The organism is Chryseobacterium sp. RU37D (assembly GCF_900156075.1).
Classification (GTDB): Bacteria; Bacteroidota; Bacteroidia; order Flavobacteriales; family Weeksellaceae; genus Chryseobacterium.
This window is the reverse complement of sequence record NZ_FTMM01000023.1, coordinates 1-53,919: the sequence shown is the minus strand read 5'-3', so window position 1 is coordinate 53,919 and position 53,919 is coordinate 1. Positions and strand designations below refer to the sequence as shown.

General features: G+C 34.6%; 55 protein-coding genes and 1 riboswitch. Of the genes, 21 read left to right on the top strand and 34 right to left on the bottom strand.

Translation table 11 applies throughout. The features are described from left to right. Positions 1-83 precede the first annotated feature (83 nt). From BW926_RS11330 to BW926_RS11300, 7 genes are all read right to left on the bottom strand, one after another. Positions 84-2,375: a SusC/RagA family TonB-linked outer membrane protein gene (locus BW926_RS11330; RefSeq protein WP_179078011.1), complete on the bottom strand. Its 2,292-nt coding sequence runs from the start codon at positions 2,373-2,375 to the stop codon at positions 84-86. 418 nt (positions 2,376-2,793) lie between these two features. Further along, positions 2,794-4,122 carry a hydroxymethylglutaryl-CoA synthase family protein gene (locus BW926_RS11325; protein ID WP_076447169.1) on the bottom strand — a complete coding sequence of 443 codons (1,329 nt, stop codon included), beginning with the start codon at positions 4,120-4,122 and terminating at the stop codon, positions 2,794-2,796. A gap of 443 nt (positions 4,123-4,565) precedes the next feature. After that, a complete protein-coding gene (locus BW926_RS11320) occupies positions 4,566-7,079 on the bottom strand; it encodes a M1 family metallopeptidase (protein WP_076447167.1) in 2,514 nt (837 codons plus the stop codon). 12 nt (positions 7,080-7,091) lie between these two features. Further along, a complete protein-coding gene (locus BW926_RS11315; RefSeq protein ID WP_076447166.1) occupies positions 7,092-7,310 on the bottom strand; it encodes a hypothetical protein in 219 nt (72 codons plus the stop codon). 1 nt (position 7,311) lies between these two features. Next, positions 7,312-8,631 (bottom strand): serine hydrolase domain-containing protein, encoded by a 1,320-nt coding sequence (locus BW926_RS11310; RefSeq protein WP_076447164.1) that lies wholly within the window; start codon positions 8,629-8,631, stop codon positions 7,312-7,314. 218 nt (positions 8,632-8,849) lie between these two features. Next, a complete protein-coding gene (locus BW926_RS11305; protein ID WP_076447163.1) occupies positions 8,850-9,644 on the bottom strand; it encodes a thymidylate synthase in 795 nt (264 codons plus the stop codon). Positions 9,645-9,763: 119 nt separating this feature from the next. Next, positions 9,764-10,204 (bottom strand): hypothetical protein, encoded by a 441-nt coding sequence (locus BW926_RS11300; protein ID WP_076447175.1) that lies wholly within the window; start codon positions 10,202-10,204, stop codon positions 9,764-9,766. Between the two features lie 260 nt (positions 10,205-10,464). Here BW926_RS11300 and BW926_RS11295 point away from each other — a divergent pair, with 260 nt between their 5' ends. Beyond that, positions 10,465-11,397: a hypothetical protein gene (locus tag BW926_RS11295; RefSeq protein WP_076447161.1), complete on the top strand. Its 933-nt coding sequence runs from the start codon at positions 10,465-10,467 to the stop codon at positions 11,395-11,397. A gap of 74 nt (positions 11,398-11,471) precedes the next feature. Here the strand turns inward: BW926_RS11295 and BW926_RS11290 are convergent, their stop codons facing one another. From BW926_RS11290 to BW926_RS11275, 4 genes are all read right to left on the bottom strand, one after another. Then, entirely contained in the window at positions 11,472-12,821 is a 1,350-nt protein-coding gene (locus tag BW926_RS11290; protein WP_076447160.1) for an alpha-amylase family glycosyl hydrolase, read from the bottom strand. Between the two features lie 185 nt (positions 12,822-13,006). Next, positions 13,007-13,603 carry an IS1096 element passenger TnpR family protein gene (locus tag BW926_RS11285; protein ID WP_076447159.1) on the bottom strand — a complete coding sequence of 199 codons (597 nt, stop codon included), beginning with the start codon at positions 13,601-13,603 and terminating at the stop codon, positions 13,007-13,009. A 132-nt stretch (positions 13,604-13,735) separates the two neighbouring features. After that, positions 13,736-14,716 (bottom strand): sensor histidine kinase, encoded by a 981-nt coding sequence (locus BW926_RS11280; RefSeq protein ID WP_410493257.1) that lies wholly within the window; start codon positions 14,714-14,716, stop codon positions 13,736-13,738. Positions 14,717-14,821: 105 nt separating this feature from the next. After that, positions 14,822-15,499, bottom strand: a complete 678-nt coding sequence (locus BW926_RS11275; RefSeq protein ID WP_076447157.1) for a response regulator transcription factor — start codon at positions 15,497-15,499, stop codon at positions 14,822-14,824. Between the two features lie 185 nt (positions 15,500-15,684). Here BW926_RS11275 and BW926_RS11270 point away from each other — a divergent pair, with 185 nt between their 5' ends. The 3 genes from BW926_RS11270 to BW926_RS11260 all read left to right on the top strand — a co-directional run bounded on the left by BW926_RS11270 (position 15,685) and on the right by BW926_RS11260 (position 20,716). Next, positions 15,685-18,156: a TonB-dependent receptor domain-containing protein gene (locus tag BW926_RS11270; protein WP_076447156.1), complete on the top strand. Its 2,472-nt coding sequence runs from the start codon at positions 15,685-15,687 to the stop codon at positions 18,154-18,156. Positions 18,157-18,180: 24 nt separating this feature from the next. Next, positions 18,181-19,392, top strand: a complete 1,212-nt coding sequence (locus tag BW926_RS11265) for a hypothetical protein (RefSeq protein ID WP_076447154.1) — start codon at positions 18,181-18,183, stop codon at positions 19,390-19,392. Between the two features lie 160 nt (positions 19,393-19,552). Next, on the top strand, positions 19,553-20,716 hold the full coding sequence (locus tag BW926_RS11260; RefSeq protein ID WP_076447153.1) for a hypothetical protein: 1,164 nt from the start codon (positions 19,553-19,555) through the stop codon (positions 20,714-20,716). A gap of 216 nt (positions 20,717-20,932) precedes the next feature. Here the strand turns inward: BW926_RS11260 and hemL are convergent, their stop codons facing one another. The 4 genes from hemL to BW926_RS11240 all read right to left on the bottom strand — a co-directional run bounded on the left by hemL (position 20,933) and on the right by BW926_RS11240 (position 24,869). After that, complete coding sequence (gene hemL / locus BW926_RS11255) at positions 20,933-22,216, bottom strand: glutamate-1-semialdehyde 2,1-aminomutase (RefSeq protein ID WP_076447174.1); 1,284 nt, start codon at positions 22,214-22,216, stop codon at positions 20,933-20,935. An 89-nt stretch (positions 22,217-22,305) separates the two neighbouring features. After that, positions 22,306-23,364, bottom strand: coding sequence for a glucosaminidase domain-containing protein (locus BW926_RS11250; protein ID WP_076447151.1), 1,059 nt, complete (start codon positions 23,362-23,364; stop codon positions 22,306-22,308). 72 nt (positions 23,365-23,436) lie between these two features. After that, the gene (locus BW926_RS11245) at positions 23,437-24,345 is read right to left on the bottom strand and encodes a 1-aminocyclopropane-1-carboxylate deaminase/D-cysteine desulfhydrase (RefSeq protein WP_076447150.1); all 909 of its coding nucleotides are present in this window, start codon (positions 24,343-24,345) and stop codon (positions 23,437-23,439) included. Between the two features lie 197 nt (positions 24,346-24,542). After that, entirely contained in the window at positions 24,543-24,869 is a 327-nt protein-coding gene (locus BW926_RS11240; protein WP_076447148.1) for a hypothetical protein, read from the bottom strand. A gap of 40 nt (positions 24,870-24,909) precedes the next feature. On the opposite strand from BW926_RS11240, the gene BW926_RS11235 reads away from it, so the two are divergent. Both BW926_RS11235 and BW926_RS11230 read left to right on the top strand, forming a co-directional pair. Next, complete coding sequence (locus BW926_RS11235) at positions 24,910-25,092, top strand: DUF5522 domain-containing protein (protein ID WP_066441318.1); 183 nt, start codon at positions 24,910-24,912, stop codon at positions 25,090-25,092. Between the two features lies 1 nt (position 25,093). Next, positions 25,094-25,621, top strand: coding sequence for a DUF4136 domain-containing protein (locus tag BW926_RS11230; RefSeq protein ID WP_076447147.1), 528 nt, complete (start codon positions 25,094-25,096; stop codon positions 25,619-25,621). A gap of 281 nt (positions 25,622-25,902) precedes the next feature. Here BW926_RS11230 and BW926_RS11225 read toward each other — a convergent pair whose 3' ends face one another. Further along, the gene (locus tag BW926_RS11225; RefSeq protein ID WP_076447145.1) at positions 25,903-26,187 is read right to left on the bottom strand and encodes a DUF2752 domain-containing protein; all 285 of its coding nucleotides are present in this window, start codon (positions 26,185-26,187) and stop codon (positions 25,903-25,905) included. Positions 26,188-26,200: 13 nt separating this feature from the next. Beyond that, positions 26,201-27,253 (bottom strand): NADPH dehydrogenase NamA, encoded by a 1,053-nt coding sequence (gene namA, locus BW926_RS11220; protein WP_076447143.1) that lies wholly within the window; start codon positions 27,251-27,253, stop codon positions 26,201-26,203. A gap of 101 nt (positions 27,254-27,354) precedes the next feature. On the opposite strand from namA, the gene BW926_RS11215 reads away from it, so the two are divergent. From BW926_RS11215 to BW926_RS11205, 3 genes are all read left to right on the top strand, one after another. Then, on the top strand, positions 27,355-27,837 hold the full coding sequence (locus BW926_RS11215) for a cytidine deaminase (RefSeq protein ID WP_076447142.1): 483 nt from the start codon (positions 27,355-27,357) through the stop codon (positions 27,835-27,837). A gap of 447 nt (positions 27,838-28,284) precedes the next feature. Next, positions 28,285-28,461: riboswitch (cobalamin riboswitch) on the top strand. Positions 28,462-28,490: 29 nt separating this feature from the next. Further along, positions 28,491-30,317, top strand: a complete 1,827-nt coding sequence (locus tag BW926_RS11210) for a TonB-dependent receptor plug domain-containing protein (protein WP_076447140.1) — start codon at positions 28,491-28,493, stop codon at positions 30,315-30,317. 12 nt (positions 30,318-30,329) lie between these two features. Next, positions 30,330-31,367: a hypothetical protein gene (locus tag BW926_RS11205; protein ID WP_076447138.1), complete on the top strand. Its 1,038-nt coding sequence runs from the start codon at positions 30,330-30,332 to the stop codon at positions 31,365-31,367. Between the two features lie 229 nt (positions 31,368-31,596). On the opposite strand, the gene BW926_RS11200 is transcribed toward BW926_RS11205, so the two are convergent. The 10 genes from BW926_RS11200 to BW926_RS11155 form a co-directional block, all read right to left on the bottom strand. Beyond that, positions 31,597-33,018: a CCA tRNA nucleotidyltransferase gene (locus BW926_RS11200; protein WP_076447137.1), complete on the bottom strand. Its 1,422-nt coding sequence runs from the start codon at positions 33,016-33,018 to the stop codon at positions 31,597-31,599. A 172-nt stretch (positions 33,019-33,190) separates the two neighbouring features. After that, complete coding sequence (locus tag BW926_RS11195; protein WP_076447135.1) at positions 33,191-33,739, bottom strand: L-threonylcarbamoyladenylate synthase; 549 nt, start codon at positions 33,737-33,739, stop codon at positions 33,191-33,193. Positions 33,740-33,804: 65 nt separating this feature from the next. Further along, positions 33,805-34,230 (bottom strand): IS200/IS605 family transposase, encoded by a 426-nt coding sequence (gene tnpA / locus BW926_RS11190; RefSeq protein WP_076447172.1) that lies wholly within the window; start codon positions 34,228-34,230, stop codon positions 33,805-33,807. 97 nt (positions 34,231-34,327) lie between these two features. Further along, positions 34,328-34,768: a hypothetical protein gene (locus BW926_RS11185; RefSeq protein WP_076447134.1), complete on the bottom strand. Its 441-nt coding sequence runs from the start codon at positions 34,766-34,768 to the stop codon at positions 34,328-34,330. Next, on the bottom strand, positions 34,765-35,268 hold the full coding sequence (locus tag BW926_RS11180; RefSeq protein WP_076447132.1) for a DinB family protein: 504 nt from the start codon (positions 35,266-35,268) through the stop codon (positions 34,765-34,767). Before BW926_RS11180 ends, BW926_RS11185 begins: the two co-directional genes overlap by 4 nt. A 98-nt stretch (positions 35,269-35,366) precedes the next feature. Next, positions 35,367-35,810: a GNAT family N-acetyltransferase gene (locus tag BW926_RS11175; protein ID WP_076447130.1), complete on the bottom strand. Its 444-nt coding sequence runs from the start codon at positions 35,808-35,810 to the stop codon at positions 35,367-35,369. 53 nt (positions 35,811-35,863) lie between these two features. Beyond that, on the bottom strand, positions 35,864-36,337 hold the full coding sequence (locus tag BW926_RS11170; protein WP_076447129.1) for a nuclear transport factor 2 family protein: 474 nt from the start codon (positions 36,335-36,337) through the stop codon (positions 35,864-35,866). 126 nt (positions 36,338-36,463) lie between these two features. Then, a complete protein-coding gene (locus tag BW926_RS11165) occupies positions 36,464-37,603 on the bottom strand; it encodes a cystathionine gamma-synthase (RefSeq protein WP_076447127.1) in 1,140 nt (379 codons plus the stop codon). A 101-nt stretch (positions 37,604-37,704) separates the two neighbouring features. Then, positions 37,705-38,031, bottom strand: a complete 327-nt coding sequence (gene gldC / locus BW926_RS11160; protein WP_076447126.1) for a gliding motility protein GldC — start codon at positions 38,029-38,031, stop codon at positions 37,705-37,707. A 94-nt stretch (positions 38,032-38,125) separates the two neighbouring features. After that, the gene (locus BW926_RS11155) at positions 38,126-39,109 is read right to left on the bottom strand and encodes a gliding motility lipoprotein GldB (protein WP_076447117.1); all 984 of its coding nucleotides are present in this window, start codon (positions 39,107-39,109) and stop codon (positions 38,126-38,128) included. A 55-nt stretch (positions 39,110-39,164) separates the two neighbouring features. On the opposite strand from BW926_RS11155, the gene BW926_RS11150 reads away from it, so the two are divergent. The 7 genes from BW926_RS11150 (at position 39,165) to BW926_RS11120 (ending at position 43,639) form a co-directional block, all read left to right on the top strand. Then, positions 39,165-39,845: a leucine-rich repeat domain-containing protein gene (locus BW926_RS11150; protein ID WP_076447116.1), complete on the top strand. Its 681-nt coding sequence runs from the start codon at positions 39,165-39,167 to the stop codon at positions 39,843-39,845. Beyond that, on the top strand, positions 39,829-40,353 hold the full coding sequence (locus BW926_RS11145; RefSeq protein ID WP_076447114.1) for a GNAT family N-acetyltransferase: 525 nt from the start codon (positions 39,829-39,831) through the stop codon (positions 40,351-40,353). Before BW926_RS11150 ends, BW926_RS11145 begins: the two co-directional genes overlap by 17 nt. 59 nt (positions 40,354-40,412) lie before the next feature. Then, positions 40,413-41,207 carry an NAD(+) synthase gene (gene nadE, locus BW926_RS11140; RefSeq protein ID WP_076447112.1) on the top strand — a complete coding sequence of 265 codons (795 nt, stop codon included), beginning with the start codon at positions 40,413-40,415 and terminating at the stop codon, positions 41,205-41,207. A gap of 66 nt (positions 41,208-41,273) precedes the next feature. After that, positions 41,274-41,768 carry a ribonuclease domain-containing protein gene (locus tag BW926_RS11135; protein WP_076447110.1) on the top strand — a complete coding sequence of 165 codons (495 nt, stop codon included), beginning with the start codon at positions 41,274-41,276 and terminating at the stop codon, positions 41,766-41,768. A gap of 84 nt (positions 41,769-41,852) precedes the next feature. Further along, the gene (locus BW926_RS11130) at positions 41,853-42,152 is read left to right on the top strand and encodes a barstar family protein (RefSeq protein WP_076447108.1); all 300 of its coding nucleotides are present in this window, start codon (positions 41,853-41,855) and stop codon (positions 42,150-42,152) included. A gap of 293 nt (positions 42,153-42,445) precedes the next feature. Continuing rightward, positions 42,446-43,237, top strand: a complete 792-nt coding sequence (locus tag BW926_RS11125; protein WP_076447107.1) for a hypothetical protein — start codon at positions 42,446-42,448, stop codon at positions 43,235-43,237. 210 nt (positions 43,238-43,447) lie between these two features. After that, a complete protein-coding gene (locus BW926_RS11120) occupies positions 43,448-43,639 on the top strand; it encodes a hypothetical protein (protein ID WP_076447105.1) in 192 nt (63 codons plus the stop codon). Positions 43,640-43,674: 35 nt separating this feature from the next. On the opposite strand, the gene pafA is transcribed toward BW926_RS11120, so the two are convergent. From pafA to BW926_RS11095, 5 genes are all read right to left on the bottom strand, one after another. After that, positions 43,675-45,321: an alkaline phosphatase PafA gene (gene pafA, locus BW926_RS11115; RefSeq protein ID WP_076447104.1), complete on the bottom strand. Its 1,647-nt coding sequence runs from the start codon at positions 45,319-45,321 to the stop codon at positions 43,675-43,677. A 197-nt stretch (positions 45,322-45,518) separates the two neighbouring features. Then, a complete protein-coding gene (locus BW926_RS11110) occupies positions 45,519-46,445 on the bottom strand; it encodes a malate dehydrogenase (RefSeq protein WP_076447102.1) in 927 nt (308 codons plus the stop codon). 138 nt (positions 46,446-46,583) lie between these two features. Continuing rightward, positions 46,584-47,135 carry a biliverdin-producing heme oxygenase gene (locus BW926_RS11105; protein WP_076447101.1) on the bottom strand — a complete coding sequence of 184 codons (552 nt, stop codon included), beginning with the start codon at positions 47,133-47,135 and terminating at the stop codon, positions 46,584-46,586. Positions 47,136-47,161: 26 nt separating this feature from the next. Then, positions 47,162-49,357, bottom strand: coding sequence for an ATP-binding protein (locus BW926_RS11100; protein WP_076447099.1), 2,196 nt, complete (start codon positions 49,355-49,357; stop codon positions 47,162-47,164). 508 nt (positions 49,358-49,865) lie between these two features. Beyond that, a complete protein-coding gene (locus BW926_RS11095; protein WP_076447098.1) occupies positions 49,866-50,879 on the bottom strand; it encodes a nucleoid-associated protein in 1,014 nt (337 codons plus the stop codon). A 118-nt stretch (positions 50,880-50,997) separates the two neighbouring features. Between BW926_RS11095 and BW926_RS11090 the strand changes: the two genes are divergently transcribed. The 4 genes from BW926_RS11090 (at position 50,998) to BW926_RS11080 (ending at position 52,819) form a co-directional block, all read left to right on the top strand. Next, positions 50,998-51,489 (top strand): phosphoglycerate mutase family protein, encoded by a 492-nt coding sequence (locus BW926_RS11090; RefSeq protein ID WP_179078010.1) that lies wholly within the window; start codon positions 50,998-51,000, stop codon positions 51,487-51,489. 316 nt (positions 51,490-51,805) lie between these two features. Next, on the top strand, positions 51,806-52,162 hold the full coding sequence (locus BW926_RS11085) for a DUF7674 family protein (RefSeq protein ID WP_076447095.1): 357 nt from the start codon (positions 51,806-51,808) through the stop codon (positions 52,160-52,162). A gap of 80 nt (positions 52,163-52,242) precedes the next feature. Further along, positions 52,243-52,374 carry a hypothetical protein gene (locus BW926_RS14655; RefSeq protein ID WP_262484495.1) on the top strand — a complete coding sequence of 44 codons (132 nt, stop codon included), beginning with the start codon at positions 52,243-52,245 and terminating at the stop codon, positions 52,372-52,374. A 49-nt stretch (positions 52,375-52,423) separates the two neighbouring features. Continuing rightward, positions 52,424-52,819: a DUF7674 family protein gene (locus BW926_RS11080; RefSeq protein WP_076447093.1), complete on the top strand. Its 396-nt coding sequence runs from the start codon at positions 52,424-52,426 to the stop codon at positions 52,817-52,819. A gap of 43 nt (positions 52,820-52,862) precedes the next feature. Here the strand turns inward: BW926_RS11080 and BW926_RS11075 are convergent, their stop codons facing one another. Next, the gene (locus BW926_RS11075; RefSeq protein ID WP_076447092.1) at positions 52,863-53,372 is read right to left on the bottom strand and encodes a thioredoxin family protein; all 510 of its coding nucleotides are present in this window, start codon (positions 53,370-53,372) and stop codon (positions 52,863-52,865) included. Between the two features lie 176 nt (positions 53,373-53,548). Between BW926_RS11075 and BW926_RS11070 the strand changes: the two genes are divergently transcribed. Next, positions 53,549-53,794, top strand: a complete 246-nt coding sequence (locus BW926_RS11070; protein ID WP_076447090.1) for a hypothetical protein — start codon at positions 53,549-53,551, stop codon at positions 53,792-53,794. 2 nt (positions 53,795-53,796) lie between these two features. Here the strand turns inward: BW926_RS11070 and BW926_RS14755 are convergent. Continuing rightward, a partial coding sequence (locus tag BW926_RS14755; RefSeq protein ID WP_410493256.1) for an IS3 family transposase occupies positions 53,797-53,919 on the bottom strand: 123 nt, incomplete at its 5' end.

Here is a 53,919-nt window from a genome sequence, read left to right as displayed (position 1 = left end):
TTAAAAGCTGGATCATAGATTTTTCGCCCTTGTTTCATACGTTAAAATTAAGGTTTTATGCTTAACTCTAACTGGAAGCTAAATTAGTATATCCACATTTTTGGAAGTGGTGACTTTCCTTCTATCAAAACAGCATCATTGGAATTGTAAATTTCTGTAGTGCCCCCATTTTTTGTATAGTAAATTTCATTTCCATTATTTGGATTAATTCCTGCGCTTCTTACTAAATAGAAAGAAAATGGTTCTTCTCCTTCTCTTAACATATTAATTGATCCTACAATTCTTTCTGATTCTCCATCTCTAAGTTTATTAAGTTTATAGCTCATTAAACTTGTATTAGTCCTTAAACTCCAAACGAAATCCTTAGTCTTTATGATATCAGCATTTAAGCTAATTTCCAATCCTTTATTCTTAAGATCACCTGCATTAACGCTTCTCGAATATGCACCTCCTTCTGAGCTAAGATTTGGAATAGACAAAATAAAGTCCTTTTTCTGGTCAATAAAATAATCAACAGTTCCTCTAATCCTGTTTTTAAGGAAGCCAAATTCAGCTCCATAGTTTTGGGATTTTGTGATCTCCCATTTCAGATCCGGATTACCATAATTATTATTGGGAACACCTGACGGATAATTGCCATATCCTCCACCAGACATAAGAATATTATTAAGATTCAAATCTATATTATTGTAACCTCTTGTTCCAATGGATGCTCTCAGTTTAAATAAAGATACAATATCATTTCCTTTTAAGAAATCTTCGTTGGTAAGATTCCATGCCCCACTTAATGACCAGAAAGGTTCTGAAAGCGTATTGTTTTTACCAAATCTTGAATCCTTATCTTGTCTGATTGAAGCTGTTAATATATATTTTTTAGCAAAATCATAGGTTAAAAAAGCTCCATAAGAGAAGGTTCTGTACAATTCATTATATCCAGCAATTGCAAATGGTGTTGCTGTATTACTTCCTTCACTGATTGTGGGTAATGCAAAATTTCTTCCGGTTCCGCTAATAAAATCATTTTTAAATTCGGTATATTCTACTAACCCTAATAAGTCGAAATTATGATTACCAAACGATTTTACATAATTAAGTGTGTTCGAATTTGTATATCTGAAACGATTTTGATTCTGCTCTCTTACTTCACCGCCAATTCCTAAAACACTATCTAAATATGATCCTCTGAAAATCTTATTGGTTCTTCTGATATTATTAAAATACCCTCCCAACTGAGATTTGAAAGTCAGGCCTTCCAATATCTTATACTGAGCGAAAATGTTTCCGTCAAAAATTAAGCTGTTGATATTTTCCGGATTATTTTTAAGTGCTTCAAGAACCGGGAAACCTTGTTTAGTAGGATTATAGCTCCCATCTGCATTATATACAGCCTCATAAGGATTATAAGAATACATTGCCCTGAACGGGTTCTGCGCATTATTTCTATCTCTGATTTCCTGAGACATGCTGTAGTTTATCCCCATGGATGCTCCGAAACTTAATCTTTCGCTAGGGTTCGCTTCATATTTCATTCTTCCTGTATAACGCTTATAAGCATGGATATTTCTCACAATACCGTTATCAGAATCATAGCCTAAAGAGAATGTGTACTTTGATTTCTCATTTCCGCCCCTTATGCCAACCTGGTAAGACTCAATGGCTGAAGTTCTTAAAATATCTTTCTGCCAATTGTGATCCTGAGCAAGTGCTGCATTCATGTCAGTATCTGTCCAAGTCTGATATCCTGCAACACCCAATGCCTTCATTTTCTTTTCATAATCAATTTTTTCAGCAGCATTCATCATACTGAAATTGATATCCTTGATTTTTTCTGAAAATCCTATTTTTGAGCTTAAAGTAATAACAGGTTTGCCCGATTTTCCGCTTTTTGTTGTCAAGACGATAACCCCGTTCGCTCCTTGAGAACCGTAAATTGCCGCTGCTGCTGCATCTTTTAAAACAGAAATATTTTCGTAATCATTCGGGTTGATTGAGTTGAAAACATCCTGAGCTCTCTGATCATTTCCAACAATAAATCCGTCAATAACAAATAATGGGTTTGAAGCTCCCACTGTAGTTGTAATATTTCCAAGTCCACGTACATTGATCATTGAACCACCTCCGGGTTTACCATTCAAAGCTGCAATATCTACACCTGCTGCCTTTCCTTGTAATGCATTGGTTCCCATTGTAGAAGAAGAAAAATTAGATAAAGATTTTCCTGAAACCACTGTAATTGCTGAAGTTACCTCATCTTTGCTTTTCTTCTGATAACCAGTCACAACCACCTCATCGATGGTTTTCTCTTTGATTGAATCATTTGCCTTTTTCTGCGCCATTATAAACTGCCCGGTAAAAAATAATACCCCGGTAGTCATAAAGCATAATTTCACATTCATGTTTTTTTATTTTAGTATTTGAGCAAATTTGTTAATAAATAATTAACATTGCAAAAACTAATTCATTATAAAACAACAAGTTACAATTGAGGAAATTCTTTTAGAACGCAGTTGATTAAACATTTAACTCATTGTATTTCAATTTTTAGTTAAAAAAATATTTATAAAATAAAAGTTTAACAAAAAAAATAAATACTAAAAAAAACTTACAGTATTATTGTAATTTTTTATAACAATTAAAAAAATAAACAAATTTTAAAAATTTAATTTAAAAAATAAATAATAAAACAATTCATTTATTAATGAATTATTGTTTTAATGAAAATTCACTATTTTATAATTACAATAAAGAGCACCTTAAAAATTAAGTTGCTCTTTATTCTCGGTATTTTTAATATTATTTCTGATGGCTGTAATATCTTGCTCCTTTCAAAACGGGATTTTCCAACTCAACAGATTGCAAACCGAAACCTTTATAGTTTTCATTAACAGATTTTTCCAATTGTTTTCTATGGAGTTTTTCGTAAGTTTCAAAATCTATAGCTTTTCTGTTTTTTAAACTTTCAAACAAGTCCCATTTTTCCACAACTTTTTTCCAGTTTTTTGAAACTTTTCCTACAAAAACTTTTGATTTTGAACCACTTCCATATCCTAAAAAGCCAATTTCTGCATTTTCCAATTCTTCATTTTCATTAAAAGAAGTTTGCAATGCAGAAAGTAAAGCCATAAAAATGGAAGCTGTATACATATTCCCAATCTCGGAAGATGCCCTTTGGGATTTTTCAATTTTTTTATTGATAAATTCAAGATAGTCATCTGACTTTGCCACAGCCTTCTGCTCATCAGCAGTCTGGTATGAAAGTCCGTTTTCTAAACTGTAAATTTCCGTGAAAACCCTTTTTCCATGAAAAGCATATGGAAGATGAAAAATAAGATACTTCCATACCTCGTAAGGTTTATTTTTTCCTGTAATTTCTTTATAATGCTGATAAGCTTCTCTAATTCTATCCTGATAGCACTGGTTGGAATATTGCCCGTCAAATACGGGCTCATCGGTAAAAACTTCAATTTTTTCGGGGTAATTTTCAGGAGCATTTGTTAAATTTTCTTTTTTGAAATGCCTTCTTGGCTTGAAGAAATCAAAAACACTCTCTGTGGCAACACCCCAATGATTTTCAATCTCCAAAAGATCAGGCTTTGAAGAAATAAGAACCGCAACCGCACCCCCGCCTTGTGTATATTCGCCAGATGAGGCAAGCTCGTACTTAGCATAATCACTTGCAATGATTACCGCTTTTTTGCCAGGATTAGACCTCACGAAATCCATAGAGTTGTGGAGGGCATCTACCGCACCAATGCACGCAAAAGTCATGTCTACAACATCACAGTTTCTAAAAACCCTTTCCCCGAATTCGGACTTCAGGACTTCTTCGACCATCTGCATGGCATACGATGCAGTAGGTTTTGCTGCATCAAGAGCACTCTCTGTCCCCAAGTAAATTCTTGCTATATCTTTTGGATTGATGGAATAATCTTGGATTAATTTCAACAAAGCTTCAGCTGCGAAAGTTGCTGCATCTTCATGCACGTCCGGGAAGCCCATTTTATGCAAGCCAAGCCCTTTTTCCAATTTTGCGGGTTCTATTCCTCTTTTTTCTGCTAAATCCTTAATTTCCAAATATAAAGAAGGCACATAGTAGCTTGCAGCCTCAATTCCAAAAGTCATAATAATAATTTTAATACGAATTTAAAAAATGTAGACGTTTAATCATATATGATTTTATCTAAATTTTTTCTATAATAAAACAACTCACTGAAAAATTTATTTTCTCAGTTTAAATTTTCCTTCCGTTTGTATCATAAGTATTAATTTCATTAACCATTTCCCCACTTAATAATTCAAAATACTTTTACTGAATTTGGTTAATACTTAATGGACGATTAGAAGAATAAATAACATCATATTGTATGTAAAAGATACCGATTTCTTAAGTTTTTAGAAAAATAGGGTTGTTTCATTTCAATAAATTCAATTATGCTAAATTTTCAAAAAAAATCAAACTTTCAAAATTAAATATCAATATTTTAACAATATATTTAAATAAAAATATAAAATAGCCGTATAAAATAACGGCTATAATATTTTTCAATAATTTAATTTAATTAAAATTACTTAAAATCTTCGATCGCTTTATTGATAACATCAATCTGTTTGTTAATACTGGCAGCACTTTGAGGATTTTGTTTCAATAATTCCATTTTTTTGTTTAAACCATCTTTCAACATCTGAGCTATCATCATTTTTGCCTGTGGATTTTCACCTATCTGTCCTTTGGCACGACCAAGCATTTTTGTAATGCTTTCTGTAGCTTTAAGGTTATCGGAAGTCATAATCCAGTTATATCCCTCTTCTGCAGCCTTTCCTAATTCTGGATTCTGGAATTTAATGAATGGATAAAATGCCGCAGCCGGTGCAATATTTGACATTTGGGAAGTCACTTTATTTTTAACGATGATCGGTAATAATTTATCCAGTAAATTGTCCGGAGCACCTTCCAGATCAATTTTATCAGCCAGAGTATTAGCTTTTGAAGGATCAATTTCGATAATGGCACCTACAGAATTTCCTTTCACCGAATTGGAAACAGCATTCATTCCTTTTTCAAAAATCGGAAGGTATTTTTTATCTTTTGTTTTCGCCAAAGCATAAATTGCTGCTGCCTGAACCAATGTTTTCGGATCGTTTACCGCTAATTTTTCAACATCTGAGCCAAGAGCTTTCAATTGCTCTGCATTAGACAGATCCATTAATTGTAAAGCCTTAATTCTTGTTCTGAAGAAAGGATCTTTAATCGCTGCTGTAAGCAATTTTGTTGCTGCCATATTTTTACCTACCTGATTCTGAATTCCATTCAAAGCATTGTATTTACTCTTGAATTCTTTAGAACCCATGAACTGCATTAAATATTGTTCAGGAGTTTTCGTATCCGTAATATCCGCTAATAGTACACCGTCTGCATTAATGTTCACCAAATCAGCATTTTTAGAAACATCAAAATTGAATGTATTTTTTGCTTTAGCATCTACCCAGACATTATATCTTTTCGGCTTACCATTGTCATATACATCTATTGCTAAAGGAAACTGGAACGGTTGATCCTGGGTCTGTTCGATAGTAACAGCAATTTGCTTTTTAATCGGTTCAAAAGTGTAAGAATAATTAATTTTCGGATTTCCGCTTCCGAAATACCATTGATTAAAGAACCAATTCAGGTCTTTTCCTGAAACTTTTTCGAAGGATAATCTGAGTTGATGCGCTTCTGCATTCTGGTATTCATTTGTTTTTAAATAATCATTCATTCCTGCAAAGAAGGCATCATCACCCAGAAAATTTCTCAGCATATGAAGGATACCTCCCCCTTTCTGATACGTTACCAGATCAAAAACATCTTCACGGGAATCATAATCGAATCTTACCAAATCTTTTTTAAAATCGCCAGGATTGTGAATATAATTATTCACATCTTTCATCTGATGGTAATCTGCCTGATCCTTTCCGTATTTATACTCGTTCCAAAGATATTCTGAGTAGTTTGCGAAAGATTCGTTTACCGTAAGGTTGCTCCAGCTTTCTGCAGTAACAAGGTCTCCAAACCAATGATGAAATAATTCGTGGGCAATGGTGTCTTCCGAGGTATTCTCATCGATTAATTGTCCTGGCTTTTGAAGAATATCACTACCGTGAAGGGTTGCCGTAGTGTTTTCCATAGCGCCGCTTACATAGTCTCTACCGGAGATCTGCGCATATTTTGCCCAAGGATAATCATAACCCATTTTTTTAGAGAAAAACTCAATCATCTCAGGAGTATTACCGTAGATCTGTTTTGCGTAAGGTTCATATTCTTTTTCGATATAATAATCTACCGGAATATTTTTCCATTTGTCTTTTACTATGGCATATTCCCCAACTCCCATGAAGAAAAGGTAAGTAGAATGCCTCTTATCCATCACCCAGTGATCTGTTCTCAATCCGTTAGCTTCTTTTTGGGAATCTTTTAAAATACCGTTTGAAAGCGTTACATACTTATCAGGAACCGTCATGTAGATTTCCTGTGTTGTTTTTTGGTTCGGCTTATCAATGGTTGGGAACCATGCTGAAGAAGATTCCGTTTCGCCCTGTGTCCAGATTTGTGTTGGCTTATCAGTATCTGTTCCCTGAGCATTGATGAAATACAACCCTTTCGCATCGTTAATTGCTGCGCTTCCCTGCTGCTTCACTTCATTCGGGCGAGAGGTATATTTGATGTAAACCGTATAATCCTGATTTTTCTGATAGGTCTTGTCGAGGGTTATTTTTAATATATCATCCTTATAGTCATATTTTAAGGATGTTTTTTTGCCATTATTATCCAAAGCTACTTCATGGATCAGCATACCTTTTGCATCCAGTGTCAGCTCGTTTGAAGGGTAGAAAAACGGAGCGGCGGTAAGCCATTCTTCACCGTTCATCTGTTCTTTCTGATAATCAAAATTTACTTTTAATTTGGTATGTTTAAGTTCCGTTACTTTAGTATGAGTGGCTCTGTATACTTTTTCCCTGCCTGAAGTTTCGGTTTGTGCTGCTACATTTGTGGAGAAGAAAGTCCCACCCAATAAAGCAATTGATAAAATGGCTTTTTTCATTATTATTTAGAATTATTTTTTTGTTAAAATGTCAAAAATATCATTAACTAATGTTTCGTAATCCCCTTTTTTGAATTGTTCTTTTGTTTTTGCAAAAGCTTTTTTAAGTTCACTTTCAGGATTTTTTTCGTCTATGATTTCTACGGAATCAACACCTTTCATCTGAAGGATTGCATTTTTTAATGCTTCCAGATCGGCTGTATGATCGGCATTTATTTTTAAGTATTTCATTTTATTCTTTTGTGAAAGTATTTTTTGTTCCTCCCTGAATGATTATGAACTGGTTTTTTGCAGTGAAAAATTCGATGACAATTTTGGCCGGATCAAATTTAAAGGTTGTTTGTGAAGTAGCTTCCAAAGGAAAATCACTTTGACCCGCGGCCTGTGCCATCAGTTTTTTATCCTTGATAAAGATATTAATTTTTAAGGGAATATCCGGGGATGAATACGTTCCCACATATTTCTGAAGCTCGTTTTCAGGAATTTCCAATGTTTTAAAACCTGGCATTTCAAAATCTTTTCCTGTAGCAGTTTCCAGCATTTTGATGGAGATCTCGTTCGTATCCATATCCGACTGGTTTGTGGTGAATGCTGCCGCTACTTTCAGGTCCGGAAAATAAAACAGGACCGAGCTGAATTTATCAATACCGCCGGTATGACCAAAGCCCCAACTGTTATCAAAAGGAACCTTCAATAATCCGAAACCGTAATTGTCTTTAAAATTTTTCATTTCTTTCAGGCTTTCCTTAGTGATCAGCTTACCGTTTTCGAGGCCAATAATGAATTTCAAAAGCTCTGTAGGCGTTGAAACAATACTTCCCGCTCCGCCCGGAATACTTATATCAGTTTCCGATGAAGCTTCATATTTGCCACCCACAAACTGGTAAGATTTTGCCTGGTTTTTCGATGTATCTATTTTTCCTCCGACTTCTGTTAATGTTAACTTCAAAGGCTTTGCAATTTTGTTTTTGATTAATTCTGTATAGGATTTTTTATACACTTTTTCAAGAATAAAACCTAGCAGGATATAATTTGAATTGCTGTATTCAAACTTTATTCCCGGATCAAAATCGCTTTTATATTTTTTTATGATATTGATTAAATCGTTCTGCGTCTGAGGTTTTGTATTGTATTGCCAATATTCCGGCTCATTGGTAAGGTTGTGAATTCCTGTCCTATGCTGCAATAAATTTTCGAGGGTAATTTTACTGGCATTAGGAATTTCAGGGTAAAAGTCTGATAATTTTGTCTGCAGTGAAAGCTTTTTTTCTTCCATAGCTTTCATCACCAAAACGGCTGTAAAAATCTTACTGATTGAGCCAATGCGATATTGTGTATTCATATTGGCTTTCTGTTGTTTTTCAACATCAGAAAATCCTACAACTTTCAGGAAGGTTGACTGGTTTTTATCCGCGAAGGCAAAGCTGCCCATCACTTTATGATATACAAACAGGGAATCCAGATAATTTCCAAGTTTTTCCCTTATATTATTCTGAGAAAAAGCAACGCTTGAAATGTTGATTACAGAAAGGAAAAGTAACTTTTTGAACATATTTTACTAAGATTTAGCCAATAGGTTGAAAAAATTCTATGAATGTTACAAAAAAAGCGAAGTTTTTAGGCTTCAATTATCCTTTATATTTAAGTCTAATTATCAAAAAATAATCTCCAATTTTGTCATTCCGGTAGGAATCTCGGCAAAATAATTTAAACCTTAGCTTAGATTCCTACCGGAATGACAAACTGAATAAACAACTTTCTCATTAAATTTTAAATTGCAACAGGCGCTTTAATTCCCGGATGCGGATCATAATTCTCCAGTGCAAAATCTTCAAAATTAAAATCAAAAATATTTTTGATCTCAGGATTTAATTTCATTGTAGGAAGCGGTCTTGGATCTCTCGAAAGTTGCTTCTGAACCTGCTCAAAATGATTATTATAGATATGAACATCCCCAAAGCTGTGAACATAATCTCCCACTTCAAGATCACAAACCTGAGCAACCATCATCAATAACAGAGCATAGCTCGCGATATTGAAGGGAACTCCCAAAAACACATCTGCACTTCTCTGATAAAGCTGTAATGAAAGCTTCCCATCTGCCACATAGAACTGAAACAATGCATGACAGGGAGCCAAAGCCATATCCGGGATTTCTGCTACATTCCATGCAGAAACGATAAGTCTTCTGGAGTCGGGATTTTTTTTGATCTGGTCAATTACTTCCGTAATTTGATCAACTATTTTACCGTCCGCGCCACTCCAGCTTCTCCACTGTGCTCCGTAAACAGGACCGAGATCACCATTTTTATCCGCCCACTCATCCCAGATGGAAACGCCGTTGTCTTTCAGATATTTAATATTGGTATCACCTTTTAAAAACCAAAGTAATTCATAAATAATTGATTTTAAATGCACTTTTTTTGTTGTTACCAAAGGGAAACCTTTCGACAGATCATATCTCAGCTGATATCCGAAAACGCTTCTCGTTCCGGTTCCAGTTCTGTCGGTTTTATCAGTTCCATTGTCCAGGATATGTTGTAAAAGTTCCAGGTAATTTTGCATTTTAAAGTAGTTTTATGGGTTCAAATTTAAAGAATCTAATTTAAAAAATGTGATAAAAAATTTATCCATCTCATGGACGTTTTCTATATTTATTTTCTTTCCTTATAATAGTTACATTATTACCATATTTCTTTAATTTTCTGATTGATATTGTTGATAGAGAAAGACTGACCTTTCATAAGTCCTGCCATAGCTTTTACTAAAGGTGATTTTGCAGAAATGGTCATTATTTTCTGATTATCAAAAATAAATTCTCCTACAGATACGGCAATATAGAACAAGCCTTTATCCGTCTTTACCAAAGCTCCGTTCTGTACTCTCGATGAGCTTTCGGCAGTTATTTTTTGAATTATTGCCTGCTGGCTTAAAGCTTCATTCAACTGTCTTTGAAGATTATTGATCTCCTGCTGCAGCATTTCTCTTCCCGTTTCATATTTGTCACCCATCGAACTTTTCGTATCATTATTTGAAGCTCTCGTATCAGCAATCAGAGCTTCAAAATTCTGAATTTTTTCGATGATCTTGGTCTTTACGATTTCTAATATGCTTGATTTATTCATAACTGCAAGTTTCATTTAGCAAAAGATCTCAAATGTATCATTTTTTGCATCAATTAAAAGCATCAATATAACGGATTAATTATTAGATAAAAAAAATAAGTTTAACAATATTTTCAATTAAAACATATAATCTTCAATCATAATTTAATATTTTAACACTAAAATAAGCATACTATTATTTAATTTAAATAATAATTATTAATGTCGAAATCCCATAATAAAGACAATTCTTATATTTGGCATAAATTTTAAAAAAAGTAATGACAAAAAAACTATTTATTATTTCATTGATCTCAGCATCAACGGCAATCTTTTCACAGGTAGGGATAAATGTTGAAAATCCCCATGTTTCATCAGCATTGGAAATTTCTTCAGATTCTAAAGGGTTTTTGGTTCCCAGACTTACTACTGCCGCAGTTAATAGCTTATCCGGTACAGCAAGCGAAGGCCTGATTGTTTATGACAAAGAGCAAAAAAAATTCTTGGGATGGAACGGTACAAAATGGGTAGATCTTGGCTTTGAAAGCTCAGGAAACGGAGGAAACCTACAAACAGGTGTTATCTTTTCACAAAGATTTGAGACGAGTGATTCTGTGAATTATACAACCGCAGGATTCGCACCATCAAGCTTTAATTTCACTTCAGGATCTACAACAAACTCAGATGCACCAGCCTCTGTAGCTTTATTTTCCGAAGGAGCAAGAGGCTTTGGATATTCAAATGCAAACAGTTCTGCTACAACATCTTATGTAGAATTCAATACCATTGATGCGTCTCCGTATACCAATAACATTACATTTAGTTTTGATGTAGCAGCATTTTCAATAGGAAGCACCGGAAATGGCATGGAAAATACGGATATTGTAAGCATCGATGTAAGTACGGATGGAGGCACCAATTACAATACAAAACTTACCCTTACAGGAGGAAACTCTTCCACAGCGACTAATGTAAGATGGGCTTTCACAGGTTCCGGAACAGGAACAAACAGCTATGCAGCGTCCGGAATCACAGTAACTTCTTCGAATACAAATACAGGGTCGGGAATAACATTAACCGGGGCTCAGGCAATTACAAAATTGTCTGTAACAGGAATTCCTAATTCCAGCCAGCTTAAATTGAGGATTGGAGTGAGAAATAATGCTTCCACAGAACTGTGGGTAATTGACAATGTAAAATTACAAGCATTTTAAAACAATAAAAAAAGCAGACTGTATTAAGTCTGCTTTTTTTATTGTTTTAACCAAAACTTTAATGATCTGGTATTTCATTTTTCAAAAACAGCAAAATCTGAAACTTTGAAATTAAAGCTTTTGCTACTATTAAAATCTCTTTTCATTTTGTCAAAAACATTGGTGAACGTTCCCGATAAGTGCTCATCTTTGATAGTGAAATCCACAGGTTCTTTGGACATATTTAAAACAACTAAAACTTCGTTTTTACCATTTTTTCTTACATAGGCCAGAACTTTATCATTGGATGTAGTGTTCAGCAAGTAGGTTATAACATTCGGGTCACCGCCTCTTAATGCAGGATTTGATGATTTTAAATTTAATAATGTTTTATAAAAATCTCCCTCCTGATAATTGTTTGTCCATTTTATAGTATCCTTTTCAAAAAACTCAAGGCGCTTCATATTTGGAAGTTCCTGCCCTGAATACAATAACGGAATGCCATTCCAGGTTGCCGAAAAAACAGCCATTGGCTTTGTGATAACCCCATATTTTTCGTACTCTGTTCCGTTCCATGAATTTTCGTCATGATTGGTGGTAAACCAAGCTCTCATAGACTTATCTCCTATTGCAGAATATTTTTTTAAAAGATCTGTCAGCTCACTGATCGGTTCATTTTTCTTGTAATAATCTTCGGATTTGTGCATCCATTTCCAGGAATAACTTGCATCGAAAACTTTTCCATAATCTGGGTTTTCCAGCTCGTCAAATTCACCAATCCAAAATAATGGCTTTATTTTTTCAACTTCCGGGCGGGCTTGTTCCCAAAAATCAACCTCAACCCAGGACGCAAGATCACATCGGAAACCATCAATATTAGTTTCTTTTACCCAATATTTCATTGCATCAATCATGGCAAGGCGCATTTCCTTATTTTTGTAATCTAGCTCTATGATATCATCCATTCCTGAGGCGCGATGAAAGTTTCCGTCAAGATCTTTTAGATAAAATTCCGGGTGTGTTTTTGTCCATACATGATCCCAGCCTGTATGGTTTGCAACCCAGTCGATAATTACTTTAAAGCCCAATCTGTGTGCTTCATTCACCATATGCTTAAAATCATTCAAAGTTCCGAATTCTGGGTTGATAGAAGTATAATCTGCTGCAGCGTACTGGCTTCCCATACTTCCTTTTTTATTGAGTTGAGCAATCGGGGTGATTGGCATAAACCACAATGTCTTTACCCCCATTGATTTCAGGCGCGGCATTTCTTTTTCAAATGCCCTGAATGTTCCTTCCTGTGTGTATTGTCTTAGATTAACTTCATAAATATTTGTGGTGTGCTTCCATTCTTTCGGTAAATCCGTCATATTTTTTTTCATTTTTTGAGTAGTACAGGAAACAATTCCCAGACCAATTACTACTAATAAAATTAATTTCTTCATTAATTTCGTTTTAACAAAAATAGGGATTGTATTTGAAAAAGTGAATGTGAATGGATAATTTTTATACTACTGGGTATATTGAACCTTCAAGATTTTTAAAATCTTGAAGGTGTATCTGAAATATGCTAAAAATTTTGCAAAAAACCTGAGCTTTCATTCAGGGTTGTATATTTTTCAGGTTTCGATTATCTTTCATCATCATTATCATCATCCTCATCAAAAACATCATCATTGTAATCTTCCTCATCATCATCAAAACTGTCATCATCTTCATCTACAAAGTTATTACTTCCTCCAAAGTCATCATCAAAAGTAAAATCTTCATCAAGCAGCGGCATAGCTGATTTCTTTTTTGATCCTCCGGCACTTCCGTTTTTACTAGGGGCCTTCAAAGGAACGTTTCCGAATCTATAAACCGTGATAGGATAATTCACTCCTTTTGTTTCTTCAATAATCTCCACAAGCTCGCAGAAAAACTCCCAAAGATCTAAAAGCCCGTATTGAAACTGCGCTTTATCTCCTATATTTTCGAAAGCTTCATCAATGTACACATCCGACATAATTTCGCCATCCCCATCGTCACTCATATCTTCCAACGGAACACTTTTTACTATCGTTCCGTCTTCTTCAAGCAGATTAAAAGTGGAAAGCTCGTCACCATGCAAGCTGAATGCACTTTTAATTCCCAAATGTAAGTTCCATAGCGTCTGTTTTCCTTTAACTTCGATATCTCGGAAAATATCTTCTTTCGCATCTAATATTACGCGGATTTTGTAAACCATTAGTTTTTAAATTACTTTTTTTGCCTTTTTAATTACGATAAATCTCTGTTGCAAATATAAAATAAATGAGATGTGACAAAAAAATATTTCAGGATTTTTTAAAATATTTTTTTTTCTTACATTTTGCAGAAATTATTTATTTTTTTCAAGCATAAAACTGAATTTTGTCCCTTCAAGGTAAACACTTTCTACGGTAATGTTTTCGTTGTGAGCCCCCAAAATATGCTTTACAATAGCCAAACCAAGCCCGGACCCCCCCTCTCTTCTGCTACGGCTGGTTTCCACACGATAGAATCTCTCAAAAATTCTTGGAAGAATTTCAGGCTTGATTCCCATCCCGTTGTCTATCACTTCTATTAAGACTTTGTTTTTAAGAATGCTTGTTTTTACGACTACTTTTGCTTCCTGCCTATTGGCGTAATGAATGGCATTAGAAATCAGGTTAATAAAAACCTGAGAAATCTTCTGCTTATCGGCTTCAACAAAAATTTGCGGATGTAGTGTCTGAATCTGTAAGGTAGTATTATGCTTTTCGGCCTCGAGATCTAAAAGGTCGAAAATTTCTTTGATGAGAAGATTAACATCAAATCTTGAGACAGTAAGATTAATTTCTCCGGCTTCCAGCCTGTTGATCATATCCAGGTCTGTAACGATGGCGATGAGTCTTTCCACAGATTTATCAATTCTTTCCAAGTATTTATCCCGAATGGTAAGATTGTCTACACCACCGTCCCGCAGGGTTTCAACATACCCTTGAATGGAAAATAAAGGTGTTTTAAGCTCATGGGAAACATTTCCGATGTATTCTTTCCGGTAGCTCTCCATTTCCTTCATCATATCAAGTTCTGTGACTTTCTGCTGATTAAGGTCTGAGAATCTTTCCCCTAATTCTTTAATGGTAATATTTTCATGCTCATTATGAACAATCTCTTGAGGAAGGAGCTGGGAAAGCCCACGAACCTGCTTTTTACCATAATAATTAAATAATAATTCCAATACTATATAATTAATGATAAAAATAAGGATAAGACATATAAAAAACCCAATTTTAAAGAATGGAGTTCTATAATAAATGTCCTTTAGTGAATCAAAAATGATTACTAGCAGGAACATCACCAATGTCAACAGACAAGAGGCGACGAGAGTAAGTCTGTAAAATTTCAATTTTACAACGTTTTTATTGGTTTAAATGTAAAGATAAGAAATCGAAATTGAGTATTAAACAATAAGTTTATACCCAATTCCTTTTAATGTCTGTATCGTGTTGATTCCTAATTTTTCTCTTAATCGTCTGATATGAACATCGATGGTTCTTTCTCCCACAATGACATCATTTCCCCAGACTTTCTCTAGGATTTCTTCCCTTTTGAAAACTTTTTCAGTGTTTGAAGCCAGTAAATACAGCAGATCAAACTCTTTTTTCGGAAGCAGGAATTGTTGTTCGTTTTTGGAAACCCTGAAGTTATCCTTATCAATAACAAGATCTCCGATCTCGATCAGCTTTGCATTGTCAGAGACCTGAGATGTGAGCTGTAATAAAGCGTTTACCTTAGAGATTAGGATTTTCGGCTTGATCAGTTTCACGATGTAGTCATTTGCACCAGCCTGGAAACCGGCCAATTGTGAGAATTCTTCACTCCTTGCAGAAAGAAAAACGATTAATGTCTTCTGAAGTTCTTTAACCTTGCGAAGCTCCTGACAAGTTTCGATACCGTCTTTTTCGGGCATCATGACATCCAACAAGATAAGATCAGGGATAATTTCTTTGGCTTTGTCGATACCTTCGTTACCGTTTGTGGCAGTGTAAATGTCGTAGCCTTCCTTTTCTAAATTGTAAGACAGAATCTCTAAAATATCCAGTTCGTCGTCTATTAAGAGGATTTTCTTTTGGTTCATTTTCAATTTTTACGGATCAAAGTTAATAATATTTTAATCACTGTTTAACAAAACGGATATCGTTCACATAAAGTTAACAATAATATTCTTTTCTTAATATTTAGTTAAGAAAAATTTAAATTTCGCTAAACCATTTACACTGCAGATTCTTTATTTCTTTGCACCGAAAGAATATAGTAAAAGAAATGAATTTTAGAAAACTGAGTATCGCAGTATTGTTTTTAACAACATCGGGAACTGTACTTTACGCTCAAGAAACCAAAAAAGACACTGCAAAATCTGAAAAGAAAATAGAAGGTGTTATAATTAAAGGATCAACTAAAAAAGGAACTGAAGCCAATCTTATTAATGTTCAGAAAAAATCTGTAGAAGTAATAGAACGGGTAGGTTCTGTACAGCTTGCTAAGCAGGGCGTGGGAGATGTGGCAACGGCTGTTACTAAGGCCACCGGGACAATAAAGCAGGAAGGAAGCGGCCAGATTTTCGTGAGAGGCCTTGGAGACAGGTATAACAGCACTACATTAAACGGATTACCCATACCGTCTGATGATCCGGAATTCAAAAACATTAATCTTGAGATTTTTAAAACTTCAATGATTGAATATATTTCTTTAGATAAAGTTTACAATCCTAGAATTCTTGGTGACTTCGGTGGAGCAAACGTAAATATTGTTTCTAAAGAACACACAGGAAAACCTTATTTTAAAATAGGTATAGGTAGCAGTATCAATCTTCAGACTTTTGATAATAATAATTTCAAAATACAGGATGGTGCTCCGGGCTTCTTCGGGTTTAAAGAAACTACTTTTAAGAAAGGAAATCCTTACCAGAATTATCCTTTTAACACAAAATGGAATTTCAAAAATGCAGACAACCCGTTCAATACAGACATGAATATTGAAGGGGGTGCTACTTTAGGAAAATTCTCATTATTTGCTTACGCAGGATTTGAAAATTCTTATGAGTACAGCAAAGGACAGGAAGGCTTTTACTTCGCTGAAAATACGCCAAATAAAAACTATACTGATGTAGAACGTTCTAATTATAAAACAAATACGACAGCCTTGGTTAATTTAGGATATAAATTCAATGCAAATAACAAAATCAGCTTTACATCGAATTTCATCCACTCTTCTGACCAATCTGCAAAAATCTATAAAGGATTCTCATATGATGTTGACAGAAATGTAATCATTAACAGAGGAGATAATAAAATAACAAGCACTTGGGTAAACCAGCTATTAGGTACTCATAAATTTAATGATACATGGAATGCGGATTGGGCAGTTGGCTATAATATACTAAACAGCAAAAGACCAGATCGTATGCAAAATACAATTGATGCTACTACAATGCAGCTTATTACGGGAAGCGCTATCAATAATCACAGATATTTTGATGAGCTGAAGGACAATACTGTCTTAGGGCATGCTTATCTTTCAAAAACTTTAGATAAATTCAAAATTACTTTAGGATATGACGGACAATATAAAGACAGAAGATTTGACTATACGACTATTGGTATGAACTTCAACCTTTCGCCTATCGTGGATCCTGATAATATTGATGCTTTTATCAATGCTTCCAACAACAGCATATTCACCTACCAGACTTTCCAGCCTAGCACAAAGCTGTTTGAGCCTTTCTATTATACTGTAAAACAGAATATCCAATCAGGATTAGCTAATGTAGACATTACTGTTTCTGAGAAGTTTGTTGTACAGATAGGCGGCCGTTTCGACTATATCGATATGCAGATGAAATGGCTTGACCCGATTGCATTAGATGGTAAAAAGAACAAACAATACAATAAATTTTTACCTGCTTTAAATGCTAAATACAGCCTTAATGATAAGCAGAACTTAAGATTATCATTCTCCAAAACCTATACTCTGCCTCAGGCAAAAGAGCTTATTCCAATTGCTTATTATGATGTAACGACAAATACCTATGGTAATCCGAACCTTTATCCTTCAGACAATTATAACGCTGATTTGAAATGGGAACTATTCCCTAAATCCGGAGAGCTGATGTCAGTAACAGCTTTTGGAAAATATATTCAGAATGCTATTGCAAGAACCAACTATGCGAGTTCTGCACCAAGTGATATGAGCTATTTTAATATTTCAGACTGGGGATATATTTTAGGGGCAGAGGTTGAACTCAGAAAGGATATTTATTCCTGGAGCAATTCTAAGATCTACACATTTATCAACGGGACTTATATGCACTCTCAACAGAAATTCAAATCCGAAAGCCAGATAGCAAAAGAAAACAGAGGAAAAACAATTGTATTTAATACTGATAAAGATGATATTCAGGGAGTCGCGGATTTCATTGCCAATGCGAATTTAGGGTACAGCTATAAATGGAGTAATAATCTAAATTCATTAGACTTCGTTGTTTCATATTCCAGAGTAGGCAAAAACCTTTATGCCGTAGGAACAACAGGCATCGGTAATTTCTATGAAGTAGCTAGAAACGTTCTTGATGCTAATTTAAACTTTTCATTAAATAAAATAGGAATTGGGGTCTCTGCTAAAAACCTATTAAACCCACACTATAAAATAGAACAAGAAAATACAAAACAAACATTCATCCACAAAGACTATACAAAAGGTCGACAGATTGGACTAAGCTTGTCATATAAATTTTAATAATTTAAATCTAAATAAAAAGTTATGAAAAAGACATTTTTAAACGCTGCTCTTTTCTTATCATTAACTGCTGCATTCTCATCAACTGCAATCTCTTGTAGCAACTCTGATGATGATTCATCAGACAGCATCTCCACAATTGACCCAAGTAACTTCAAGGGAAATATCGCCGCCGGAACTACCCTTACATTAGACCCATCAAAAGTATATACTATCACAGGCAGAGTATTGGTAGAAAATGGTGCAAACCTTATCATCCCTGCAGGAACAAAAATTACTGTAGCTGAAGGTGCAAACTACCTTATCGTTGACAGAGGAGGTAAACTTTACATCAACGGTACTGCTACAAGCCCCGTTGTATTTGAAGGTACTACTCACAAGCAAGGGCATTGGGGAGGAATCGTTCTTTTAGGTAATGCCCCTTCAAACAGAACTGCTGCCGGCACTTCTACTTCAGAACTAGGAGATATGACGTACGGTGGTACAGACAACAACGATAATTCTGGTGTAATCAAATATGTAGTAATCAAAGACAGTGGATTCAAATACAACCCAGAAAAAGAATTCAACGGACTTTCTCTTTTCGGTGTGGGTAGCGGAACTATAATTTCTTATGTATATGTAACAGACGGAGCCGATGATGGTGTAGAATGTTTTGGAGGAAGCCCTAATCTTGATCACATTGTAGTAACTGGGGTTGGAGACGATGGTTTCGACTGGACAGAAGGTTATAAAGGAAATGCAAACTACCTTTATGTAGCAAGAAAAAAACAATATCAAAACAATACTGAACCAGGAAACAGAGGTATCGAAGCAGATACTCAGGATACAAATGCCAATACAACCTTCGGAAACGGTGCTTCTAATCCTATGATCACCAATGCAACTTTCTTAGGAAATACAGCAGGATCTGAATCTCAGGGGTTAAAAGTAAGAGCCGGGTCTAATGGCCAGTTTGACAATATCGTTTTAGCAAACTACTCTACTGGTTTAGATTTTGAAACAGACAGAACTTTAACTTGGTTCCAAAGCGGATCTTATATTAAAAATATTAAATTCGTAAACATAACAACAAAATCTAAAGCTAAAAATACAGCCAATACAACCGTAGATATTTCAGGAGTTTATTCTGAAAATATAAATGCTTTAGGAGCAGGAAGTGGAACAGCTTTGCCAGATTGGGCCAAAGGATGGACAGGCCTTTCAAGCTATGATGTAGCAGATTCAATGAATTAATACAGTACAAGTTTCTTCATATCAAATATCAAACGGCATCGGAAAGTATTTCCGATGCCGTTTGATATTTGGCTGATAAATTATTAAATGTAAAAAGAAAATACTAATTTGGTATTCTCAAAATACAGATCTCAAAAAGGTTTATCAACAAATTAAAATTATGAAAAGAAATCATTTAAAAGTAGTAATTGCAGCACTTATTATTAGCTCTTCATTTGCCATAATCTCATGCAGTAAAGATGATGATAATATTCCTACCATACTTCCCGTAGGTATAGCTCAGGATCCTAATAATTTTAAAGGTGATATTCCTTCAGGACAGACCGTAACACTTAATCCCACAAAAACCTACGTACTTACAGGAAATATTAAAATAAAAGATGGCGGAAGACTCGTTATCCCCGCGGGAACAAGAATTGTTGCTACAGCAGGTGCTTCTTCCTATATATTAGTGGAACAAGGCGGACAGCTTTATGCTAACGGAACCAATGCCTCCCCTGTCTTATTCACATCTTCTGTAGCAACTCCTGGAAGCTGGGGCGGATTAGTCATTTGTGGAAAAGCTCCTGTCAACACCGGAACTTCCAACTCCTCAGAACTTGGAAACTCTCCATACGGAGGAACCTCAGATACAGACAATTCAGGATCACTCACCTATGTAAGAATTGAGTATGCAGGAGCAGAATTTGCTACAGGTAAAAAATTCAATGGACTTTCTTTATTTGCTGTCGGAAACGGAACAAAAGTACAAAACATAGCGGTTCTAAACGGTTCAGATGACGGAATTGAATTTTATGGAGGAACCGTAGCCGTTTCGAATATCGTTTCATTAGCCAATGCAGATGATGCTTTCAGCTGGACAGACGGCTGGGTGGGAACTGCAACCAATATTTATACTAAAAGAAAAGCTGACGGAACCGGAAATAATGGTATCAAAGGTATTAATAATGTAAATAGCTTTGACGCTTCTCCGAGATCAAACCCTTCTATTAAAAACATTACTCTAATTGGCGGAGCTACCGGAGATTCAAAGGCATTAAGATTACATTCAGGCTCCTATGCTACCATTGATAATATCATTACATCCAACTGGGCATCTGGTATAAGCATCGAAAGTGATCAGGCCGTAAGCTATTTTAACGGTCATAAAAAAATTACCAATGCCTTATTTGATGCTACAACCACTAAAGTTTCCCTGAAATCAACCGCGGGAACCAATATAGCAATTATAGACACCACGTACACAGAAAAAACAGATGCACCAGGTGCCGGAAACGGGGTTTTAACTCCGACTTGGGCAACAGGCTGGTCTGGTTTGCAGTAATTTTTTAAACACGAATTACATTAATTTAAACACAAATATTACGAAGATCTTTACAGGCAGTATTTATTGTCATTCTAAAAGAATCTGAATCCATATTATTATAAAACCCTTTCAAATTTAAAATTCTGAAAGGGTTTTGTATTTTTAAAGGATGATTATTTACAAAAGCTCTCATCCCTAAGAGTAATCGATTTTGTGAAATTCGTTTTAAAAAAATTAAGAATATTCAAATTTTCTGACAGCCTCCAGCGTCATATCAATCTCCTGATCTTTAATCGCATCACTTATGAAATATGTTTCATAGCCGCTTGGCGGAAGATAAATCCCATTTTGAAGCATTTGATGGAAGAAATTATTGAACAGCGCATGATTCGCTTCCTGAGCTTCATCAAAATTAGAAACCCTGTTTGTATTGAAAAATACAGACATCATTGATCCTTTTCTGTTGATTTTATGAGCAATTCCTTTTTCATTTAAAATTTTTCCAATTTCAAAATCCAATGTTTCCGTTGTTTTGGCCAATCTGTTGAAAAACTCAGGATCGTTTTTGATAATCTGTAACGTTTTTAATCCCGCTCTCATGGCCAAAGGATTTCCACTTAATGTTCCAGCCTGATAAACCCCGCCTTTTGGAGCAAGATAATCCATGATTTCATTTCTGCCTGCAAAAGCACCCACCGGAAGTCCGCCTCCAATCACCTTTCCGTAAGTAACCAAATCTGCTTTCACATTGAAAAGTTCCTGAGCCCCGCCGAAAGCCAGCCTGAAACCAGTCATTACCTCATCAAAAATTAATAAGGTTCCATTCTCGTCGCAGATTTTTCTTAATTTTTGAAGAAATTCATTTTCAGGAAGAACACAGCCCATATTTCCGGCAACAGGCTCGATAATTACGGCTGCAACCTCACCCTGATTATGTCTGAAAAGATCTTCAACCTGCTCAAAATCATTGTATCTTGCCAGTAAAGTATCTTTCGCTGTCCCTGCCGTTACCCCGGGAGAATTTGGGTTTCCGAACGTTGCCGCTCCACTTCCCGCTTTTATTAAAAAAGAATCTGAATGCCCGTGATAGCAGCCTTCAAATTTTATAAATTTATCTCTTCCCGTAAATCCTCTCGCTAGTCTGATCGCACTCATACAAGCTTCCGTACCTGAAGAAACCATCCTGACCTGGTTGATATTCGGGACATTTTCTGTGATGAATTTTGCGATTTCTGTTTCCAATTCTGTTGGTGCACCAAAAGAGAATCCTTTCCCGGCCTGAATTTTTAATTCTTCCAACACTTCAGGATGGGTATGTCCTAAAATTGCCGGCCCCCAGGAATTGATATAGTCAATATACGTATTGTCATCGGCATCTGTAAGATAAGCTCCTTTAGCAGACTTCATAAAAACGGGCACTCCTCCTACAGATTTGAATGCACGCACAGGAGAGTTTACACCTCCGGGAATGTATTTGTAAGCCTCATCAAATAAGGCAGAACTTCTTTGATACTTCATTTTTTGTTGATAATTGATTGTTGCTTGTTGATAGTTCAATCAGCAACATTAAAATGTTAACCAACAAACTATCAACATGTAACTATTTATTAGTTTCTGGGTTTTTTGTCAATTAAATAAATCAATTGTCCAGCGAAGGGTTTTTGCCCTTCATCCATTCTGTTTTTTGTGTATAATTTATTTAATTTAATTCCGAATTTTTGAGCGATATCATGCATATCCTCTCCTGATTCTGCCTTATAGGTAGGTGTATTTCCGTCTGAATTTTTGGATTCAAGGAAAATGATATCATTTTTGCGAAGAACATCACTTTTCAATTCGTTCCATCTCATCAGCTTATTTTCACTGATATTGAATTTGCTGGCAATGAATTTTATATTAGTATCTTCAGGAATTATAATATATTTTAAACCTTCGTTCGGGTGACTTTTAATTATAATTGAATTAAGAGTTTCTGCTTTTGTCTTAATTCTTTCCACCCTTTTTTGTTGTTGGGTGTAAGAAGTTTGTTTATAAGGTACTGTTAGCGTTATAGGTTCTTTTACTTTTTGGGTATATTTTTCAGGTTCAAGCTGTGCCATAAAAGTCCTGTCATCTTTAAGATCTGGATACATTTTCAATACGGCATACAAAACTTCTTTAGAATTAGTATCATCGAATTCATATAGTTTATACTTTTCGATTTTATCTATGAGAATAGAAGCGTAACGGGGATTTGTGGCATAACCTGCTTTTTTAAGTCCATATGCCCAAGCTCTATAATCTTTCATATTCAAATTGAAAAGATTCTGATAATATTTTCTTGTAGATAAGAATATAGAATGGTCTTCGTAAGACTGTCTTGGATCATCATACACACGGAAACATTCATTGGGAGCGTCATCGGTATGTTTCATTGTTTTTCCGGTCCAGTCTTCTTTACATTTGATCCCGAAATGATTTTTACCTTCCAGAGCGAGACGGCTTTGCCCGCCTCCCGTTTCCAAAAGCCCCTGAGCAAGGGTAATAGAAGCCGGAATTTTATATTTTTCCATCTCTTCTACTGCGTATTTTGCAAATTTTTGGATGTATTGATCTTCAGTGGCCCAGGTCTGAGCTGAGAATTTTGATAAAACTAAAAGGCTTACGAGTAAGAAAAGTCTTTTCATCTTATAATTTTTATGGTTTTAAAATGAAAGATGGAACACTAAGTGTTTCATTTTTTCAATTTTATTTCTGTATTAAATAATTAAATTTCTATTTTGTTTTTCTAAAAGCAGATTTGCTCCTTCAATCCCTTGTAATCCACCGGTGTGAAAGCACAAAACCCTGCTGTTCTCAGGAAAATAATTTTCATCAATTAATTCAAAAATCTTCTGCATCATTTTTCCTGTATAAATCGGTTCCAGCGGAATTCCGTAATCATCTTTAAAATCATTGATAAAACGAATATTCTCATCTTTTATTTTGCCATAACCCCCAAAGCATGAATCTATTAGATTGAAGTTTTTCTTTAAGGTTAATTCCAAAATTTTATTTTCCAGTGAAGCATCGTCAACAGCCTTAAAACCTATAACTTTCTGGTTATCTTCACAATATTTTGATATTCCGGCAATTGTTCCTCCGGTTCCAACGGCGGTGCAAAGATAATCAAAATCTTTTGTTTCGTCATTCAGCATCATTTTTACGCCTTCCAAAGCCTCTTTATTGGTTCCGCCTTCGGGAATGATAAGCGCTTCGGGAAATTCATTTTGTAAAAACTCGGTTAGCTTTTCTTTATGACGGTATTCTTCACGGGTAACAAACTGCAGATTCATTCCGTTTCTTTTGGCATAAAGCAAAGTTGGATTGTCACGCCATTTATTTTTTAATTCTTCTCCACGAATGATTCCCAACGTGGGAATCCCTGCTAAATTTCCAATCGCCGAAACGGCAGAAATGTGATTGGAAAAAGCTCCGCCGAATGTTATAATGTAAGGTTTTTTTGGTTTTTTTGCCAGATAATTGTTGATATTAAAAAAAAGCTTCCAGTATTTATTTCCCGAAATTTGATGATGGATCAGGTCCTCTCTTTTGATGAAAAGCTTTATAGTTTTATTGGCCGGGATTTCCTGAATGGGAATTTTTTCTGTCGGAAGCTGTAATATCATTCTTTAATTTATCATATGTGCAAAATTAATGATTTTTTATGTTCTTAATTTAATCAATTGATGTTTAGAACACTACAAACGTAGCAAAATAATTTTTGGTGTGTGTGTTGTGTATAGAATGTTTAATGTATTTTTTTAACCACTCCTTCAGAGGAGGGGAATTGTGGGAGTTTTACACAAGCTTATTCTTAACCCAACTACAAATATTTCCTAAAATTCCAAAATTTTCTTTTTTTGAGATAATTTAAATTAAGCTCATTCGCGTAGGCTTCTCTTTCAAAGGAAATTCTTTTATAGGCCTGGTAAGGATTTTTAAGCTTGAAAACCCAATAGTAATATTCGATGATGTAGAATAAATAGAAGAAAATAATCAGCATTTCTATCTGTTGTCTTAAATGGATCTTTTCGTGATTGATCAATACTTTATTTTTCTTATCTTCGGGTTTGCAAATGAAGATAAAAGGAAAGAGAGCGATGCCGCTTATTTTTAATTTTTTTAAAGGTTTTTGGCATACAATTATCATGATAACAAATATAAAGTTTTTTGACTTAGAGATTTAACCTATGGCACTTTTTGATATCAAAGAAGGTGAAGACTTTTACTACAATGAGCAGGGGTACAAGGTATTTACAGAAAAATTTCATCTGAAAAGAGGATATTGCTGTAAAAGTGGCTGTAGGCATTGTCCTTACGGATATGATAAAAAGACCGACACATTCATTAAAAACGATAAAAAAAATAAATAGAATGAAAAAATATATTTTTATTTTGTTAGCCGGGGCTACTTTAGGCCTTACATCCTGCAGCCCTTTTCAGGTGCGTTCTGATTATGCTGAAACTGCAAATTTTAATGCTTATAAAACTTACAAAATCAGGATTGACGACCTTAAGCTTAACGATATTGACAAAGACAGGGTTTTGAATGAATTATCGAGACAGCTTCAAAGCAAAGGTCTTCACTCGGGGGAAAATCCAGATCTGATTGTAAATGTAAAAGCCAACCACAAAAAAATCACTGATATTACTAATAATTCGCCTTACGGAATGTATGGCTGGGGAGGATCTTTCGGTTGGGGAATCGGAATGAGCAGAACATGGACAAGTAACTATAATGAAGGTGCATTGATCGTAGACCTTATTGATGCAAAAACCAACAAACTTGTCTGGCAAGGTATAGGAAGCGGAATTTCTGTGGACAGACCTCAGACAAAACAAAAGCAAATCCCAGAAATCATGGCGGAAATTATGAAAAATTATCCTCCACAGAGAAAATAAGATTTAAATTAATCAAGTATATAAAAGTCGATGCAGTTTTTTTGCATTGACTTTTTAGTTTTATTTCTTACGCCTTTATATTTTATAATGATATTCAACATTTGAAATTAGTTTTTTTTCTTGCACCTTCGTAATTTTCAGATTTTTGGAGATGCTATAATTGAAAATATTTTTTTAAATTTATATATATGGTTTTTTATCAATATAATGGAAATTTAATTTTAAAATTAAAACCTTCTCTTGTTTGAAGAAAGTTTTTATGTTTAATCTTAGGATCTAATTTATAAAACATAATGCTTATGGAAATATGAAATTAGCATTACCACAAAATTGACAGCTGCTAGGAAAGTCAAAAAAGTACCATAATTTCTTTTCTTATCAATAAAATTAAGAATCAAAACGACAAAAAACAGTAGCAAAGTGTACACAGCAGGAAACAATTGGAAAGCTTCTATAAATCTGCCTTCGAAAACCATTATTATTGCTCTCTGGCTTCCGCATCCAAGACATTCAATTCCAAAAATTTTCTTCACCGGGCATGGCAACATGAAATCTTCAGCTCTCATTCTTTAACTTATTTTAAATAGAAATTTTTGCTCTTAAATACTGATAGGGGAAAAAGCAATCTTCTCTCATTTCAAACGAACCCTGAACCGCGATGTAAGGATTCCTTAAGATTTCCCTTGCTATAAAAATTAAATCAGAATCGCCTTTCTGTAGAATTTCTTCCGCCTGGTTAATTTCGGTAATTAGGCCGACCGCAGCGGTTTTAACCCCAGCATTATTTCTCACTTTTGAAGAAAAAGGAACCTGATACCCTGCATGAAAAGGAATTTTTGCCCCATGAATATTTCCTCCGCTTGATACATCTACAAGGTCTACGGAATGATTTTTTAAAATTTTAGCTAATTCTACACTATCATTAATATCCCAACCATTTCCAGCATATTCTGTTCCGGAAATCCTTACAAATAAAGCAATATTTTCATTCAGTTCTTCATTAACTGCATCTACAATTTCAATCAAAAACCTGATTCTGTTCTCAAAGCTTCCGCCGTATTCATCTGTTCTGATATTGGAAAGCGGTGATAAAAACTGGTGAACCAGATACCCATGCGCTCCGTGAATTTCAATAACATTAAAACCTGCTTTTACCGCTCTTCTTGCTGCATTTTTAAAATTCTGAACCTGTTCTTCTATTTCCTCAACCGTCAGTGCATGAGGGATTCTTTCTGTAGGATGATAAGGAATCCCGCTTGGAGCAATAGTCTCCCATCCATCTTCAATGGGGATCTGAACATTGTTCCACGTTGAGCCCTTCCTTCCCGAATGAGCCAGCTGAATCCCTATTTTACTTTCAGAATTTTCATGGATAAATTCCACAATTTTCTGGAGCTTTTCTGCCTGCTCGTCATTCCAGATTCCCATGCAGTGGTTGGTAATTCTTCCGCGAGGCTCCACACCCGTTGCTTCCACCATAATTAAACCTGTCCCGCCCTGTGACCGGCTTCCGTAATGTACAAAATGAAAATCATTCGCAAGACCATTTTCACAAGAATACATGCACATTGGAGACATCACCCAACGGTTTTTCAGCTCAACATTTCTGAATGTAATTGGAGTATATAACATTTGATTTTGATATTAAATTTAAATTTTTTGAAGAATAAAGAAATATTGCTCACTTCATGAAAAAGAAGTAAATTTATCCCCCTTTTTTTAATCCACAATATATGAAAAAAGAAACTCAAATCAGTTACGAATATTTTAAGAATAGTAGTGAATTGAACGATATAGAAAAGAAATTACTCGAAAAAGCAAAACAGGCCCGCGAAAATGCGTATGCTCCGTATTCACAATTTTTAGTTGGATGCGCAATTCTGCTTGAAAATGGTGAGATTTATTCCGGGAATAACCAGGAAAATGCAGCTTTCCCCTCAGGTCTTTGTGCTGAAAGAACCACCTTATTCTGGGTAGCGGCCAACTTCCCAGATGTGAAAATAAAAAAGATCTTTGTAGTAGGGGGGCCAAAAGAGTTTCATGAGAAAAATCCGCCGATTCCGCCTTGTGGAGCCTGCAGACAGAGCTTAATGGAATATGAAACCAAACAAAACGAAAATATTGACCTCTATTTTTCAAGTATGAATGATGAAGTCGTGAAAGTGCATGCCATAAAGGATTTGCTGCCATTTTATTTTGATGCTACTTTTTTGTAGTGATTTTTTTGTGAATGGTGAATTTTGCTTTGCAAGTGAATGATGAATTTTAAATCTAAAAAAATTGACAAGCAAAGCAAACTGACGGCTCACAATTGACTTTGAATTAACCTTTTAAAACCACCCCGTTGAAAATTCTCCTGAATTTTCGACACCCCTCCGGAGGGGGAAATTGTGACTGTTTCATTTTTCTTGATATAAAAAAGGCTGCCATTTCTGTGGCGGCTGAGGCTCCCGAAGCCGCCTAACCTGCTACCCTAGCCCTGATTGCAACGAAAATCCCGCAGTGGAGCGGCGGAGCCTTTCAACAGGTTCAAGACAGGCCAAGGTGAAGCCGCGTAATGAGGAATTGCAGTGGAAAGCAGGTTCCCGGCTCCTAAAAAGATGACATGGTTTAGAAAAACTTTAATCATTTTCATGTTTTTTGGATTTTCAGCTTAATAATTTTATCTTTGCAAAAATTTTGGTTTCCAATCATTTGGAATGAAAAGGGAATTGGGTGAAAATCCCAAACTGTCCCCGCAACTGTAGATCGCAAGAAAAATTTCTACGAAAAACCACTGTGAAAACGGGAAGGTGTAGATAGCGAAAGTCAGGAGACCTGCCAAAATCTAACCACAAAAATATTGCTTTCGGAGGAAAAGTAAAATAGAATGGATATAAAGAGATCTTTAGTACTGCTTTTTTCGTCTTACGGTTGTTTTCTTTTCGGGCAGGAGAAAACGATTGACACTGTATACATCTTTGATAATCAAATGAAAAGGGCTAAACTCTTTCATAAAGTCAATACCCTTACACCAAAAGATATTGAGAAAAATTCTACCAATCTTTCCGAAGCTTTACGTTTCCAGTCACCGGTTTATATTAAAGAAAATGGCCGCGGCGCTGTTTCATCACCATCTTTTCGGGGGACAAATGCCACCCATACAGCTTTTGTCTGGAACGGGATTAATATTAACTCTACTTTTTTAGGTCAGGGAGATATCAACAATATTTCTCTTTACGGGTATGATGAGCTGGAAATAAAAGCCGGCGGAGGAAGCGTTCAATATGGCAGCTCAGCGATTGGAGGAAGCATCCATCTGAATAATAATCTTGACTTTAATAAAGGTTTTAAAGGTTCTTTTTTTTCTGAAGTGGCTTCATTCAGAACTTTCAATAATTTTGTAAAGGCTTCTTTCAGTAATGAAAAATTCAGCTTTAAAGCTTCCGGCAATTATTCGATCAGTAAAAATGATTATGAAGTTCCGGAAAAGGAATACATCAATAGAAACGGGCAATATTATAATACATCGATCAATATCGGAGCTTCTTATAAAATTGCGACTTCACAGACCATTTCGTGGCAGAACCAGATTTTTAATGGGTCGCAGCACTACCCTGTTTTTGTAGAAAACGGCAATAAAACAAAATATAATTCACAAGCCTTTAGAAGCCTGCTTTCTTGGGATATTAATAAAAATAATCTTTCCAACAGCCTTAAAGCAGCTTATACTGAAGATAATTTTCAATATTTCGGGGATATTGCAAAACCTAAAGAAAGCGGTGCCGCCGGGAAGAATTATATTTTTAAGAATGATTTTAATTATTTCCTAAGTCCAAAGTTCAATGTCAATATCATTGGAGAATTCCAGATCAATAAAGGTGAAGGTTACCAGACAGGTTTTGAAAATATCAGCAGAAACATAGGCTCTGTTGCAGGATTACTAAGGTATTTTGTGACGAAAGATTTGCGTTTTGAAGCAGGAGCTAAAAAGGATTTTGTGGAAGATATCAAATCTCCGTTTTTATATTCTTTTTCCGGGAAATGGGATGCTTTACAATGGTATCATGTAGGAGCCAATTTTTCAAGGAATTTCAGATTTCCTACTTTCAATGAGCTTTACTGGCAGCCTGGCGGAAATCTCAACCTTCTTTCTGAAACCTCCACCAATTTAGATATGGATCATGAGTTTGGTTTTGGTGACTTTAAAATTATTTTAAGTCCGTATTACATGGATATTAAAAACTATATCAGCTGGCTTCCGACACCTTATGGCTATTGGGCTCCGGTGAACACTTTTAACGTGAAATCTTATGGGCTTGAATCTCAGGTTTCATTCAATAGAACCTTCAGGAAAAGCTTTTTGAAGGCCAATATTGGATATACCTATTCAAAATCTATTGATAAGAAAACTGAAAATCAGTTAATGTATGTTCCTATTCATAAGGCTTTTGGAAGTATTGATTATGGATATGATTTTCTGAAAATTTATGTTCAGGGGCTTTTCAACGGGTTTACGTATACAACTACCGATGAAAAAAGAGCCGATGCGATTAATCCTTATTTTGTAATGAATGCAGGAATTTCAGCAACACTTTTAAAAAAATATACTTTAGGATTTAAAGTAAATAATATCACAAATACTGTCTACGAAACGGTTTCTTATTACCCAATGCCGAAAAGGAACTACAGTATTCACGCAACCCTGAATTTTTAAATAAAAAATAGTATGAAAATAACTAAACTTTTGACAATTGCTTTTGCATCAGCTTTACTTTTTACGATTTCTTGTAGTAATGATGGTGAATTAAACCAAGAATCATATTACGGAAACGGTTTTCTGATCGCCAATGAAGGAAATTTTGGAAAACCCAATGCTGATGTAACTTTTATAAGCGCTGACCTGAATATGAAGCAGGACAATATTTTCACCGGAAACAATGGAAATTCAAACTTAGGAGACGTTTTGCAGACGATTGCTTTCAGGGATGATCAGGCTTATCTTCTATTAAATAATTCCAACAAGATCCAGCTTGTTAACCGTTACAATTTTAAGAAAACAAGAGAGCTTACTGCCCAGCTGAATTCTCCAAGATACATGGCTTTTGCCAACAATAATATTTATGTAACCAACGATAAATTCGGCGGTGATAAATATGTGAGCATTTATAAGACTTCTGATTTATCTTTCGTTAAAAAGATCAGCTTTACTGATAATGTTGAAAGAATAGTGGAAGTGGGGAATAATATTTTTGTTCAAAATGCATCCTATGGTATCGGAAATAAAATCTCCTATATCACAACCTCAAACAACGAGGTACAGTCTACCATCACAGTTCCGAACGGGAATATCAACAAGATGATCGCAAGCAACCAGACTGTTTACGCTATTGCTGCGGGAACGGCTAATTCTTATATTTACCAGATTTCCAGTACGGGAATCACAAAAACGTACACATTGACAGGTATTGACAATGCAACCAATCTTGAGATTGAAAACGGTAAGTTCTATTTTTCTTCAGGAAATAATGTGTATGCAATGGATCTAACAGCTACAACACCTCCGGCAGCACCTCTGTTTACGGTTGCCAACAGTGTTGATCCTTATTCTAACCTATACGGATTTTCTATTGTAAATGGTAAAATTTTCGTATCTGATGCGAATGGATTTACGGAAGACAGTAAAATAATGGTTTACACCACTACAGGATCGCTTATTAAAACTTTTACAGCAGGGAAAGGTTCTAACGGAGTTTTTGGGAACTAAAAATTCAATATTTTGTGTATTGAGAAACTATAATTTTTCATCATTTGTGTTTTTTCCTAGCGGCGGCTTCTTTGAAGCCGCCGCTAGGGGTTTTATTAAATGTCTTATTAATTTAAATATTTTTGTCCATAGGTTTTTACCTATGGCTATTTTTATTGAACCCCTTCGGGGCTCCAATGATCATAGATGTATATATTCTATATATAGTGTATAGCATTTAAAGCTTAATTTAAGCTAAGGTTAGTCCTAATTTTCCAGCTTCTGCAATCACAAAATTGCGGGCTTCTTCACTGTCGTTCCCGATTTCTCCTTCAAGGATTGCCTCTTTGACTTTTTCTTTTAAAATTCCAATTTCGCGGCCGGGCTTCAGATTAAACATTTCCATAATTTCTTCCCCAGAAATAGGCGGCTGGAAATTTCTCACCTGATCTTTTTCTTCCACTTCTTTGATCTTGACCGCAACATATTCAAAATTTTTTTTGAATTTCTCCTGTTTTTTAGAATTTTTTGTGGTGATATCGGCCTTACAAAGCGTAAATAGATCTTCAAGGTCCTCACCAGCATCAAATAACAATCTCCTTAGCGCAGAATCTGAGGCATCATCGGTGATCAAAGCGATTGGACGTGATGAAAGCCTCACCATTTTCTGGACATACTTCATATCTGGCCCTAAAGGTAATTTTAGTCTCTGGAAAAGCGTTTTTACCATTTTTGAGCCTAAAAACTCATGCCCGTGGAAAGTCCAGCCAGTACCTTCAACAAACTTTTTTGTCGGAGCTTTTCCAATATCGTGAAGCAATGCCGACCAGCGAAGCCACAGATTATCCGTATTTTCAGAAACATTGTCTACCACCTCCAATGTATGGTAGAAATTGTCTTTATGAGTCTGCCCTTCCACTTCTTCTACACCTTTTAAATCAATCAATTCAGGGATAATTAATTTCATCAAACCAGTTTCTTCCATTAATTTCAGCCCCATTGACGGCTTTTCGGAAAGCATGATTTTATTAAATTCAACCATAATTCTTTCCATAGAAACAATTTTGATTCTTTCCGCTTCCTGCTGTATAGCTTCTAATGAATTTTCTTCAATTTTAAATTGTAAAGTTGATGCAAAACGGATCGCTCTCATCATCCTCAAAGGATCGTCAGAATAGGTCTGAGCCGGTTCTAAGGGTGTTCTTAAAATACCTTTTTCCAGATCATCGATTCCATTAAAAGGATCAATCAACTCTCCGAAATTATCTTTATTTAAGGAAATAGCCATGGCATTGATGGTGAAATCTCTTCTTTTTTGATCGTCTTCAATGGTTCCGCCTTCTACATCCGGTTTTCGGCTGTTTTCATTGTAGCTTTCTTTTCTTGCGCCTACAAATTCCAGCTCCAAATCTCTGTATTTGATCATCGCGGTTCCGTAGGTTTTGAAAACGGAAACTTTCATTTTAGGATCAATTTCTTTGGCTACATTTTGGGCGAGCTCAATTCCGCTTTGTTCGGTCACAAAATCAATATCTGTAGAAGCTTTTCTTTTCATCAGCAAATCCCGGACATAGCCTCCGACAATGTACACAGACTGGTTATTCCCGGCGGCAACTTCAGAAATTATTTTGAATAGCTTAAGATTTTTATTTTGATTTAAATTGATGAACATTATTTTTAGATGTTAGATATTAGATGTTAGATATTAGATTTTCAATTATCTGTGCTATAATTGTTAACTTATATCTAATGTAAAACCATTAAAAAATCAGATTTTGGTCTAAAACAATTTCCAACTTTTTAATGGTTACACAATTCTGCAAAGATAATTAAATCTTTTGTTTTTACTCCCGAAGAACTTTTATTCTATTATCACTCCAGATTTTGATTACAGAGGAACCTGAATATTTTGAAATTTTTTCTCTGTCCTCCTCCACTGCATAGTCCACCAAATCAATAATTTTCGGTGAGATATCCGAGAATCTCAACGGACTTTTATCTCCACTGAAATTGGCTGAAGTTGAAACCAAAGGTTTATTTAGTTTCGTGATTAATTTTTTACAAAAATCATTTTTAACCAGACGGATTCCTATACTTCCGTCTTCCGCCAATAATTCTTTCGGCAGGCCTCTGGGATTTTCGTAAACGATAGTTACCGGCTTTTCACTGAGGTCAATAATTTCCCAAGCCATCTCCGGAACGTCAACCAAATCCTGGAGTCTCTTTTCAGATTCCACAAGGATAATCATGGATTTGTTTTTTTCGCGCTTTTTAATTTCAAAAATTTTATTGACCGCTTCTATATTGGTAGCGTCACAACCTATTCCCCAGATAGTGTCTGTAGGGTAAAGGATTGTTCCACCTGATTTTAGGATATTGATGATGTTTTCCATATTCAATAGGGGCGGGCTTTAGCCCGTCCTTCAAAATTAAGCATTCATTTGGCTTTAGCCAAAATCTATTTAAAATTATATTTATTAATAAATTCTTGATATTCTTCTGTAAATGATTTCTTTTTATGATGACTTTCCTGATTTTTAATATAATTCCTGACCGATTCAATCTTAGACTCGGAAACTGAAACTGCAAAATATTCATCTTGCCAGGCAAACTTTTCTTTTGTTAATTGATTTTTATTGATCCAATAAGAAGATTCACCTTTCAATAATTGAACTATTTTTTCAATATTTTGATTTGAACTTAGAGAAATAAGGCAATGGCAGTGATCCGAATAACCATTTACCATATCCAGGAAAATTCCTTTTCCTGAAGCATTTTCTTTGATATGTTTCCAAACTTGTATTCTTAATTCTGAAGTGTCAAAATAAGGAACTTTATTTCTTGTTGAAAAAACGATATGAATATAAATTTTAATAAAAGGCATTTGTGTTGTTTTGCCAAAATTATACATTCTTTTTTAAGTTTTGGCTAAAGCTAAATAATTATGTTCAAATTAAAAAACGGGCTAAAGCCCGTTCCTATTAATCCATATATAAATTATTTTTTATTTTCAGATAAACCGAAGAAAAAACTATACATATCATTGAAATCAGCCATAAAAAGTAACCTGTTTCCCAACTATAAATTTTAGCAGTTCTCCCGCTCTCGGAAACTAAAATTTCTTTCCATAGCATGAAAGATCCAGATACAGATAAAGCAATTATTCCCATTATAACTGAAGCCAAGAATTTCTTTTTAAAAAGAGAAATGATTGCAATGAAAAGCCAAATATTGGCAGTCCAAACAAAAAACTCAAAAATTCCTCCTCCAAGAAAACCAATAGGTCCAATAAGAAAAACATTAATCGAAGGGTATTCTGTAATTTTCCCCATATCTTTAACCTGAAAAGCACCAAAGAAAAGAGAAATTATAAAAATTAATAAACTTATTAGAATTAATTTATTTTTTAATGACCATATCATAATTTCGGTAAATACCTTTCTTTAATAATATTCAAATGATGAAAATTATGCCCAACAATCAATTTTCCGATAGTTTCCACAGAAATTTCGTTTCCGTTCGCAATTCCTGTATTCTTTAAAGCTGATGAATTCATGGTTTCCAATAAAATCTGTGATGACTTTCTGACCAGCTGATATTCTTGTAGTAAAGAATTTAAGCTTCTTTCATTAGCAAAAGACTGATCTGCATACAGCTCTTCATCAAAGCCGGGCAATTCGTTTTTATCACCTCTTGCAAAGGCTAAAATTCTGTACTGGAAAACCCTTTCTGTGTCTGCTAAATGAAGAAGAAGTTCTTTTAAAGTCCATTTTCCTTCTGCGTAGGCAAAAAGAGATTGTTCCTCCGACAGTTTTGAATACATCTCAGCAGTTTTTTCTCCCGAACTTTTTAATTCTCCCAGCCAGTTTTCGGATGGAATATTATCTAAATATCTTTGAACGTATTTTTGAAAATCAGACATATATTATGAGTAATAAGTAATTGGTAATGAGTAATATTAAAATTAAAAATGAAGAATTAATTTATAACAAAATTTCATTATTAATTTTTATTTATTAATTATTCGGGGTTTGTCCATTCATAGAAATTTACTTCATCGTAAATTTCGAAGCCGCAGCTCGGATATAATTGGTTCCCGATGTCATTGGATTTTCCTGTTTCCAGCAAAATTCCGCAGGCATTTGTGGATTTGGTCAATGCTTTTGATATTTCAATCAATTCTTTTGAAAAGCCTTTTCCGCGATGGTTTTCATTTACATATAAATCATTCAGCAGCCAGTATTTTTTCATTCTTGTTGAAGAAAATAAGGGATATAACTGGACAAAACCAACTAACTTTTCTTCGTTTTCAGCTACAAAAATTTCAGAATCTTTATTTTCGATTCTTTCTCTTAAAAAATTTTCTGCGGCAGGTATATCAGATTCTTTATGATAAAAAATCCTGTATTGATTGAATAGCTCAGCTAATTGCTTTAAATCCTGATTATCGGCTTTTCTTGTCATTTATATTAGATTAAAACTTTGTCAAAGATTTTAAACTTTGACAAAGTAAATTATTACTGATGATCGTAGCTAAGAACCCTTTTCATTTTCCAGTCTTTACCATCTAAAAGCCAAAGAGTGGTAAATCTTGCATGTCCTCCTTTATTCCATTTATTATTAAAATATTCAAAAAAATCATGCTCTCCTTCCTGGATAAATCCGTATAAAATATTTTTATTATACAATGGATATACTTTCATTGTATTGGGAACCAGCTCGCGTTTCACTTTATTAGGTCCGCCACAAATATTATTTTTGATGGAAGCAATAAATGCCTGTTTTCCGGAAGTGATTCCGCCTTTGTCGTGGTAAAACTCAAGATCATTGCTGATAATGGAATCATAATGAGACAGTTCACAAGTATTAAATCCAATATCGAATATCAGACTGTCTAATTTTTTTGCTGTTTTGTATAATTCATCGGTAGTTTTTACTTGAGAATACACAATCTGACTTAAAATTAATAATATAAACTGAATTTTTCTCATGATGTATATTTTAAATGATTTGTTTTAACCGCAAAGATCGCGATACTAATTACTATACATTTTTAAGTTCGCAAAGGCGTTTTCACTCAGCAAAAACCTCTAAGAGAAATCATTATTTATGTTTAATTAAGAAAATGCTCTTTCCAGATCTGCGATCAGGTCTTCCGCATCTTCGATCCCGACACTTAGGCGGACTAAATCATCTGTAATTCCTAATTCTTCGCGTTTTTCGGCTGGTATAGAAGCGTGAGTCATCAGGGCAGGATGATTTGCCAGAGATTCTACTCCTCCAAGAGATTCGGCTAAAGTGAAAACTTTTAATTTCTCTAAAAATTTAATCGCATCTTCTTTTTGACCAGATTTAAAACTAAAGGAAACCATTCCTCCGAAATCTTTCATCTGAGATTTTGCCAGCTCATATTGCGGATGAGATTCCAACCCGGGATAAATGACCTGTGCAACTGCCGGATGAGATTCCAGATATTTTGCCACTGCCATTCCGTTTTCTGAGTGTCTCTGAACTCTTAAAGCCAATGTTTTTATTCCTCTTAAAACTAAATAAGAATCATGCGGTCCTAAAATCCCACCACTTGCAAATTGTATGAAGTGAAGTTTTTCTCCTAATTCAGCATCTTTTGCTACTAAAGCTCCGGCAATCACATCAGAATGACCTCCCAAATACTTTGTCGCTGAATGCATTACGATATCTGCTCCCAAATCAATCGGTCTTTGAAGATAAGGTGTTGCAAAGGTATTGTCTACGGCAACCAGTATATCTTTTCCTTTAGCCACTTCTACGACAGCTTTGATATCAACCAGCTTCATCAGCGGATTGGTCGGAGTTTCGATCCAGATTAATTTTGTTTTATCCGTAATAACGTCGGCTATTTTAGTAGCATCATTAAAATTCACGAAGGTAAATTTCAACTGATATTTTTCGAAAAGTCTTGTGAACATTCTGTAAGTTCCCCCGTACAAATCGTCCACTGCTACAACCTCATCGCCCGGATTTAATAATTTTAAAACACAGTCGATAGCAGCAAGACCAGAACCAAAAGCCAGACCTCTGGCTCCGTTTTCAATGCTTGCTAAAGAGTCTTCCAATGCCTGTCTTGTAGGATTGGCAGCCCTGGAGTATTCGTAGCCGGAATGTACTCCCGGGCTTTTCTGTGCGAATGTAGATGTTAAAAATACCGGAACATTTACGGAGCCTGTAGCAGATTCGTGATGCTGTCCTCCGTGGATAACTTTTGTGTTAAAATTCATAATTTGTAATTTTCTATAATTTAACAATGTATCAATGTACCAGTTTACCAATTCTTTAAAAATTGTTACATTATCAGACTGTTACATTGTTACATTAATTCTTACATTTTTATTGCAGATTTTATTGCAAATTCCTCGGCTATCTGCCCTATCCATTGTGCTACATCTTCCTCTCCTGTTGCTCTATGATAAGTATTTCCTAAAGAAATCAACACCTGATGAATGAACATTTTCATCTGGTCTACCGGCATATCTTTTGTCCAAAGGTCAATTCTTAAGGCTTCCATTGCTTTTTCATCCCAAACAGAAATCATAGTTGCTTTTGTTGGTTCCTTTTCGATTCCTCCGTCCTGAGCGTTCCATGTTATATTTTCGGGAATGTGGTTTTCATCCAGCTCTACGTCTATTGTAATCTGAGTTTTTCTCATACTTTCTTTTTCTAATAATTTATTTTTACATGGCTTTTGGCTTATGCCATTAACTTTAACTTTTTAATTTAATAAACTTCTACCTTCCAACTTTCTATTTCAACTTGGGCTTGTATCCTGATTGATTAAAAATCACTGTAGCATCCATATTCAGGAAATTCTGCAATTTCGTTTCAGGTTTTTGGTTAAAATATGCCCTACAAATCTGCCATCCGGTGAAAATCCCGATTTGCGGTGAAGATTCATTATCAATTTCAGTATAAAATTTTGAAAACGGGCCGGGTGCAATGAAACGGTCTTCTAGCCTGTGATCATCACCGAAAATAAGGTTATTTTCGACAAAATAATTCCAGATATTAGCCTCATTTGCTACTGCCCATTCGTATTGCTTTTGGGTATAATTCAGCTTTAAATATTCGGGATATGTCGGTAAAAAGGCGTCTTTTAAAATCATTATTTTTCCGTTAAGAATCATCATATCTATAAATTTCTGATGATCAGGAGATTCTTTCACAAAACCTTCTGCAAAAACTTCTGCGACTTTTGGAACAATATTATTGGGGTTCATAGATTTTTGAAAATACAATTCCAGCCCTTTGTAATTAGCATTCCCATCACCCATAAAGCCTGTGACATCTATGAATAGGAGGTTTCCTTTCACATCATAAAAAATTGGATCCTGGATCATCTGCAGAGCCGATGAAAATAAAAATATTTTCGGATTTTTAAACTTCGGAAAATAATATTTTATATGAGAAAATAAATCCTGAAGATCCGTCTGAAGCTTTTTCTGATCAATTTTTGCGATGGCTTCCTTATAAATTTTAAATTCTTTCTGATCTCCTCTTCGTTTGCCAAAATCTGAATCACTTACTGTACCCTGAAACCATGGGAATTTTGCCTTAAACTGCTCCAAAGGGATACTCAGATCATAAAATTCTTTAGAAATATCTGTGATTTCTACCTTTTCGGCAGGATTTTTGACTTCGACATTCCATTGATTTTGAGATTCTTTTTTACAAGATGCCAAACCTAAAACTAATAATAAAGAAACTACAATAGTTCTGAAAATCTTCATATTTTTACATGAAATTAAATGTTTACAAAAATAACGATTTAAAGACAATTTAATAATGAAAAAAAAAATATTTACAACCCTTACTTTTTTATTGGCGATTTCATATTTCAGTGCGCAAAAGCTCACTTTTACAGATAAAAATTTCGAAAAGGCTGTTATTGCTAATTTTGATACTAACCGAGATGGGGCAATCGATCAGAATGAAGCCGACAAAGTAGTTAACCTATTTGTTTCCAATAAAATACAGGTGCGGTCTGCTGAAGACATTAACCTTTTTAAAAATGTACAGACCGTTGTTCTCGATGGATCCATCATGATAGGAATTGATCTTAAGAATTTGGAATTTCTTACTCTATTTTCCTGTGAAGCGTGCAATCTTCTAACTTTCAAAGCTGAAAACCTTAAAAGCCTTAAATCTTTATATCTTAACGGCAACAAGCTTACCCAAATCTCATTAAGCAATACTCCGGAAATCAACGAACTGCATTTAGCATCAAACACTCTGCAGAACATTGATGTGAGTGCACTTAAAAAACTAATTATCCTGAATCTTGAAAATAATCAGATCAAAAAGCTTGATGTTTCACAAAACCCTAATCTGGAGAATTTAGACATCAATCATAATCCGCTAAATGTGGCAGATGTCAAAAGAGGAAAAATAACTACCAATCCTGCAGCAGCAATTCCTTCAAGCTCTACGATGCCAAAAAAACCAGGCAATGAAAATAACAACTAAAAACCTCATCTTAAGACATTTCGAAGAAACAGGTTCCAAACGTATGTTCCTCCTGGATTCGAATCCTGATGTAATGAAATATATTGGAGTTCCACCCGTGACTGATATTCAAGAGTCTTTACATATTATTAAAATGATTAGCCAGCAATACCAAGACAATGGCGTAGGAAGACTTGCCGTAATTGAAAAGGAAAGCGGCCTTCTGATCGGCTGGAGCGGATTAAAATTATTAACTCAGGAAATCAATGGCTATAAAAATGTTTATGATCTGGGATATCGTTTTCTCCCCGAATTCTGGGGAAAAGGATATGCCTTTGAATCGGCAAAAGCTTCGCTGGATTTTGGTTTTAAAGATATGAATATTGATGTAATTTATGCCCATGCCCATTCTGAAAATGCAGGTTCCAACCATATTCTGAAAAAATTAGGTTTTGAAAAAACAGGCGAATTCACAGAACCTGACGGAATTTGTTACTGGTACGAATTAAAACGTAAAAATTTTCTTTAAAGAACAATCAAAACATTAATTTTGAGCTTCTTTATTAATCTGATTAAAAAATATAAGCAATGCAGACAAAAAAAGTGATAAATTATATTGTAAGCTGGCTGAAAAATTACGCAGTGAAAGCAAATGTAAAAGGTTATGTAATAGGGGTTTCGGGGGGAGTAGATTCAGGAGTGGTTTCTACACTTTGTGCAATGACCGGGCTTGAGGTTTTACTTTTGGAAATGCCGATCCGCCAGAAAGCAGACCAGGTAAACCGCGCTCAAGATCACATGGAGGACCTGAAAAAAAGGTTCCCGAATGTTCAGTCAAAAACAATTAATCTAACGTCTGTTTTTGAAACTTTCGAAAACGTTGTACACGACCATGTAGAGGGAAGATGGAGCAATAATCTGGCCTTGGCAAATACCAGATCACGTTTCAGAATGCTGAGCTTATATTATTTCGGACAGCTTCACGGGCTGTTGGTTTGCGGAACAGGGAACAAAGTAGAAGATTTTGGGATTGGGTTTTATACAAAATACGGAGATGGCGGAGTTGATGTTTCTCCAATAGCCGACCTTTATAAAACTGAAGTTTATGAACTGGCAAAAGCTTTAAACCTGATTGAAAGCATCCAAAATGCAATCCCGACAGACGGGCTTTGGGATGCGGACAGAACTGATGAAGACCAGATCGGTGCTACATACCCGGAATTAGAAAAAATCCAAAAAGAATACGGTAAAAAAGCCATTGAAGATTACGAAGGCCGGGATAAAGAGGTTTTCATGATTTTTGATAGAATGCACAAAGCGGCCAAACATAAGATGGTGCCCATACCGATCTGTGATATTCCTGAGGAATGGAGAAATAATTAATGTAACGATGTTACAATTTACCCGTTTATCAATTATTGTTACATTGTTACATTTTAAATTTAATTTATGAATGGTAAAATAAAATCAGTCTTTTTCATTTGTTTAGGACTTCTTTTTGGGATGTCCATAATGTATATTTACAAGAATTTTATTGCAGAAAAGAGTTCAGATCCAAACAAAAAACCTGATGTTGAATATAGCAACAACGGTCATTCAAGCTTTTCCGCTCAGCCAAGCATTGGTGAGCTCACTCAGGAGAAAACTGTGATTGATTATGTAAAGCAACATCGCCAGCTTCCTGATTATTATATAACAAAAAACGAAGCCAGGCAGAAAGGCTGGAATCCTTCAAAAGGTAACCTTTGCGAGGTTTTACCGGGACATGCAATTGGAGGTGACAGATTTAGTAACAGAGAAAGAGGTCTGCCACAAAGAGGAAAATATTTTGAAGCCGATGTCAATTACAATTGCGGAAACAGAAATGCCGACCGGATCATTTTCACAAAAAACGGTGACGTTTATCTCACTAAAGACCATTATAAAACTTTTGAAAAACAGTAACTTATTAAAAACAACAATCTGCTATTAATGGATTAATGGTTTGCTAAATAATTATTAGCTGATTGTCATTTAACAAATTAAATTATGAAAACAATATATATAGATTTTACTGATATTGGAGATTATGAAGACTTTTATACTCAACTAAAAGAAAAACTTCCGCTTCCGGACCATTTTGGAGACAATCTGGATGCGCTTTCTGATTTCATTACTGGCGGTGTGGAAATGCCTCTTCATATAGAATTTGTAAATATGACAGTAGATCAACTGGAAATTTTTGAAGATCTCTTAACTACTCTGGAAGATGCCGAAGATGAAATGGATGATTTTACTTTCACATATTTTCTTGAACAATATGAAGATGAGGAGGATAATGAAGAATAAACTAATCAAAATTAAAAATGTGTAGCTGCTTTAAAGGCAGTTTTTTTATGTTTCAAAAAAATAATAATATTATTCAAACAATAAATTATTAAAAACAAGAGAATTATTAATATTAATATTTTTTTTTCTTTATTTAAATATTTTAATAGAAATAAATTTGGAATAATATTGTTAAATTAACAATAAAATATCAATGAAAATAAACATTATATAAAATATCAATGAAAAATTTAAAATAATTATTAATAAAAACAAAAATAATTTATATTTTTATCATAATTAAAACTAAGGATATGATAAAAAATATACTTTATTTGGTATTTATACTAAATTTTTCAATTTATAGTGGTCAGGTAGGAATAGGTACTGCTTCACCTAATACCAACGCTGTTCTAGAGCTCAGCAGCAGCAATAAAGGTTTAATTCTTCCGAGAGTAGCATTAACATCAACAAATAATGCATCTCCCCTCGCAGCACATATTGCAGGAATGACAGTCTATAATACTGCTACCAATACATCTTCTGCTCCCAATGCAGTTTATCCCGGAGAATATTACAATGACGGTACGAAATGGATGAGAAAAACCACAGCCCGTGAAATAAGAATGATTGCTGGAGGAAGCATTACTGATCAGATCTCATCCAAAAGCCTTACTGTACCCGATCAAAGCAGCTTTGTAGATACCACATTGCTCACATTACCCAGTTTTACATTAGACAGAGAATCTATTGTAGAATTTAATGCTAATGTGACTGCAGAATTTACCAAAAGCAATGGATCACCATTGACGGACAGCTCTGTGAAGCTGGCCAAGGCATTTTTTATATTTACCAGCGCTCCCTCAGGAATTCCTACCAACTCGCATTTCGGGGCATCATCATTATCTTATACCAATACCTCTTCTACCAACGGGAATATCATAAGCGATTATTTTTATCTTGTTCCCAGAAGTATATTGCTTTTACCAGCAGGAACCTATACGGTGGCTTTAAAAGGTGGTGGAGCAAGTGATACAGGCTTTAAACTTACTTTTGGAAGTGGCGGCTCAGATCAGTTACAGGTCATGGCAACCCCTACAAAATAAATATTTTTTCATTATTTTGCCCCTATTATTATGAAACCCGCAGAAATTCTGTGGGTTTTTTGGTGTAAGTTCATTTAAGCGGGTGTTGTCTAATTTATTTACTCTCTTATGAATTTAAAATTCAGCAAAACTTCCCTTTCACGGAAAAACTGTCACATATAATTCCCTTGAATAAAAACCAAACATCAATCTGAATATTGCTATCTTAATTTGAATCAAAACAATAAATCAAGGGAATTCTTTTTACAATCTATCAGCTATACAAAGAAAAATAAAGCAAAAAGCCTGGAAACCTTTGCACTGGAGATCTGGCATAACTTTATAAGCAGAAGCAGGAAATTACGCAAGATGAGCTCAATTCCATCAACCAGATATAACAAAGGAAATCTTGATGAAAAGTAAAAATCTAAAAAATCATCAATAGTTAATGTCTATAATTACTTTCCAATTACTTCCGAGATCGGATTTCCTACATTTCCACTTGGAAACTGGATTTTTAATAATGAAGACACCGTCGGTGCAATATCCGTCATATAATACGGCTTGCTGCTTTCCCCATGCTGGATTCCCCATCCCATAAAAATCAATGGAATATGCGAATCATATGAATTCCAAACACTATGAGTAGTTCCCGTTTTTGAATATGGAGGCAGCATAGAATCGTGGGAAATCAATTGGATATCTCCACTTCTCTGTCTATTAATTCCGTTAATAATTCTCTGTTTTATAGGCTCCGGAATAGTAGATTCCTGCACTTTTTCCACTGAAACCGCATATAGAACCATGGGATTTTTTTCTAATTCCTTAATAGTGAAATCCCTTACAGCATCCAGCTCTATCTTATTGTCAGCCAACAGCTTTCTATCAAAATAAATCTGATAGTTATCTACAGCATTGATCAGCTTATCAACTCCGAATTTATCTTTCAATTTTTGGTTAATACTTTTATCAATTCCTTCTCCGAAGAAACCGGTAGTGATTTTATGTTCTTGTAAAAATCCTACAGAATGTGCTCCGCCGTGATCTGCAGAAAGGAAAACAGTGTATTGTCCTTTTCCAACTTTAGAATCTAAATAATTAAAAAATTGAGCCAGATCCTGATCCAATCTTAAATAAACATCTTCAACCTCAATGGAATTCGGACCAAATTTATGACCTGCATAATCCGTAGAAGCTAAATTGATCGCCAACATATCTACAATATCGTCACTACCCAATTTTTCACCTTCTAAAGCTGCTTCAGCCAACTTCAAAGACAAGGTATTTCCAAATGGTGTGTAACGAATATTGTCTTTTTTAGCATGATAATCAGCAGCTAAGTTACTGTAAGGGAAAGTCGGAGTTTTTGCGCTCCCTAAAAGCCCTTCCCAAGGCGAATTGTCTGGTGCGCTTTCTGTATATTGATTAATTGGAAGTAACGTATTCCAGCCATTTGCCACCAATTTATCAGGTAAATTCTGAGAGTTGAAAGATTTTAGCCATTGCGGTAGATCATTCATATACCAAGTACTCGTAATGAAATCTCCTGTAGAATCGTCAAACCAAAAAGCTCCGTTTGGTGTATGCCCCGCCGGTAAAATCGAAGCACGGTCTTTCAAAGAAACTCCAATGACTTTACCCTGGAAATTTGTTGCCAGTCTCAACTCATCAGAAACTGTGGTCGACCAAAGATTTTTCGGAGAATGGCTTCCTACTTTTGCATTTGTTGTTCCAACCGGTTTTACACTTTCGTCTGTCGTGCAATATACGTTTTGCCCTGTTTCCTTATCAGTCCAGTCGTTACCGGCAATCCCGTGAATTGCAGGAACCGAACCCGTATAAATACAAGTATGCCCCAAAGCCGTAACCGTTGGAACATAAGGAATATGAACATTATTCAAAGAATATCCTGTATTCAAAAGCCTTTTGAAACCATCGTTACCATATTTGTTGTAAAAGCGGTACAGATAATCCCACCTCATTTGGTCTACTACCAAACCTACCACTAATTTTGGTCTTTCTAACTGTAAATTTCTTTTCTTCTGTGCATTGATAATAATTACGGACAAAAAAGTAACCGTCGCAATTGAAATTTTCCTAAACATTCAATAAAATTTTATTGTCAACAAAGGTAAGGGTTTTGAAATTTGGGTATGTGAAATTTTATTTAAATTTCAAATATATTCCTAAATTTCTCACCAATGAAAGGGTTTCGGCGCGGCCTCAGGCCGCGCCGAAACCCTTGATAAAGAACCCGCGGCCTTTGGCCGCGGGTTCTTTAAATATTTAAAGTTTAAATCAATTAGAACTTCAGATCCCCATTCACTTCTCTCACTGCATTTGCGGCTTCGGCGAATTTCAATTGTTCTTCAGCTGTAAGGGTAACGTTTACAATGCTTTCCACACCATTTTTTCCAATGATCGCAGGAACACCAAGACAAATGTCGTTTTGACCGTATTCACCTTCAAGCATTAATGAACAAGGGATCATTTTCTTTTGGTCACAAGCTATTGCCTGAACCATTACAGAAACTGCTGCACCTGGAGCATACCAAGCAGAAGTTCCTAATAATTTTGTAAGAGTAGCTCCCCCTACTTTAGTTTCTTCAATTACATATTTTTGTTGGTCAGCATCAAGGAATTCAGTTACAGGAACACCGTTTCTTGTAGCTTTGCTCAATAAAGGAAGCATACCTGTGTCACTATGAGCAGCGATTACCATACCGTCTACATCAGAAATTGGAGCTTCCAATGCCTCAGCCAATCTGTATTTGAATCTTGCAGAATCTAATGCACCACCCATTCCGATGATCTTATGCTTAGGAAGACCGGAAGTTTTGTGTACAAGATAAGCCATGGTATCCATTGGGTTAGAAACCACGATGATGATTACATCCGGAGAATGTTTTACTAAGTTTTCGGTAACTTCTTTTACGATACCTGCGTTGATACCGATTAATTCCTCTCTTGTCATTCCGGGTTTTCTTGGAATCCCTGAAGTAATAACAGCTACCTGAGAACCTGCAGTTTTGCTGTAATCTCCTGTTGTTCCGGTAATTTTCGTATCGAATCCGTTAAGAGATGCTGTCTGCATCAAATCCATTGCTTTACCTTCAGCAAATCCTTCTTTAATGTCTACTAAAACTACTTCTGAACAGAAGTTTTTCATAGCGATGTATTCTGCACAGCTTGCTCCTACAGCGCCTGCACCTACTACAGTTACTTTCATAATATATACTTTTTAAAATTTATTTTTAAAGTCGAGTTTAAAATTTTGACTCCCAAATTTAACAATTCCTGAAAAATTGAGCAATCTTTCAGGAATTTAATTATCTTTAAAAGTGTTATTTAGAATTGGATGTAAAAATCAATTTACATTTAATAAAAAAGTATATAATTTTTTAGCTCCAAATAAAACCTCATCATAATTTTCTTCTTTTATGTCAGTATCTAGGACCTCTTTGAATTTTTCCCACATCGTGCCGGTATTTTCCTGATAACATCTGAAGAAATTGAAGGCTACCTCATCAAAACCTTCTGTTTTATAGAGCTGTTTAGCGATCACATTGCCACCAAGAGTAGATCCTTCGATTACATACATTGCGCCTAAAGCTTCATTTTCATTGTTAAATTCAAGTTCCTGATCAGCTTTTCGGTTTGTCAGATGAAGGCTTTCAAGATCTTTTTCTATTAAAGGGAGCTTTTTTCTGGTATTCAATTGAAGCTTTTCGGTATATTTTTGGGCAAGGGTGCTGAATATTTTATTTTCAGAATGAAGAAGCATCAGATAATTTGATCTGATAATTTTCTTATAGTCTTCGAGTGTGAAAGTTTTGTTGAAAATTTTTTCAGAATTAAATAATTTTTCAGCAGCGCTATGATATTCTGCTGTATTTTTTTTAAGATATTCTGATACCATAATTAATTATTAACAAGTTTCCAAAGTTACGGCTTTTTAAATGTCAAAATAAAAGAAGTCCCATCTTTATCGCTCTCATAATCAATATTTCCGCCAATTCGCCCCATAATGCGGTAAACAATGGATAATCCCACCCCGTTTCCTTTAAATTTTTTCGCATTTCCCATTCTACTGAAAATTTTAAACATCTTATGTTTTTCCTCTTCGGGAATTCCTATGCCATTATCTATGATCCTATAGACAACCGAATCACCGGATTCCGTTCCTTCGATCTCTATTTTAGGCTTCTCCTGATGCGAAGAATATTTCACAGCATTGTTGATGGTATTCAGAAAAACCTGGTAAAGCATGGTTTTATCCGCCAAGACATCCGGACAATCTTTAATAATGATTTCACTTTTCGGGCTGTCGAAGGTAATTTTCGCGTTTTCCGCAATCTTTTCAATTATCTGAGTTGTATGTATCGCTTCAAGCTGGATTTCACTATTTTTAGCACGGCTTAATTGTAAAACATCATGCATCATTTCTGCCATATTGTCAATTTCTTCAATGATGGAGTTGATTTTACTTTTGCTCTTCTCAGACCTGTCTGTAAGAGTGCTCAAAAGCATCTGGGCATTAAGCTTCATTACAGTTAAAGGTGTTCCCAGATCATGAGAAATGGTGTAAGAAAAACTGTCAAGTTCTTCATTTACCTTTTTAAGCTCATCATTAAGCCTTTTTATGGTGTTGTAGTTTTTATGCGAAGTTTCAAGGATAAGATCCCGAATAGCCTGCAATGCAGCAACATTCCTGGAATTCCATCGTTTTGAATTCCCTTTGATATTTTCTGTAAAAATTTGGAAAGATGTTCTGGGAGAAATAATTTGTTTCTGTTCCCCGTTTTGGATGATTACACCAGTCTGCTTTTTAGGGTTTCCGGCCCAGTTAATATGCTCATCAAATTCTCTTCGGAACCATATCAGCATATTATTTTTGCTTCTTTCAATAAAATAAATAACAATACCGGCCGCAGTTTCGTCCAGGATCAGCTCTTCTCCATGATCTTTTAGAAAGCTTCTGCTCAGGTAGATGCTCTCCTCTGTGTTTTCATACGCCCATTGTACAATTTTTTCAATGACAGCACGATCTGGAGTATTGCCGTCCGTTACCAGTTCATCATCTGAAATTATGGCCAAACCATCAGCTTCAAGAAGGTTTCGGATATTCGTTTTATTTCCAATTAAAGAATCAATTAAGCTATTATATTTTAAGAATTCTGTTTTTAAATATGAAGATTTTTCATTGAGTTCTAAGCGGTATTTCAATTCATTTTTAGACCTAAAAGAAGAATACGCATTGGAAGCCAGGGCAGTAAAAATACCTACCTGAACACGGTCTTCGAGGTCAATATGTTTAGCTATCGTATTCTGACAGGTCACCAAACCCCAAAGGTGATCGTCAATAATAATGGAGATACTAAAACTTGAAGCTGTCCCGGAATTTTTTATATATTGTGCGTGAATGGGTGACATTCCTCTTGACGAGGCATATGTGAGATCGATATTTTCTTGGGTTTTGCTTAAAAGAGGAATTGTATCTGCATAAACATTACTGAAAATTCTTTTTCTTTTCTTAAGATAAAGCTCTCTTGCCTGTCTAGGGATATCAGATTCCGGATAATGAAGGCCGAGGTAGCTTTCCACAGTTTGGTCTGTTCTTCTTTCTGCAATTACTTTTCCTGAGCCGTCCATCATGAATTTATAGATCATCATCCGGTCATAATTCACGATTTTTGAAAGCGTATTCAGCAGCTGCTCCCATATTTCCTGTGCATCATCAACAATGTAAAAGCTGTCATATTTGGTAGAAATTCTTTTATTGGGATTTACCAACACTTCCTCAAACTCAAGAAAAATATTATTTTTACTTTTAAATACCGAAAAGTGGTATTCTTTGCCTTTAATGAAAATTTTATCAAAGTAAGTTTCGTTTTCTCTTTTCGTAAAGCTGTTGATGGAATTGTAGATTTCGGATTCTATAATGCTTCGAAAACTTTGAGAAAAATCAGTAAGTTTCTTACCAAAAAGCTCTTCATAGCTTTCAATACTAAAAATATCCTTAATATTCTCGGAAAAAAAAGTAATGGAATGAGAGTTTGCATCAATGCCTATCAGATAACCAAAACTTTGTATGTAGCCTGGAATATGAATAGGCTCTTCATGACAATCTACAAAATTCATATAATACTTTGATTTATCAAATATAACGAATATTTTAAAGTTATAGTATTTTTTATATAGAAAGAGATATCACAAAAAAAAATGTTAAAAATGGAAATTTACTATAAAAAAATTATATAATACTAATCTTAATCTTATAATAGTTAACCCTTTATACTTTTTGTTTTATTTTTTTTAATGAAATCGGAGATTCGCCGAAGTCAAAAACCATTGTTTATCTTTCATTAAAGATTACTTTATTAAAAAAATTGTTTTTCTTGCGTTTTTAAGTATCGCCAGTGGGCTTTTTATGAGATTTATGCTTAACTTTTACTTTCATAAACCACAGACCCCCAGAGTATTATATCAGATCGGTTTTGATAAATCAATAATTTTTGTTTCCATAGGTACATATCAGCCCGGTTCCAAATCAAGAGTTTAAAAAAATAGAATTTAGAAATGCTTAATTTACGTATAAAATACAATACGTGATAAAATTTTTAATAATAACTATAATTAATAAGATTATTTAACCTTCTTTATCAAAATACAGCATATAATATTTTCCGTTTTCATCTTCTCCGGTAGCAATTTTCTGACGGTCGCCGTGAATATAGATGTGGAAATTTTTGTCTAATTTAATGATACTCTTAAAATGGCGCTGTGTCTTTTTTACAGCCGTTTCGTTGATAGGGAATTCTTCTGCGATATTAATCTGCATATCCTGCTCATAATCTGTTTTAAAATTGACAAAACTTTCGATTACATGCTCATCCTGCAGTACTTCTTTGTTAAATTCATCCAGATTGAATTCCCCTTTTTCTTTGAAGAAATTAATGGATTTATTGAGAAAATCAGCCTGATCTGCTCTTGAAACCTCAAATTCTTGAGGTAATTGTTTCGTGATATAATCTTTATATACCATTAAAGCTTCCTGTGTATGAAAATATTCATCATCACGCTGTTTTACCTTTAAAAAATCCTCAAACCAGTAATACATATCCCCATTTTTATTATTATCAACAACGGAAAGCACATATCCAGATTCTTTGTCATTATTGTAAATCAGGGCTGCTTTATCAATCTTCGACAGACTGATTCCCTGATCTTTTTCAATATCAAAAGTTTCATTCTGAGGGAATATTTTTAAGAAAGATTCTCTTTTTTCAGTTTTAAAAATCCCTATCTTATCTACTTTTTCACCATTTTCCCTTTCATCTTCAAAATAAACAATAAACAACTCTCCACTTTGAACCCGCGGATTTTCAGCGGCCTCGAAAAGATGTTTTGCAATGTTTTCAGATTCCCAGAGAAACTTGGATTTATCATCAAATATTTCAGAAACTGAGCTGTAAACAGGATTATTTACCAGATAAGAATCACTGTAAAAATGGAAGGTCTCCTCAGATTTGAATGAGCCTAAAAAATAATTTTCCAGCAATTCTGCTGTCCCTTCATCCAGCTGTAGCTCCTCCTGAGAAAGAATTAATGATTCTCCGTTGATTTTATTTCCTACCTTGTGTACTACAATTTTTGAAAACATCTTTGATTTTTTGAGGTACAAAGATAACGGTAAACTTCAACCTCGGCAAGAGCCGTGAACAGGTATTTGATAATTACAATATAATTAGTACTTTAGGGAAGAATTAAGATCTGAAATGATGAAAAAATTTTTATTTGCACTTATTTGTATTTTCTCCTTTATTGCGCTGAAATCACAGCAGACTAATATTTATATCGTACGGCACGCAGAAAAAGACTTGTCTGATAAAACGAATACCAACCCTGACCTAAGCTCCGTAGGAAAAAACAGAGCCGAAAAACTGGCTTTAGAATTAAAAAAAATAAAATTTTCAGCGGCCTATTCCACTCCGTATAACAGAACACAGCAGACTTTGAAACCTATCACTCTCCAAAATTCAATTGAAATTACCAGCTATGAACCCAGGGAAAATAAAAAGCTGGCAGAAGAAATCCTGAAACGCTATCAGGGCAAAAATGTTATTATTGCAGGGCATTCTAACACTATTCCTCTGCTATTGGAAGCTTTTGGATCAAATGCACCTTTTGAAATTTCTGAAGATGATTATTCTAATATTTTTCATGTAAAAATTAATAAAGGTAAAACCACACTTAAGTCTTTAAAATATTGATCTATTTATATTTCATTCCGATAAATACCTTCTCATTCTGACATGCTTTTTTTGTTTTAAGCTATAATAAAAATTAAATAAAATATTAATTATCAACGATTTAAGTTAAAATAATTCTAAAGGAATATAATTGGCTTTAAGATTCTCAAAACTTTTAGAATATGGACTTAAAAACGTTAAACAGAATTGAAAAGCTAAGAAGATTAAAAAGCAAAGGACCTAAAACACCTAAATGGTTGAAACCTTATCCCCCTTTAATGATGGCTTTTCTGGCTGTCTTTATTTTCGGTGCTTTTATTAAAAGATCAGATTTAATATGAATTATTTACAGGCCGTTCAGGAAATCACTAATGTCATTCCTGATATTCAAAAAGAATTGCATAGCAGCAAAGCTCAAAATGCGTACAACATTATCCAAATTTTCACGGAACGAATTAAAAATATGATCCGTCAAAACGACAGGAATATTTTATTCAAATGTCTCGAAAAGATCGATTATATTTATGAAAACGGAGATAATGCATTAAAAAATGCAATAGAAAATACTTTTATCTATTCATTAGACAACTCTATTGTTTATTGCAGCCATGAATACCGAAAAATGATCTTTAGTCATATTTCCCGGAATTTGCAAAAGAGCTATTTGAGACAAATTTACAATCATGGCGTATAAATTTGTTACAGTTTTCATATGTTTCATTACAAAATCATTACTATTTGTAAAAATAAAAACTTATTAGAAACCAACAGCTTATGAAATCAAAAATAAGAAAAATATCCGACTGGAAAATCCACAAAACCATGACGAGCAGACACAATCTGGAGATTTTAGCAGTACACATTGCTGTCATCATCGGCGTATTTATTTTTGCTGCCTGTCTGTAATCTTTGGTATAATTTTGGCGGCAATACCCGTATTCGAAAAATCTTAATTATGAAGAATGTAAAAATGCAAACTATTAACCAAAAAATAGCTATTGAATATTTAAAATTTTTCTATCCACCACTTAGATATGAAATCACTCAACTGTCTGTACAAGACAATTTTGCAGGTGTGATACAGGCTACCATTAATTATCTTAAAGACCTCTTGCTGGAGTCTAAAATCAATATTATTGCCCACCATATCAAGCTGATGGATTGGATCTACAGAAACGGAAACTCATATGTAAGGGATATGATTGAAAATCTTTTTGTAAGATCTTTCGAAAGCTTTAAAAAACACGCAAGATTAGAACACTGGAAGCTTCTATATCAGTACATGCCGGTAAGTTTTCAAGTAATTTATAACGACCAGCGAAAGCAGGATAAAATATTCTTCGGTAAATAAATTTAATTTAAATACTCCCCGGACAGAAGTTTGAGGAGTATTTTTAATTTTTTGTAAAGACTTTTTGTACAATCTGAAGTTCTTTATTATTCATTTTTGAAGACTTCTTCAGCTTTGCTGTAAAAACGGCTACTTCTTCAGCCGTCGACGGACAGCCTAAATTTTCATTTTTTTCATTAAAAGAATCTGTAATCACCTCGCCTTTCGGATTGAGCATCAGCCAGAACGGAAGCCCGGCATCTTTTCCTTTATATTTTCCCATCAACGCTTCACCGCCGGGATTTTCAAGGTTTTTCTTGTCTCCCCTTTCCTGGACATCTACGAAAGCTGTAACAAATTTTTTGTCAAAAATAGGCTTGGTTTCAGGTAATTCCATATTCTTTTCCATCGTTTTGCACCATTTGCACCATGATGCATGGAAAATAAGAAGTACATTTTTGTTTTGTGATTTGGCTTCGGTAAGCGCTTTTTTAAGTACAATATCTGCTTTTTCCTGAGCAAAGCTAAACTGGAAAAAGAATACACCTAATATGACCAGAAATTTAAATTTCATTTGAATTGTTATGAATTATAATTATACGAATGTAGAGATTTTTGTTTAATAAGTATCTAATTTCAAGATAAATAAATTGATTTTGTGGAAGTAAAAATTCCTTACATTTATTTATAAAATATTATCAACAATGGATATTTCTGCTAAAAAAATGAAATCATAAAGGGATAAATTCTTTGAAAAATCCAGCTATTATAGAAGAAATTAATAAAATTAGAAAAAGAAAGACTTTTGATTTTGAAAAAGAATGGGAAAGAGGGATTTCTATTGAGAAAGCTAAAAAAAACTTCAGAGTTTATAAAATCCTCTTGTATCTCCTTGATTATTTAAAGTTTTCGCATACACCAAAGAACATCCCTTTAAACTCCTTCATTACTCTCATTGATGAGAAATATGGATATGCAAATAAAATTTCCAGTTAGAGTTAAGCTACATTTTTGTAAATTTTGTTCTGATTGTTAAATTCTTCTATTGTTTGATAATTCAGGGTACTGTGTCTTCTTTTTTTATTGTACCATATTTCAATATATTCAAAAATTTCAAGTTC

What these genes read in the sequence shown, in the direction of transcription:
- BW926_RS11155 (WP_076447117.1), bottom strand. Translation starts at nt 39,109, where the DNA reads ATGAAGATTTTCAGAACTATTGTAGTTTCTTTATTATTAGTTTTAGGT.
- BW926_RS11265 (WP_076447154.1), top strand. Translation starts at nt 18,181, where the DNA reads ATGAAAAAGACATTTTTAAACGCTGCTCTTTTCTTATCATTAACTGCT.
- BW926_RS11235 (WP_066441318.1), top strand. Translation starts at nt 24,910, where the DNA reads ATGGCACTTTTTGATATCAAAGAAGGTGAAGACTTTTACTACAATGAG.
- gldC (WP_076447126.1), bottom strand. Translation starts at nt 38,031, where the DNA reads ATGAGAAAAACTCAGATTACAATAGACGTAGAGCTGGATGAAAACCAC.
- BW926_RS11075 (WP_076447092.1), bottom strand. Translation starts at nt 53,372, where the DNA reads ATGAAATTTAAATTTCTGGTCATATTAGGTGTATTCTTTTTCCAGTTT.
- BW926_RS11270 (WP_076447156.1), top strand. Translation starts at nt 15,685, where the DNA reads ATGAATTTTAGAAAACTGAGTATCGCAGTATTGTTTTTAACAACATCG.
- BW926_RS11095 (WP_076447098.1), bottom strand. Translation starts at nt 50,879, where the DNA reads ATGTTTTCAAAAATTGTAGTACACAAGGTAGGAAATAAAATCAACGGA.
- BW926_RS11090 (WP_179078010.1), top strand. Translation starts at nt 50,998, where the DNA reads ATGAAAAAATTTTTATTTGCACTTATTTGTATTTTCTCCTTTATTGCG.
- BW926_RS11165 (WP_076447127.1), bottom strand. Translation starts at nt 37,603, where the DNA reads ATGAATTTTAACACAAAAGTTATCCACGGAGGACAGCATCACGAATCT.
- pafA (WP_076447104.1), bottom strand. Translation starts at nt 45,321, where the DNA reads ATGTTTAGGAAAATTTCAATTGCGACGGTTACTTTTTTGTCCGTAATT.
- BW926_RS11225 (WP_076447145.1), bottom strand. Translation starts at nt 26,187, where the DNA reads ATGAGAGCTGAAGATTTCATGTTGCCATGCCCGGTGAAGAAAATTTTT.
- hemL (WP_076447174.1), bottom strand. Translation starts at nt 22,216, where the DNA reads ATGAAGTATCAAAGAAGTTCTGCCTTATTTGATGAGGCTTACAAATAC.
- BW926_RS11080 (WP_076447093.1), top strand. Translation starts at nt 52,424, where the DNA reads ATGAAGAATGTAAAAATGCAAACTATTAACCAAAAAATAGCTATTGAA.
- BW926_RS11170 (WP_076447129.1), bottom strand. Translation starts at nt 36,337, where the DNA reads ATGAGAAAAATTCAGTTTATATTATTAATTTTAAGTCAGATTGTGTAT.
- BW926_RS11300 (WP_076447175.1), bottom strand. Translation starts at nt 10,204, where the DNA reads ATGAATAAATCAAGCATATTAGAAATCGTAAAGACCAAGATCATCGAA.
- BW926_RS14655 (WP_262484495.1), top strand. Translation starts at nt 52,243, where the DNA reads ATGAAATCAAAAATAAGAAAAATATCCGACTGGAAAATCCACAAAACC.
- BW926_RS11305 (WP_076447163.1), bottom strand. Translation starts at nt 9,644, where the DNA reads ATGCAAAATTACCTGGAACTTTTACAACATATCCTGGACAATGGAACT.
- BW926_RS11180 (WP_076447132.1), bottom strand. Translation starts at nt 35,268, where the DNA reads ATGTCTGATTTTCAAAAATACGTTCAAAGATATTTAGATAATATTCCA.
- BW926_RS11245 (WP_076447150.1), bottom strand. Translation starts at nt 24,345, where the DNA reads ATGATATTACAGCTTCCGACAGAAAAAATTCCCATTCAGGAAATCCCG.
- BW926_RS11275 (WP_076447157.1), bottom strand. Translation starts at nt 15,499, where the DNA reads ATGAACCAAAAGAAAATCCTCTTAATAGACGACGAACTGGATATTTTA.
- BW926_RS11150 (WP_076447116.1), top strand. Translation starts at nt 39,165, where the DNA reads ATGAAAAAAAAAATATTTACAACCCTTACTTTTTTATTGGCGATTTCA.
- BW926_RS11310 (WP_076447164.1), bottom strand. Translation starts at nt 8,631, where the DNA reads ATGTTCAAAAAGTTACTTTTCCTTTCTGTAATCAACATTTCAAGCGTT.
- BW926_RS11185 (WP_076447134.1), bottom strand. Translation starts at nt 34,768, where the DNA reads ATGATATGGTCATTAAAAAATAAATTAATTCTAATAAGTTTATTAATT.
- BW926_RS11130 (WP_076447108.1), top strand. Translation starts at nt 41,853, where the DNA reads ATGAAAACAATATATATAGATTTTACTGATATTGGAGATTATGAAGAC.
- BW926_RS11195 (WP_076447135.1), bottom strand. Translation starts at nt 33,739, where the DNA reads ATGGAAAACATCATCAATATCCTAAAATCAGGTGGAACAATCCTTTAC.
- BW926_RS11320 (WP_076447167.1), bottom strand. Translation starts at nt 7,079, where the DNA reads ATGAAAAAAGCCATTTTATCAATTGCTTTATTGGGTGGGACTTTCTTC.
- BW926_RS11280 (WP_410493257.1), bottom strand. Translation starts at nt 14,716, where the DNA reads ATGTTCCTGCTAGTAATCATTTTTGATTCACTAAAGGACATTTATTAT.
- BW926_RS11285 (WP_076447159.1), bottom strand. Translation starts at nt 13,603, where the DNA reads ATGGTTTACAAAATCCGCGTAATATTAGATGCGAAAGAAGATATTTTC.
- BW926_RS11110 (WP_076447102.1), bottom strand. Translation starts at nt 46,445, where the DNA reads ATGAAAGTAACTGTAGTAGGTGCAGGCGCTGTAGGAGCAAGCTGTGCA.
- BW926_RS11290 (WP_076447160.1), bottom strand. Translation starts at nt 12,821, where the DNA reads ATGAAGAAATTAATTTTATTAGTAGTAATTGGTCTGGGAATTGTTTCC.
- BW926_RS11205 (WP_076447138.1), top strand. Translation starts at nt 30,330, where the DNA reads ATGAAAATAACTAAACTTTTGACAATTGCTTTTGCATCAGCTTTACTT.
- BW926_RS11295 (WP_076447161.1), top strand. Translation starts at nt 10,465, where the DNA reads ATGACAAAAAAACTATTTATTATTTCATTGATCTCAGCATCAACGGCA.
- BW926_RS11200 (WP_076447137.1), bottom strand. Translation starts at nt 33,018, where the DNA reads ATGTTCATCAATTTAAATCAAAATAAAAATCTTAAGCTATTCAAAATA.
- BW926_RS11215 (WP_076447142.1), top strand. Translation starts at nt 27,355, where the DNA reads ATGAAAAAAGAAACTCAAATCAGTTACGAATATTTTAAGAATAGTAGT.
- nadE (WP_076447112.1), top strand. Translation starts at nt 40,413, where the DNA reads ATGCAGACAAAAAAAGTGATAAATTATATTGTAAGCTGGCTGAAAAAT.
- BW926_RS11175 (WP_076447130.1), bottom strand. Translation starts at nt 35,810, where the DNA reads ATGACAAGAAAAGCCGATAATCAGGATTTAAAGCAATTAGCTGAGCTA.
- BW926_RS11330 (WP_179078011.1), bottom strand. Translation starts at nt 2,375, where the DNA reads ATGACTACCGGGGTATTATTTTTTACCGGGCAGTTTATAATGGCGCAG.
- BW926_RS11230 (WP_076447147.1), top strand. Translation starts at nt 25,094, where the DNA reads ATGAAAAAATATATTTTTATTTTGTTAGCCGGGGCTACTTTAGGCCTT.
- BW926_RS11260 (WP_076447153.1), top strand. Translation starts at nt 19,553, where the DNA reads ATGAAAAGAAATCATTTAAAAGTAGTAATTGCAGCACTTATTATTAGC.
- BW926_RS11100 (WP_076447099.1), bottom strand. Translation starts at nt 49,357, where the DNA reads ATGAATTTTGTAGATTGTCATGAAGAGCCTATTCATATTCCAGGCTAC.
- BW926_RS11250 (WP_076447151.1), bottom strand. Translation starts at nt 23,364, where the DNA reads ATGAAAAGACTTTTCTTACTCGTAAGCCTTTTAGTTTTATCAAAATTC.
- BW926_RS11145 (WP_076447114.1), top strand. Translation starts at nt 39,829, where the DNA reads ATGAAAATAACAACTAAAAACCTCATCTTAAGACATTTCGAAGAAACA.
- namA (WP_076447143.1), bottom strand. Translation starts at nt 27,253, where the DNA reads ATGTTATATACTCCAATTACATTCAGAAATGTTGAGCTGAAAAACCGT.
- BW926_RS11105 (WP_076447101.1), bottom strand. Translation starts at nt 47,135, where the DNA reads ATGGTATCAGAATATCTTAAAAAAAATACAGCAGAATATCATAGCGCT.
- BW926_RS11210 (WP_076447140.1), top strand. Translation starts at nt 28,491, where the DNA reads ATGGATATAAAGAGATCTTTAGTACTGCTTTTTTCGTCTTACGGTTGT.
- BW926_RS11085 (WP_076447095.1), top strand. Translation starts at nt 51,806, where the DNA reads ATGAATTATTTACAGGCCGTTCAGGAAATCACTAATGTCATTCCTGAT.
- BW926_RS11125 (WP_076447107.1), top strand. Translation starts at nt 42,446, where the DNA reads ATGATAAAAAATATACTTTATTTGGTATTTATACTAAATTTTTCAATT.
- BW926_RS11315 (WP_076447166.1), bottom strand. Translation starts at nt 7,310, where the DNA reads ATGAAATACTTAAAAATAAATGCCGATCATACAGCCGATCTGGAAGCA.
- BW926_RS11325 (WP_076447169.1), bottom strand. Translation starts at nt 4,122, where the DNA reads ATGACTTTTGGAATTGAGGCTGCAAGCTACTATGTGCCTTCTTTATAT.
- BW926_RS11135 (WP_076447110.1), top strand. Translation starts at nt 41,274, where the DNA reads ATGAATGGTAAAATAAAATCAGTCTTTTTCATTTGTTTAGGACTTCTT.
- tnpA (WP_076447172.1), bottom strand. Translation starts at nt 34,230, where the DNA reads ATGCCTTTTATTAAAATTTATATTCATATCGTTTTTTCAACAAGAAAT.
- BW926_RS11240 (WP_076447148.1), bottom strand. Translation starts at nt 24,869, where the DNA reads ATGATAATTGTATGCCAAAAACCTTTAAAAAAATTAAAAATAAGCGGC.